The 52,388-nt window shown below is 58.5% G+C and carries 34 protein-coding genes and 6 pseudogenes; 16 read left to right on the top strand and 24 right to left on the bottom strand.

Annotated features, from left to right (window positions below; translation table 11 throughout):
- Window positions 1-46: 46 nt before the first annotated feature.
- Complete coding sequence (locus AC0L2J_RS29060) at window positions 47-265, bottom strand: transposase (RefSeq protein WP_473395292.1); 219 nt, start codon at window positions 263-265, stop codon at window positions 47-49.
- 1,114 nt (window positions 266-1,379) lie between these two features.
- On the opposite strand from AC0L2J_RS29060, the gene nolL reads away from it, so the two are divergent.
- Window positions 1,380-2,501 (top strand): nodulation factor fucose acetyltransferase NolL, encoded by a 1,122-nt coding sequence (gene nolL / locus AC0L2J_RS29055; RefSeq protein ID WP_473395291.1) that lies wholly within the window; start codon window positions 1,380-1,382, stop codon window positions 2,499-2,501.
- A gap of 247 nt (window positions 2,502-2,748) precedes the next feature.
- On the opposite strand, the pseudogene AC0L2J_RS29050 reads toward nolL, so the two are convergent.
- The 3 genes and pseudogenes from AC0L2J_RS29050 to AC0L2J_RS29040 form a co-directional block, all read right to left on the bottom strand.
- A pseudogene (locus AC0L2J_RS29050) lies at window positions 2,749-3,997 on the bottom strand (aminotransferase class III-fold pyridoxal phosphate-dependent enzyme).
- Window positions 3,994-4,510, bottom strand: a pseudogene (gene bioD / locus AC0L2J_RS29045) (ATP-dependent dethiobiotin synthetase BioD); the annotation flags it as partial. The pseudogenes AC0L2J_RS29050 and bioD, both read right to left, overlap by 4 nt.
- Window positions 4,509-4,949, bottom strand: a complete 441-nt coding sequence (locus tag AC0L2J_RS29040; protein WP_473395293.1) for an aminotransferase class I/II-fold pyridoxal phosphate-dependent enzyme — start codon at window positions 4,947-4,949, stop codon at window positions 4,509-4,511. The gene AC0L2J_RS29040 and the pseudogene bioD, both read right to left, overlap by 2 nt.
- 139 nt (window positions 4,950-5,088) lie before the next feature.
- On the opposite strand from AC0L2J_RS29040, the gene AC0L2J_RS29035 reads away from it, so the two are divergent.
- Complete coding sequence (locus AC0L2J_RS29035; RefSeq protein WP_377789795.1) at window positions 5,089-5,346, top strand: hypothetical protein; 258 nt, start codon at window positions 5,089-5,091, stop codon at window positions 5,344-5,346.
- Here AC0L2J_RS29035 and AC0L2J_RS29030 read toward each other — a convergent pair.
- The 3 genes and pseudogenes from AC0L2J_RS29030 to AC0L2J_RS29020 all read right to left on the bottom strand — a co-directional run bounded on the left by AC0L2J_RS29030 (window position 5,266) and on the right by AC0L2J_RS29020 (window position 7,352).
- Window positions 5,266-5,603, bottom strand: a pseudogene (locus AC0L2J_RS29030) (aspartate 1-decarboxylase). The gene AC0L2J_RS29035 and the pseudogene AC0L2J_RS29030 overlap by 81 nt on opposite strands.
- A 65-nt stretch (window positions 5,604-5,668) precedes the next feature.
- A pseudogene (bioB, locus tag AC0L2J_RS29025) lies at window positions 5,669-6,421 on the bottom strand (biotin synthase BioB); the annotation flags it as partial.
- A gap of 511 nt (window positions 6,422-6,932) precedes the next feature.
- Complete coding sequence (locus AC0L2J_RS29020) at window positions 6,933-7,352, bottom strand: DUF7694 domain-containing protein (RefSeq protein ID WP_094183635.1); 420 nt, start codon at window positions 7,350-7,352, stop codon at window positions 6,933-6,935.
- Window positions 7,353-8,924: 1,572 nt separating this feature from the next.
- Here AC0L2J_RS29020 and AC0L2J_RS29015 point away from each other — a divergent pair.
- From AC0L2J_RS29015 to glmS, 5 genes are all read left to right on the top strand, one after another.
- On the top strand, window positions 8,925-10,811 hold the full coding sequence (locus tag AC0L2J_RS29015; protein ID WP_473395290.1) for a hypothetical protein: 1,887 nt from the start codon (window positions 8,925-8,927) through the stop codon (window positions 10,809-10,811).
- A complete protein-coding gene (locus AC0L2J_RS29010) occupies window positions 10,774-11,028 on the top strand; it encodes a hypothetical protein (RefSeq protein ID WP_473395289.1) in 255 nt (84 codons plus the stop codon). The genes AC0L2J_RS29015 and AC0L2J_RS29010 overlap by 38 nt, the downstream gene beginning before the upstream one ends.
- 2,930 nt (window positions 11,029-13,958) lie before the next feature.
- Window positions 13,959-15,044 carry a GDP-mannose 4,6-dehydratase gene (gene gmd, locus AC0L2J_RS29005; protein WP_473395288.1) on the top strand — a complete coding sequence of 362 codons (1,086 nt, stop codon included), beginning with the start codon at window positions 13,959-13,961 and terminating at the stop codon, window positions 15,042-15,044.
- Complete coding sequence (fcl, locus tag AC0L2J_RS29000) at window positions 15,025-16,008, top strand: GDP-L-fucose synthase (RefSeq protein ID WP_473395287.1); 984 nt, start codon at window positions 15,025-15,027, stop codon at window positions 16,006-16,008. The genes gmd and fcl overlap by 20 nt, the downstream gene beginning before the upstream one ends.
- A gap of 209 nt (window positions 16,009-16,217) precedes the next feature.
- Complete coding sequence (gene glmS, locus AC0L2J_RS28995; protein ID WP_473395286.1) at window positions 16,218-18,044, top strand: glutamine--fructose-6-phosphate transaminase (isomerizing); 1,827 nt, start codon at window positions 16,218-16,220, stop codon at window positions 18,042-18,044.
- 441 nt (window positions 18,045-18,485) lie between these two features.
- On the opposite strand, the gene AC0L2J_RS28990 is transcribed toward glmS, so the two are convergent.
- Window positions 18,486-18,767 (bottom strand): hypothetical protein, encoded by a 282-nt coding sequence (locus AC0L2J_RS28990; protein WP_473395285.1) that lies wholly within the window; start codon window positions 18,765-18,767, stop codon window positions 18,486-18,488.
- A 24-nt stretch (window positions 18,768-18,791) separates the two neighbouring features.
- Here AC0L2J_RS28990 and tcuC point away from each other — a divergent pair, with 24 nt between their 5' ends.
- Window positions 18,792-20,108 carry a tricarballylate/proton symporter TcuC gene (gene tcuC, locus AC0L2J_RS28985; RefSeq protein WP_473395284.1) on the top strand — a complete coding sequence of 439 codons (1,317 nt, stop codon included), beginning with the start codon at window positions 18,792-18,794 and terminating at the stop codon, window positions 20,106-20,108.
- A 620-nt stretch (window positions 20,109-20,728) separates the two neighbouring features.
- On the opposite strand, the gene AC0L2J_RS28980 is transcribed toward tcuC, so the two are convergent.
- The 13 genes from AC0L2J_RS28980 to AC0L2J_RS28920 all read right to left on the bottom strand — a co-directional run bounded on the left by AC0L2J_RS28980 (window position 20,729) and on the right by AC0L2J_RS28920 (window position 36,205).
- Entirely contained in the window at window positions 20,729-21,586 is an 858-nt protein-coding gene (locus AC0L2J_RS28980) for an electron transfer flavoprotein subunit beta/FixA family protein (protein ID WP_007605808.1), read from the bottom strand.
- A 472-nt stretch (window positions 21,587-22,058) separates the two neighbouring features.
- Window positions 22,059-23,813, bottom strand: a complete 1,755-nt coding sequence (nifA, locus tag AC0L2J_RS28975) for a nif-specific transcriptional activator NifA (RefSeq protein WP_473395283.1) — start codon at window positions 23,811-23,813, stop codon at window positions 22,059-22,061.
- Window positions 23,814-24,059: 246 nt separating this feature from the next.
- The gene (locus AC0L2J_RS28970; protein ID WP_473395282.1) at window positions 24,060-24,896 is read right to left on the bottom strand and encodes an SDR family NAD(P)-dependent oxidoreductase; all 837 of its coding nucleotides are present in this window, start codon (window positions 24,894-24,896) and stop codon (window positions 24,060-24,062) included.
- Window positions 24,897-25,715: 819 nt separating this feature from the next.
- The gene (locus AC0L2J_RS28965) at window positions 25,716-26,735 is read right to left on the bottom strand and encodes a nodulation protein NodZ (RefSeq protein ID WP_473395280.1); all 1,020 of its coding nucleotides are present in this window, start codon (window positions 26,733-26,735) and stop codon (window positions 25,716-25,718) included.
- A gap of 120 nt (window positions 26,736-26,855) precedes the next feature.
- A complete protein-coding gene (locus AC0L2J_RS28960; protein WP_473395279.1) occupies window positions 26,856-28,868 on the bottom strand; it encodes a carbamoyltransferase family protein in 2,013 nt (670 codons plus the stop codon).
- Window positions 28,869-29,066: 198 nt separating this feature from the next.
- Complete coding sequence (locus AC0L2J_RS28955; RefSeq protein ID WP_473395278.1) at window positions 29,067-29,855, bottom strand: ABC transporter permease; 789 nt, start codon at window positions 29,853-29,855, stop codon at window positions 29,067-29,069.
- Between the two features lie 3 nt (window positions 29,856-29,858).
- Entirely contained in the window at window positions 29,859-30,773 is a 915-nt protein-coding gene (gene nodI / locus AC0L2J_RS28950) for a nodulation factor ABC transporter ATP-binding protein NodI (protein ID WP_231189077.1), read from the bottom strand.
- A gap of 4 nt (window positions 30,774-30,777) precedes the next feature.
- Window positions 30,778-32,490: a nodulation protein NodU gene (gene nodU, locus AC0L2J_RS28945; RefSeq protein ID WP_473395277.1), complete on the bottom strand. Its 1,713-nt coding sequence runs from the start codon at window positions 32,488-32,490 to the stop codon at window positions 30,778-30,780.
- A gap of 11 nt (window positions 32,491-32,501) precedes the next feature.
- Window positions 32,502-33,131 carry a nodulation methyltransferase NodS gene (gene nodS, locus AC0L2J_RS28940; protein WP_473395276.1) on the bottom strand — a complete coding sequence of 210 codons (630 nt, stop codon included), beginning with the start codon at window positions 33,129-33,131 and terminating at the stop codon, window positions 32,502-32,504.
- A gap of 23 nt (window positions 33,132-33,154) precedes the next feature.
- The gene (gene nodC, locus AC0L2J_RS28935; RefSeq protein WP_473395275.1) at window positions 33,155-34,513 is read right to left on the bottom strand and encodes a chitooligosaccharide synthase NodC; all 1,359 of its coding nucleotides are present in this window, start codon (window positions 34,511-34,513) and stop codon (window positions 33,155-33,157) included.
- A 14-nt stretch (window positions 34,514-34,527) separates the two neighbouring features.
- Entirely contained in the window at window positions 34,528-35,187 is a 660-nt protein-coding gene (gene nodB, locus AC0L2J_RS28930) for a chitooligosaccharide deacetylase NodB (protein ID WP_473395274.1), read from the bottom strand.
- Window positions 35,184-35,816 carry a NodA family N-acyltransferase gene (locus tag AC0L2J_RS28925; RefSeq protein WP_007600097.1) on the bottom strand — a complete coding sequence of 211 codons (633 nt, stop codon included), beginning with the start codon at window positions 35,814-35,816 and terminating at the stop codon, window positions 35,184-35,186. The genes nodB and AC0L2J_RS28925 overlap by 4 nt, the downstream gene beginning before the upstream one ends.
- Window positions 35,813-36,205, bottom strand: coding sequence for a response regulator transcription factor (locus tag AC0L2J_RS28920; protein WP_473395273.1), 393 nt, complete (start codon window positions 36,203-36,205; stop codon window positions 35,813-35,815). The genes AC0L2J_RS28925 and AC0L2J_RS28920 overlap by 4 nt, the downstream gene beginning before the upstream one ends.
- Window positions 36,206-36,670: 465 nt before the next feature.
- Here AC0L2J_RS28920 and AC0L2J_RS28915 point away from each other — a divergent pair, with 465 nt between their 5' ends.
- The 7 genes from AC0L2J_RS28915 (at window position 36,671) to AC0L2J_RS28885 (ending at window position 47,273) form a co-directional block, all read left to right on the top strand.
- The gene (locus tag AC0L2J_RS28915) at window positions 36,671-37,615 is read left to right on the top strand and encodes a LysR family transcriptional regulator (protein WP_007605762.1); all 945 of its coding nucleotides are present in this window, start codon (window positions 36,671-36,673) and stop codon (window positions 37,613-37,615) included.
- 2,261 nt (window positions 37,616-39,876) lie between these two features.
- Window positions 39,877-40,080 carry a hypothetical protein gene (locus tag AC0L2J_RS28910; protein WP_473395272.1) on the top strand — a complete coding sequence of 68 codons (204 nt, stop codon included), beginning with the start codon at window positions 39,877-39,879 and terminating at the stop codon, window positions 40,078-40,080.
- A 112-nt stretch (window positions 40,081-40,192) separates the two neighbouring features.
- Window positions 40,193-40,912 (top strand): MerR family transcriptional regulator, encoded by a 720-nt coding sequence (locus AC0L2J_RS28905; protein WP_473295507.1) that lies wholly within the window; start codon window positions 40,193-40,195, stop codon window positions 40,910-40,912.
- Between the two features lie 651 nt (window positions 40,913-41,563).
- A complete protein-coding gene (locus AC0L2J_RS28900; protein WP_473395271.1) occupies window positions 41,564-42,676 on the top strand; it encodes a branched-chain amino acid ABC transporter substrate-binding protein in 1,113 nt (370 codons plus the stop codon).
- A 651-nt stretch (window positions 42,677-43,327) separates the two neighbouring features.
- Window positions 43,328-44,425: a histidinol-phosphate transaminase gene (gene hisC, locus AC0L2J_RS28895; RefSeq protein ID WP_473395270.1), complete on the top strand. Its 1,098-nt coding sequence runs from the start codon at window positions 43,328-43,330 to the stop codon at window positions 44,423-44,425.
- A 215-nt stretch (window positions 44,426-44,640) separates the two neighbouring features.
- Window positions 44,641-45,669 carry an LLM class flavin-dependent oxidoreductase gene (locus AC0L2J_RS28890; protein ID WP_473395268.1) on the top strand — a complete coding sequence of 343 codons (1,029 nt, stop codon included), beginning with the start codon at window positions 44,641-44,643 and terminating at the stop codon, window positions 45,667-45,669.
- A gap of 1,259 nt (window positions 45,670-46,928) precedes the next feature.
- Window positions 46,929-47,273, top strand: coding sequence for a hypothetical protein (locus AC0L2J_RS28885; protein ID WP_473395267.1), 345 nt, complete (start codon window positions 46,929-46,931; stop codon window positions 47,271-47,273).
- Window positions 47,274-47,376: 103 nt separating this feature from the next.
- On the opposite strand, the gene AC0L2J_RS28880 is transcribed toward AC0L2J_RS28885, so the two are convergent.
- Window positions 47,377-47,661, bottom strand: coding sequence for a hypothetical protein (locus AC0L2J_RS28880; protein WP_473395266.1), 285 nt, complete (start codon window positions 47,659-47,661; stop codon window positions 47,377-47,379).
- 795 nt (window positions 47,662-48,456) lie between these two features.
- Between AC0L2J_RS28880 and AC0L2J_RS28875 the strand changes: the two are divergent.
- A pseudogene (locus tag AC0L2J_RS28875) lies at window positions 48,457-49,189 on the top strand (outer membrane protein).
- A 769-nt stretch (window positions 49,190-49,958) separates the two neighbouring features.
- Here the strand turns inward: AC0L2J_RS28875 and AC0L2J_RS28870 are convergent.
- Window positions 49,959-50,684 carry a helix-turn-helix transcriptional regulator gene (locus tag AC0L2J_RS28870; protein WP_473395265.1) on the bottom strand — a complete coding sequence of 242 codons (726 nt, stop codon included), beginning with the start codon at window positions 50,682-50,684 and terminating at the stop codon, window positions 49,959-49,961.
- Window positions 50,685-51,910: 1,226 nt separating this feature from the next.
- A pseudogene (locus AC0L2J_RS28865) lies at window positions 51,911-52,315 on the bottom strand (IS3 family transposase); the annotation flags it as partial.
- Between the last annotated feature and the right edge of the window lie 73 nt (window positions 52,316-52,388).

The following is a 52,388-nucleotide window of genomic DNA, read 5'->3' as shown; positions in this document are numbered from 1 at the left end:
GCGCTTCTCCTAGGATTACCCCTAGGACCTGCAGCCATCGCGCCCGTCAAACAAGGCGGCCCTCAATGGAGGGATACGGTACAACTTGTTCCGATGTCCGTGCTTGTCGACGCCAGGTAAATACCAGGCTGGCCGCTACTCCGTTGCGCCGCGCAACCTCAGTTACCTTCGCGCCCGATGCCAGCGTCTCCTCGACAATCCGTGCCTTGTCGTCCTGCGACCAACGCCGCCGCCGCTCCAGCCCGCCCAAAACCTCGACCCGCATCGCCTAATGACCTTAAAGCTAGACTTAAGGTCACACGCTTCGCGAATTACCACCCGTCACGCAAGACGGCCCCCGTCGGAGGCGTACGCTGCGCGAAGAGTTATTGAATGACGATCGCATCTAAGCCAGTCCACAAGTGAGGAGAGTCCGCCCGCCGCTGCGATCTACCGCCTCATCCCCACGCCAAGCTCAGCTGATATTGATCGAGAAGCCTGCCTCGGCGACGTCGCGCACGCGCATCTGACCGTGCTCTTTCACGCACTCCTGCGTTAGATCTGGCCTCCTTGGAGCATTAGGTCTTGTTGCTCGAACGCAGTTGGTCATCCGCCCAAGTACGATCAACCAGGCCTCCCCCGGATGCACATAAGCGACGAGCTTCAGCTAGAGATGGTACTCCACACGCGCAGCCCGTTTCACGCCTGGCCTTCATGAACACGTGTCCATCACACGGGTGCGGACTTTGTCAGGACCGTAGACATTCCGCAGCTGCGATCCAGCCGAGCCGTTTACACCATAAATGCGGCAGCAATCACTGCGGCGGCGGCTTTACGACAAAAGTCGTCACGGCAAGCGGTTCAGGCGTGAGTTGCACGAAGCCGAACGAGGAGCTCAATTCAAAAAGCGTTGGTCCTCGGCTTTTGCTCCACAACTCGGAGCACCGATATCCGTGTGCCCCCCAGCCCGGTGTCATAGCCCAAGTTGGCGTGATCGAGTTCAGCTATCAGACGCCCCGTTAGCTTGATCACCCCGGCGTCGACGGGACCAAATGTCGACTATGCTGGGCGAACCGAAGAAGCCCGACGCATCTGCCGGGTCCGAGATGCGTCGGGCTGAGTGGGAGACTGAGTGCGACAGTCTTCCTCCCAGAGCCGCGTCTGCAACTAGCATGCCGTGCCCGCACTGCTAGCCCAGCGTCTCAAACCAAATAGCGGCTCTCTGCCGCACAGTTTGCTGAGGCGTACAGAGATGCTCGGCCCACGGCTAGTTCCTCAAGGCCTAACCAGTTGAGCTTATTGCCCTTCCAAAAACTCCCACCATCACCTTTCGTCTGAACCAAAAATGAGGCAGAAGAAGCGGACAACGGGCCGCCGGCTCATCAACAACAGATATCTAGATGTTTGATAGATTGCAACGCGTGACTGGAATAATGGTCCCGAGCTCGCGCACGACCGGGGCAAACGATCGAGATCTGAGCTTAGATTTCGCGAAAGGTGCGCTCATTGTCTTGGTAATCGTTGGGCACCTGATCCAGTATGTCATCTATCGAGACGGCGGCTTTTGGTATTCGCCGTACTACAAAGCAATCTATATGTTTCACATGCCACTCTTTATGGCGATAAGCGGCTATCTTTCTTCTCGATCGTTGCTGCAGAAGTCGTTCACTCAGGCCGCCATCTCCCGTGCGACGCAGCTCTTACTGCCCATGCTGTTTTGGTGGGCGCTCATGGAGACAGCTAAGTCAGCGGCATTGTGGCGCGCGACCAGCCTAACTACCGGACTTTTGGAATTTGTAGACGATCTTGCTGGCACATACTGGTTCATCTGGGCCACGTTTGTTTCTTACCTTCTCATCAAGATACTCACCAGGCTGAGCCACCGATCGTTGGTCATATCTGGCTCAGCGATACTGATTGCACTCGCTCCTCTGACGTTCTCCATATCACCCTTGATCAGGTTCACTTACCCGTTCTTCTGCTTGGGATTCTTGTTTGCTCAATCGAACGAACGATGGACGACTACATCGCGATGTCACAAGCCGCTCTTGATTTTATTTCTCTCGGTCTTGACTTGCGTATGTTTTCTAGCCTGGGGGAAGGACACTTATGTCTACAATAATCTTGGACTGATTCACGATTTTCGGTCGGCCAAAGACGTGCTTCTGATGTTTGTTGGCGCTGCAGCTGCCTCAGCAATCGCCATCGAACTCTTGCTGCAATGCTGGCGCTTTAGTCACTCAACCCGAATCGCCCGCTTTATAGCTATGGAGTTGGGCCAGACCACGCTGCTGCTCTACCTTGTCCAGGGTACCGTGTTCCGTCTAATGGATTTCATACAGCTAGGAGAACTTTGGGATCTTACGACCCGGTTGATCATCGCGGGTCTGCTCGGGGCCGCAATTGTTGCGATCGCGCTAGTGGTCCGCTCGACTGTTCGCGGCGTTCCATATCTGTCTCAGCTCGTCCTTGGAATGCCACCGCGGTCAGGTCTCCCGCGAGCCAAACCCGCAATGAACTAGCTGTATGCATTTGATCGTCCGAGTACGGCAGGATGTTGCGATGGCATCGCCTTGTGCTGCCGCCGGAATAGCGTTCGAAGCCCGATCGGGCGGCGTCGGCGTCCACCGGCCGAGCCGGTCGGCATAGAGTAACCTAACATGCGAGTAACCATGGTCCATTTCGGCACCTTATGGCAAGGCACTCTCAACTCCTTCCGGAAGCCGACGACAGCTCAGACTCCCTAGTCTTGCGGAGCCGCACGCGTCTTCAGGCCAGCGCATCGGCAGCGTCATATACGCCCGCATACATTTCGTGCAGGTCTCCTGGTGTTACACAATATGGCGGCATCACATAGATCGTATTACCGAGTGGGCAAAGCAAGAGATTGCGCACTTTAAAGAAGGCGTGAAGCTTCGGGCCGACGCCTGCGAATGGCCGGTATCCTTCGTCTTCAGATCGAGTGCACTGTGACGGTGCCGCTACGGCGAACGTTTGCAAAGCGCGGATCGCCGCGGAATCGTTCAATTGCCTGCTCTTGCATGGTTGCGAGCGCAGCAATGCGTCTGACCTGTCTTTCCACAGTTCCAGGTTAGCCTTGGCGGCGGCACAGGCCAGCGGATTTGCCGTGGACGAACTCGAGTGAAGGATTGTGCGTACGGTCTTTCGAGTAATGAGCATCGAAAATCCCTGGCCAGCACAGTGTCACAGCGAGCGGCAGCGCCCCTCCCGTGAGGCCCTTGAATAGCACGCTCGATCTGGCACAACATTGGCCTGCTCACAGGCGAGATTGTTCCGGTGCGGCTCCAGCCCGTCATGACCTCATCGGCAATGAACAGGACGTCCGACGCCTCGCAGATCCGCTTCATCTCACTTAGCACCCAAGTTGGGTACCTCAGCATTCCGCCTGCCTCAACACCAGGCTCGACAATAAGGGCTGCGCGATTTTCGTGCCGACATGCTGATTCAAGCGCATCAAGCGTTGCCTGCTCACGACCGCTCGCAGGGAATGGCATTGAGGTCAGGTCGAACAGGAGCGGTCCGTACGCCGCGTTGAAGACACCGCGGGCACCAATCGACATCGCGCCGAACGTGTCGCGGCGATAGGAGTGCTTGACAACGATGCGTGTTCCCTGTTTGCCTCTATTGTGCCAATAGCCGAGTGCCATGTTCAAGGGCGACTTCAAGCGGCTGAGCCACTGTCCGAGTAGAACACATGGTCCAAGCCTTGGGTTATGAGTTTCAAAAGGAGCCGAGCGACCTCCTCGGCCGGATCATGCGTGTAGCCGGCGAAAATGACTCGCTTCAATTTGCCGGCCTATTCGTGAATCGCGCTCACGATCTGCGGATGGCAATGGCCGTGAGTGACCACCCCACCGGGATGCGACTGCATCTATGATTCGATGATCATCCGCAGTGTGGAGATAAGCACCGTCGGTACGCACAACCTTGGTCATCTCTTGTGAAGCGCATGCTGCGCGAATGGATGCCAGATTGGCCACCTGTTGTTTGGCTTCATGGCTGGAAGTCGCTGGAAATGAACGAGTCTTTGAAGACGACCCGTAGGCTGTCTGCCGTCAGAGGAGAAATCCAGGGCAGCCGGCCTAACCAACGCACCCGCGCGATGTCACAAATTGCGCTTTCAGTTTCAGCATTTCTTTCCCCCGATAATGCGATCCCAAGAATGTCGATCTGGCGCTTTCGCAAGGCCTCAATCGGCAGCAGGGAGTGATTGATGGTCCCGAGTAGCGTGCGGGCGCGGAGCACGACGGGAAGCCGCCACCGCTCGAAGATGTCGATGTAGAGTGGGCTACGGTTCAGCGGCACCATCAGCCCGCCGGCGCCTTCGATGACGAGCGGTCGCTCCCCGGCCTGCGGCCCGATGAGCGAATCCGGGGTCGATGCGAATTCCGTCTATCTCGGCCGAATGATGCGGGGAAGCGGGTATTTTAAGGCGGTAACGCTCCGGAACGATCCGATCGGCCGGAAGACCGCTCAGCCGTGCAACCAACTGGCTGTCGGTCTCCCCTTCAAAACGATTCTCGCCAACGATATAGGGCAGGATCTGCGAATTCGAAGGACTTCTCTCGCCTCGCACAGCCATCTCCCGATGCAAGAACGCGACCAGCTTCGTCAACCGTTCTTCGCTCCGGCTCCTCCTGCAGGATCAAGAGAGACTCCCGCACGGCCACCGCCATCAACAGCGACCGAGCGGTCGCGAAGATGAACGGGCGACAGCGATTGACCGTGCGCAGCACGCCAGTGGCGGTGACAAGCGCGCCGGAAGTTCCCAGCGCCTTACCGCAGGTATGAACAACGAGGAGATTCTCGCGTCCTTCATAGGCCGCCGTGAGCCCTCGCCCTTGCTCGCCGTAAACGCCCGTTGCATGAGCTTCGTCGACAACCATGAACGCGTCGTGCAGGTGCGCGCTCCCGAGCAGGTCTCCAAGCGGTGCGACTTCGCCATCCATGCTGTAGAGGCTCTCGACTACGATCCAGACCCGCCCGGCTCCTGCGGCCGGGCGCCAGTCGCAAATTGCCGCTTTCGATAGCCTGCGGATTGTTATGGGCACTGATTCGAAACGCTGCTCGGCCCGTTCGCGCTCCTTCATGAATACTGGCGTGAACCGGCGAATCAAGGACGAGCAGGTCGTCTTGTTGCGACAGCCTTGTCAGCACAGCAACATACCCGCAATGACGGAATTCATTCATCACTCGCTGAGCAACGATGGACGCCGCAAAACTCCCAACTGGCCGGACAGGGTCTTCCCGCGTTGGCTTGTGGGTTCAAACTTGCAGGATGGGATTTTCTCGATCAGCCGGCACAATGCGCGGCCTGAAGATGCTCGCATCCTCCTCGTCAAGTGACGCGTATGCAACAATACTTATCTTATCTGCGGACATCGCCAGTCGCGCCGCCGCACCGTTTACGTCTACAGTGCCGGACCCTTGTGGCGCTTCGGTCACAAACGTTGCAAAGAGTGTTCCCGTCTCGAGGTTGTACAGTTCGACGCGAACGTTAATCAGATACCGGCCGCGTCCAGCAGCGCGCGATCAATCGAGATCGAGCCTTCATAGTGCAGGTCGGATTCAGTGACCGAGGTGCAATGAATCGTTCCCTCCAATCAGGACAATCTGCATTTCTTTACCTACGCTGATGGCTTGTGCGCGCCACGCCCGTTGTTCTGGATCACTTAAGCGGGTCAGACATAATACCGAGCCGGGCTAGCACACTTGCATCGCGGTCAACTTGCGGATTTTTGGTCGTCAGCAACACATCGCCGACAAAGATGGAATTCGCACCAGCCAAGAAGCATAGGGCCTGGAGTTCATCAGTCATGTACCGACGCCCGGCGGCCAACCGTATGACGCTGTTGGGCATCATGATCCGCGCGGTCGCCACCAGGCGCACCAGTGCAATCGGATCGGGACGCTCCGCCGTGAACCTCACCGGGACGCCATTCACCTCGTTCCAGAGCTTGATCCGGATGCTCTCCGGATAGTTCGGAAGATTGGCGAGCAGTAGCAGCATGCCGAGACGGTCCTCGGCGTCGTCACCGATGCCAATAATTCCGCCGCAGCAGATTTTGATGCCCGCCTGGCGCACGGGCGTAAGAGTGTCGATTGGCTCTTGCAAGGTCCGGGTCGTGATGATGCTGCGGTAGAACTCAGGCGAGGTGTCCACGTTGTGATTGTAGAAATCGAGGCCGGCGTCGGCGAGCCGTGCGGCGTGCTTTGGCGTGAGCATGCCGAGCATTACGCACGTCTCCATGCCAAAATCTTTAACGGCGGCAATCATGTCGCAGACCTGATCGAGGTCGCGGTCCTTTGGATTGCGCCAGCCCGCGGCCACGCAGAAGCGGGTCGCCCCGGCGGCCTTGGCCCGTTGCGCGGCGGAGACCACGTCAGACCGATCCATCAAGCGAGCCGCCTTCAGTCCACTGGATACAAGCAACACCCACATGCGCAGCTCCGGAAACGCACTCTTGCCCGGTATTGAAGGAGAAATATCGCCGAGTTGCGCGGGCCATCGCGCGCATATCAGGCTAATAGCCGGCCCGCCTTCCAGGATTTGATCGCAGCATCGAGGCACGCGCAACAACGATGCCCGACGCGCCTCACCCAGGTCACTAGCCGATGCGTACGTAGTTGCGCCCCGTAGGTCCTTTACTTATGCGAGGATTTGGCCGCCCGCAATGTGTACCGGATCGACCGATCCGCTCTAATTCGTCACCTGGCCGATTCCTCGCTGGCGTTGTTATGCGCGTCATATTGCGCACAATAGACGAGCCGATTCTGCGGCGTGCCTTGCCGCTTTGAGAAGCGCAGCGGCCTTTGGTGCGCACAGTGGTGCCCGCGGGCCCTTGGCGGGCCTGTGGCGGCCTAGGCTCCAGCGCCACTGCGCTCTCGATTACGTGCCGCCGCTCGACTTGGCATCGATGCGGCCGGGTCCGTTAAGACATGGCACTCATCTGCGCAAACAGGATTGCCGCTTCAGACGGCCCCAGCCCGACGATGCCCACGAAGGCTGACGGAGGCATCGGAATGACCTGACGGGTCGGCCTCCAGAGATGCAGGCAATAGCGACTGTTGTTCACATACTGTGACTGAGGAGGATGCAGCTGCATCACGCATTCCTCCTGATGCCAAAACAGATCTTTGGCGAGACACATCTCCTCCCAATTTGGAGATCGCCGAGGCGTCGACACAGAGACATGCTCCCATCCCGGACGAACGAAGCCGATGATCTTGAGCTGGCAGCCACAAGGCCCCTGCACGAAGAAGAGACCGGAAGGACCAGATCCGGGTGCGGTGGCGAACCGGCCATCGCGCACGCGTCCCGCTTCGAGCCTTTCTACAATTTGCTTCCTCACACCTCCTCCCTCTTTTGACCGATAGGGTCGAATCCGGCACCACTCGTGTTGTCCGACTCATACATTGACCGGCCGCCGCGCCGGCATGGGCAATCCCAACTACTGCGGACCATCTGCACCAAACTTAGTTGGAAGACGAACATCGGCTTTGTCCGGATCGTCCAGCGGAGAGTTTCTCCTGCAGTTTATCTTTCGACATCTGAATCTTTCCTTGGATTTTCTCGTCATTCGTGCCTTCGTTGCGAACTTGCCTCATGCAGACAATCGGCACAGACATCTACGATGGTTGTCGCGGCAAGCCGGGCCTGCAGGAGCTGCTGCCGCCCCTTCGCCTAAACAAGTCCGCAAGGTATGGCGTTGGGCTAACTGTGCTTGATGCCAGAACCGACTGAAATGCCTTAGAGCAACAATGGCCGCGGAGGCCATTTGGCGCGGCATGATCCGGCGAACCGGCTAGTTTGGCACCAAACAAACGTCATCGGCTTCAGCACATGATGCAAAGCGACGCCAATGTATCGCCAGCTCGTCAACGAGAGGCTTTGCTCTTGCGACGATCTGACGGTGGGCTTTCATCTCAGTCCTTTTCATGTCGAGCGGTTAGCCGGCTTACCGCCTGAGACACCGTCGATGCGTCATCTATGTGGCCGGTCACAATGGATCCACGGCCAGGGAACGCGTGACGAAGTTTCGCAGTTCAGCCCTAAAGGGCCTCGAGCTCCAACACGGCGAGACTTCGGTGGCCGCAGTCACAGTTCGCTCCGGTAGCGATCAGAACTGCCCGTCAAGCTCGCTTCTTTGCCGCCCCTCCGCGAGGCGAGCCAGCTTATCATATTCCTCAGCGACCTTGAGGAGCCTGCATCTAGATGTGTCGTCCTCGATCGACTCCGCTTTTAGTCGGGTCGCTTCCGCACGGCCTCGCCAATGTTTGGCGTCTGAGAATAGATTTTTCTGCTTCATGCAAAAGAGGATGCAATGTTTAGATCAAGAAAATGCGACACGGGCCCTACGTAAGATCCCGTAGGCTGGCTTTCACAAAAGCACCTCATTTGCCGTTAGCGCTGTCACTCGCTTTGTTAATGTCCGACATGCGACAAGCCGCTGGGCGAAACGTAAGCGCGGCGAGTAAGCTTCACTGCAATCCCTCGGTTGAGAAGGCCGATTGGAAGGGCCACGCGGCATGATGGACGAGATTTGGCTTCACCGGCCGTTCACGCAGAATTCTGCGCGAAATGCGCGGCTCTCGACATAAATGGCTTGAATCGGACGCAGCGTCAGATTGTAGGGTCTTCTTGCGGGCGAGCGTCCACGATCGCCTGCCGATGGCTTGGGAGCGACGGCTTCCAGACGGAACGCACTTGGCCTGTGCAGCAGACATTACGGGGTGAGGGCGCCAGCGCTACCCGTCCGCACTCGAGTCAGCTTGCGTGAGCAAGGTCGCGATCCGATTTCAGTTCGAGATCCTGGCCAGGGAAGGGTCGACAGATGACGCGCCCTGGACAAGCAGTCTCACTCGACCGGCTCCGCTTCGAGCAGCACGTTCGCGCGGAGCACTCAGAGCCACCAAATCGAACGATGGCCACACTCGATGAGCTTCTCGCAACAATCAGCCACGCTTGCCGTTGTCAGGACGTGCGCGCATTCTCAGGTTCACTATTCGACGATTCCAAGCAACTCACGAGATCAAATCGCGCACGCTTCCTGCGAAAGGCCGCGACTGCGTTCAGGATCGCATTTGTTCCACGATTTGAGGAAGACATCCGCCTCAAGCTAGCATCGAAATACGCCACAATATGTGATGCGCTCAGCCGGCAGTCTGGCGGTCAGGCAGGTACCGATCTTTCCAAAGCTCTGGCGGCTCAGCTCTCCCGCCTTAGTGATGCACTGATGGAACAAGTCGACTTCACATCACTTTCGCTCTTTGCGTGTTCATTTGGCCGCCATCCTGCGTCTTCCGACTGCCGCGATGGCATGATCAGAATTGCTGAAGTTTGCCGCGACAAGAGCGAGCCGCTCCAGGACCTAACCGGCCAGCACCTATCATTGCTGATAAGCGGCTTTAGCAAGTGGCCGGATCAACCGGCGGTTCGTGAAGCCGCTCTCAGGATCGCGACTGAGATTTCTTGCCGTACGCGTTCGGATGATCGCCTCTCAGCGCTCACCCCGCGGCATCTATCATTGCTCGTGAACGGCGTCGGAAAATGGCTAGCAGAGGAACGCTTTCACACGGCAGTTGTGATCGTCGCAGATGAGCTTGTGCGCCGAAGCGATCGACTCTCCGATTTTACCCAGGAACAGCTGGCGAATCTGATCAGCGTCTTTAGCAAGCGGCCGGAAGATTCGAGTTGTCGCAAGGCAGCGATCGCGATCAGCAACGAACTTCTCCGCCGCTCCGATCAGCTCTCCGATTTCAGTCAGCAGCGCCTGGCTAAGCTCGTAAACGGATTCAGCAGGTGGCCGGGCGAGCTCGCGCCTCGGCAAGCCACCGCCAAGATTGCAGGAGAACTCGTTCGTCGCGGGCTTTCCGTCGATCACCATGAGTTGGCGAGTCTGGTAAACGGCTTCAGCAAATGGACGGCGGAGGTTGCCTGTCTCGCGGCGAGCGTCGCGATCGCGGATCAAGTCATCCGTGGCGCTCGCGGTGCCGAGCGCCTCTCTTATTTTCGTTACCAGGAACTCGGGGTGCTGGTAAACGGTTTCAGCAAATGGCGGCAGGACCCGAGCTGCCGCCAAGCCACAATTGAAATTGCCGGTGAAGTGCTCGCCCGCTGTGACCGCGCCGACGGCGTCTCCTGCATTACTGAACAGGCACTGGCGAACCTCGTAAATGGGTTCAGCAAGTGGCCACAACAGCTGTCTCTTCGCGACGCGACGGCTGCGCTCGCCCGGGAGGTCGTTTACCGCGCCCGACGGGCCGGTCAGCTCTGTGATTTTACGCAGCAAGGACTGGCTATTCTGTTGAACGGCTTCAGCAAATGGCCAACGGAAGTTCCGCTGCGCGAAGCTAAGACTGCGATCGCGCACGAGGTCCTTTCTCGGGCCTGCCGTTCCGACCGGCTCTCTCATTTTACGCGTCGAGCACTGGCGATCCTCGCCAACGGCTTCAGCAAATGGCGACAAGAGGAGATCTCTCGCCATGCGACGGTAGCCATCGCGCAGGAGATTCTTCGCCGCACTTTCCAGGTTTGTGATTTTAGCGAGCAGGAGCTTGCTCAGCTCATGCGTGCGTTCAGTCACTGGCCGAAAGAGGTCACCTGTCGCGAAGTCGCCGTCGTAATCTCCCAGGAGGTCCTGCGCCGCCTCACCGGGACTGCGCGTTTCACCGAGCAAGAGCTCGCATACTTGGCGAATGGGTTAGCCAAGTGGCCCGAAGTGGCGATCTGTCATCGAGCCGCTGCGGCTATCGGCAATTGGACAGCGCTAGGTGACCGACGACGAACACCATGTCATGCGGCGTTTTGAAGCAAACGGAACACGGCTGCACACCGCTCGTAAGGCACGAAGGGCGGCGCTGCTCCAAACGGACGATAACTCAATGCAGGATGACGCGAGCAAGCGGCGCGACCAACGGCACCGCACTTTTAGGCGCGAGGTGATCGAGATAGGCGACGAGATGGGCTCGCAAGCTCGTTCAGCGGAGCGGATTTCTGGTCGTACTTTCAGCCATCAAAGGCAATGATCCACGCGTAGTGAGTAGCGAGGTTTTGACGGGCGGCACTATGTCGAATGGTACATTGAACGGCCGCGGCAGATCTCTTCAGATGCTCGGCGCTCTGCGTTCAACGGATTTTCCAGAAGAGCACGGAGGCGCGTCATCGCCGCCGCTCTCGGCAGAGATGCATCAAGTGTTCGCTCACGCCGCAGCCCTTTCGGGCGGATTGCTCCGGAGCCCGCGTACATCGTGTTTTTCGGGACGGCAACAGCGCCTCCAGAGTGCAGTGGCTTCTGCAGCTTTGGATGCCAAGCAGTCGTTCAACAGACGACCACGTAGCGCGAGCTCAAACCACAAGGAACTCTCTAATTATGCTCTGCCAGAAATGTCACGGAGATAACTGGTGCGAGATCGCAATGCACGACCCCTGGGCCGGCCGACCAGTGATCACCTGCAACATTTGCGGCGAGTATGCCGAGTACGACAGCCTCCAGCGCAAAACGGGTCACGCGATCATGGCAGCTACCTTGGCCTGTAGCGTGAGCATAGAGGACCAGCGCGATCCCCGGGTGGTTGCTGATAGGATCTTGGATGCCCTGGAGAATGCCGGCTTAACAGTCGCTCGCGCCTCAAGATGAATGGGGAGGAGCGCCGATCGGCGCCTACGAGGCCCTGCCCGGCGATCAGAGAGCATGGGCTGCGCCGCTCGTTCCAACAGCCGTTTGATTGCCGGCAGACTTTCCGCCTTTTCCGTGGCCGCTCTGGAGTTGCACGCGCCCATAGCAACTGTTGGAGACCAGCCACGATTGTAGCAAACGCACCAATCCGGACTTAAACCGCGATGCTCTGAACGGGACCAGGGCTGAGCACCGCTTGGGCGCCGTCTTCCAACGCATGACGGCCCCACATGGATCGAACCCGCAATCATCGTTGACCTGACGCGGCCTGCACCTGACGGCGCCTTTCGAGGTCCATCGTCCAAGTTGTCTGGAACGGCAAAGTCACTGCTCAGTGCCTTGACGGGAATTGCACTCATTACCAGAATAACCGCTGCCGATGGATCTCGTTTCCCATTCTGCCCAGCGGCGCCAGCCCCGAGAAATCCCGGGAAACAGCCCCATCCAGACAGTGTAGCGGGAGAGCTCGGCCGGATAGACGAGGCGCCAATTCGCACAGATGCCACAGAGCATCCTCGCCATGGACGCTTGATTCGGCCGGCGAGCGCGCTCCTATTCCATGGACCTTACAAGAACTTCATTGACACGCGTGATCGCTCATTGCCACGACCAGCAGCCTCACTGCCGCGGCGTGGCTATGCCGGCACACTTGAGCAGACCCTGGCTGCGCAATTCCGCGGAGGACGAATAGCGAAAGCCAGCCGCTTTGGCGCAGCGCCTCACGCCCTCCTCCCGTCGCGGCTGGCTCCTGGCGTGACATATTCCCGCGATAACCCCCGCAGGGGATTGAATCGTACGTAGCGTCAGATTGTAGAGTGCCCCTGCTAGTTGGCTCCAATCTTCAGTCGCCCTAGAATTCCTGTGGACAAAAGCGGAGCAAGCCGATCGCGTGTCATGAGAGGTGTTCTGCCAAAGCGGCTGAGGATCGCGCTGAGTGCGAAGGACGCTGTTCCTGTTCTGTCTACGCAAATCGCCAAGTCGCATGAGGTCACGATTGCCCAGATGTAAGAAGGACCAATCCAGCATTGGAGACTTCGAAATACGGTTGCGAGCGCCAAGTGCCAACGAGCCGCCGCGAGACTGATGCGCTATCCTGGAGCGGTGATGTGAGAAGACCCGATGGATCCAACACGGTGTTGCTCGTCGACCATTGTGAGGGCCAATGTCGGGCAATTGTTGGCTTCAAGAATGGCGATCCTGGAAGAGCGTATATGTGCGGGGAACCAATTGTGACGGGACTGCGCCAAAAGCCGTCATCATGGTGCGCTTATCACCATGTCCGAATGCACGTCATGCCATGGTCGGACGGACGCGCCCGTCCTTAAACGAAAAGCAGACTAGATGACAACGAGTAGTCCGGGACGAGCGCGCGGCATGGTAAGCGGCTGATTGCGGCAGCAAGAGAGCTGCCGCTAGCTCCGCGAGCTGGGCCTGCTCGAGATGCAGGCCTGACGATTACCCCAGGGCCGAACGCCGATGCAGGCAACGAGCCCCTCAACACCCGACGAACGAGCATTAGAAACCTCATGTGATCGCCTTGGAACGGAAATGATGTGGAAGTTTAGACACGCGAGCGATCGAAGATTGATCTCGGCGACGTTCAAACCCGGTAAGCCAGCGATCCATTTCGATGGCGCGCCTCTAAGCTCACGCCCCTTTTGGCGCATTCGAGCAGGCGGCGCGTGCTTAAACAGCCCGAGTCGGCTCCCTCCACGATCAGCTCATCCCGCGTGTTTCTGCCGTGGGACTGCAATATGCGCACCTTCACCTATGCTTGTCCGACCACCAACACGATCGTCCCGAGATTGATCCATGATACGGACTGCGCGACAGAGAACAACTTTCAAGGCTTTGTTTGCCGGGCTTGCTCGCAGTTGCACTGGATGAACAGCAAGACTCGAAATTTCTAGGCAAGGACAAGAAATGAGGGACACTCCTTGGCTCGACGCGCGAGCTGAGCATGGAGAGACTGCAGAACGCTTCTCGGCCGAACGGTCTGCTTACCTTTTGACTGCGCCGCAATTCATTGAGCGCACTCGAGCAATAGAGAAGCGCCTGACGAAGGCCGAACGAAATCTGCCGGACTACAAACTTTCGTATAGTCCTTCAAAACTCTTTCGAGGTGGGAGGTTTACCTCCGTACAGTTGAGCAATCGACGCAATACCTGTAGAGGTCCACACTTCGGCAGTTCGAGAGCGTGACGCTTCCGCATTTCAAAGAGCCAGCCGCGATTGACGTCGTCGATCGGGGAACGACATTAGCCTGCGCAGAGGAATCATTTGTTAAGCCAAGAGAGCAAACGGCGGGTCGCTCTAATCACCGGCGTGACCGGCCAGGACGGCGCCTATCTTTCCGAACATCTGCTGTCGCTCGGCTATGTCGTGCACGGCATCAAGCGGCGCTCGTCCTCGTTCAACACCGCGCGCGTTGATCATCTCTACCAGGATCCGCATGTCGGCGACGTGCCGTTCCTGATGCACTACGGCGATATGACGGATTCGAGCAATCTGATCGGCCTGGTGCAGCAGATCCGGCCGACCGAGATCTACAATCTCGCCGCCCAGAGCCACGTCGCCGTCAGCTTCGAGAGCCCGGAATACACGGCCAATGCCGACGGCATCGGCGTACTCCGCCTGCTGGAAGCGATCCGCATCCTCGACATAGAGAAGGAGACGCGGTTCTACCAGGCGTCGACTTCGGAGCTCTACGGCCTCGTCCAGGAGATCCCGCAGAAGGAGACCACGCCGTTCTATCCGCGCTCGCCTTACGGCGTCGCAAAGCTCTACGGCTACTGGATCACGGTGAATTACCGCGAAGCCTATGGCATGTTCGCGAGCAACGGTATCCTGTTCAATCACGAGAGCCCGATCCGCGGCGAGACGTTTGTGACCCGCAAGATCACGCGCGCTGTCGCCCGTATCGAGGTCGGGCTTGAGGAGACGCTCTATCTCGGCAATCTCGAAGCCAAGCGCGACTGGGGCCATGCGCGCGACTACGTCGAGGGCATGCACAAGATCCTGCAAGCCGACAAGCCCGACGATTTCGTGCTCGCCACCGGCGAGATGCACTCGGTGCGCGAGATGGTCGAGCTATCGTTCGCCCAGCTCGGTCGCCGCATCGCATGGCGCGGGACAGGCGTCGAGGAGACCGGCGTGGACGAGATGAGCGGCAAGACGGTGGTGAAGATCGATCCGACCTATTTCCGGCCCAGCGAGGTCGATCTCCTCGTCGGCGACGCCAGCAAGGCGCGCGAGGTGCTCGGCTGGAGGCCGAAGCGGAGCTTTGCAGAGCTCGTCGCGGAGATGATGGCGAGCGATCTGGCGGTAGCAAAACGGGACGCGACGAGTGGCAAACGCTCGGTTTGAGCTGACAGGCAAGAGTGTCTACGTAGCCGGCCATCGCGGCATGGTCGGCAGCGCGCTTGCGCGCCGGCTGGCGCGGGAGGACGTCAAGCTCGTCACCGTGGACCGGCGCGAGGTCGATCTGTGCAACCAGGCGGCGGTGTTCGACTGGTTCGCAAGAACGCGGCCCCAGGTGATCTTCCTCGCCGCGGCAAAGGTCGGCGGCATCGCCGCCAACAACACACTGCGTGCAGAATTCATCTACGAGAACATTGCGATCGCGGCTAACGTGATCCAGGCCGCGCACCAGAACGGCGCCGAGAAGCTAATGTTTCTGGGCTCGTCCTGCATCTATCCGAAACTGGCGCCGCAGCCGTTGCGAGAAGATGCGGTCCTGACGGGCCCGCTGGAACCGACCAACGAGCCCTATGCAATTGCAAAAATCGCCGGGATCAAGATGGTGGAGGCCTATCGCAGCCAGTATGGCAGCGACTTCATCAGCGTAATGCCGACCAATCTCTACGGCCCCGGCGACAATTATCATCCCGAACTGAGCCATGTCGTCGCGGCGCTGATCCGGCGCTTCCACGAGGCGAAGGTCGCGGGTGCCAAGAGCGTTGCCGTGTGGGGCACCGGCACGCCACGGCGCGAATTCCTCTATGTCGACGACATGGCAGACGCCTGCGTGTACCTGATGAAGACCTATTCGGGAGCAGAGCTGATCAACATCGGCACCGGCAAGGACGTCACCATCGCCGAGTTCGCGCGCGTCGTCGCAGAGATCGTCGGCTACAGCGGCGAGATCGCCTTCGACACCTCGCGCCCCGACGGCACGCCGCGCAAGCTGCTCGACGTCAGCCGCCTCGCAAAGCTCGGCTGGCGCGCGAGGACATGGCTTACAGATGGAATGCGGCAGACCTATCAGGACTTCTTAGCGGTATCGGCCAAATCGGACAAAGGAGAGAATCATGCAGCTGTTAATTGCTAACGGCGCTCATTGTCCGATTCCCAGAAAGTTGCTTCGGATCGTCTGGCGACTTCGATTGGGTTTCCGGTGTTGCTTTGAGCTCGCGCACGCCGAGTGACGCGTGCGCGATGGAAGGCCGGCACGACTACACCGGTCGATAAATAGCGAGCGAATTGGTCAGGCGCGTCTTGCGAGACGCTCTGTTTTGAAGTTGAGGTAAACTGGTTACCATGTGCGGAATTGTGGGCATCTTGGGGCGCGGTCCGGTCGCGGATCGCCTCATCGATTCACTTAAACGACTGGAATATCGCGGCTACGACTCAGCTGGCATCGGAACGCTCAAAGAAAATCATATCGAGCTTCGACGCGCCGAGGGAAAGCTGAAAAACCTTGAGACACGTGTTCGCTGCCATCCGCTTTCAGGCCATGTCGGGATTGGGCACACGCGCTGGGCTACTCATGGCAAGCCAACCGAACACAACGCTCATCCGCATGCAACGGACAATGTTGCAGTCGTCCATAACGGCATAATCGAGAATTTCCGGGAGCTGCGCGCGGAGCTGAAACAGCATGGCGCCTGTTTCGCCTCTGAAACAGACACGGAGGTGGTGGCACATCTCATCGACTCTTATCTGAAGAATGGCTGCTCGCCGCAGGAGGCAGTAAAAGCGTCGCTGCCGCGGCTAGTGGGCGCGTTTGCGCTTGCAATCCTGTTCAAGGGCCAACACGACCTCATGATCGGTGCGCGCAGGGGCTCGCCACTGGCGATCGGGCATGGCGAAGGCGAAATGTATCTCGGATCGGATGCTATCGCGCTCGCGCCGCTTACCGACTTGATCACCTACCTTGAGGATGGCGATTGGGCTGTGCTCAACCGCAACTTCAGCGTGGTCTACGACGCACAAGGCACAGTCGTCCGCCGGGATGTGGTGAACTCTGGCGCGTCGTCGGCACTCGTCGATAAAGCGAACTACCGCCACTTCATGGCGAAGGAAATCCACGAACAGCCAGAGGTGATCGGGCATACGCTTGCCCATTACGTCGATATTGCCACCGAGAGCGTGGTACTGCCGCAGGAGCTTCCGTTCGACTTCAATGAGATCGGACATATCTCGGTCACGGCTTGCGGTACGGCCGGCTACGCCGGCCACATCGCCAAATACTGGTTCGAGCGGCTGGCTCGTATTCCGGTCGAGCTCGATGTCGCCTCCGAATTTCGGTATCGTGAGGCACCGATGCGCAAGGGAGACCTTGCTATCTTCATCTCGCAGTCAGGCGAGACCGCCGATACGCTGGCCGCGCTCCGCTACGCCAAATCGCAAGGCCTGCATACGCTCTCGATCGTGAACGTACCCAGTTCGACCATTGCGCGCGAAAGCGGGACAACATTGCCGACACTCGCGGGGCCCGAAATCGGTGTTGCCTCGACCAAGGCGTTCACATGCCAGCTGGTCGTCCTGGCGGCGCTGGCGGTCGCTGCCGGCAACGCCCGCGGTGAATTGTCGGAGAGCGACAGCATCGATCTGGTACGCGAGCTGATCGAAATTCCCCGGCTAGTTTCAAGAGCGCTTGCCAGCGAGCCGCAGATCGAGAAGCTCGCGCGCGACATCGCCAAATCGCGTGACGTGCTATATCTTGGTCGCGGCGTGTCGTTTCCACTGGCACTAGAAGGGGCACTGAAGCTGAAGGAGATTTCCTATATTCACGCCGAGGGCTATGCGGCCGGAGAGCTCAAGCACGGCCCGATCGCCTTGGTCGACGAGAGCGTTCCCGTGATCGTCATCGCTCCTTCCGACCGGGTGTTCGAAAAGACGCTCTCGAACATGCAAGAGGTCGCCGCACGCGGCGGCAAGATTATCTTGATAACGGACGCCAGGGGAGCCGCAGAAGTATCCATCGAATCACTCGCGACGATTCTGCTGCCGGACATGGGTGCGACATTTACCTCGATTGTCTATGCGATTCCGGTGCAGTTCCTAGCCTACCACACGGCCATCCTCATGGGCACGGACGTCGACCAACCCCGAAATCTCGCGAAATCGGTGACCGTCGAATAAGGCAAAATGATGCGACCTGGGTTGTCGTGGTCAGATTCCGAATGCGCAAGCCGCGGTCAGATCGAATCACGATGTGCCGCCCAGCTCCAGGCCCCGATGCCACCGCGAGGCTTGTGCCTGTTCTTGGTCCTGTTTACGGAGACGCCGGGTTTGGACAACATACGAACCGGAGCGCCCCTCGAAGTACCAGGCGCGCCTCGCTCGAAGGACAACGTGGCTCTGTCCAAGCATGGCCATCGGCGCCGCGCTTGATCGCCAGCGCGCTCACAAAATGCTTTCCGGCGAACCTCCGGTTAACTTTGAGCATATCGACATCGCTGGAGATCGGGTGAGATAATGGCGCAGTTCGGCCCCAATCGCAGGCTCGCGAGCTGTTCTAGCACGACATCTCACGGAGCTCCTCGCTGCGGCTCGTATGCCACCGATCTCGTCGTTCCCCTTTCACTGCATATCGGTACGCTTGATGAGAACTTCGGCCATGCCACAGACAACAACCTTGTCCCCGACCTTGGCGCCGAGAATTGCCCGAGAGTTCAGTAGCTTGAGAGCCACTCCTGCTGCACGAGCGGAATAACGAGCGAAAATTGTGAGGGTTTGCGGCAATTGCCGAAAATATGCCGGAAACGTCAGGCGCTTACGGCTTGGTCGATAGTGCCCTGATGGCCGATTCGCGGCCATGAAACTGCACGCGGCTGCGGTGAGATTTTCTCCGGAAGCGGCCATTTCAAAATCGAGAGGAAACTCGCCATGTCACCAGCGCCCATTGCGCACGCCTCAAATGCCAAATCGCGCATCGGCGCCATCTTACGTGCCACGAGCGGCAACTTCCTCGAGCAGTTCGACTTCTTCTTGTTCGGGTTCTACGCCAGTGCCATCGGAAACGCGTTCTTTCCATCAGGAAGCGAAACCGCTTCACTGCTTAACACCTTCGGTGTGTTCTGGTTGGGTGCCTTGATGCGACCTGTTGGTGCGATCGTGCTTGGAGCCTATATTGACCAGATTGGCCGTCGGCAAGGCCTGATCATCACGCTTTCGATCATGGCCATTGGCACCATCATCATCGCCTTTTGTCCGGGCTATGCGACGATCGGCATTGCCGCACCTGCGATCGTGCTGTTCGGACGGCTGTTGCAGGGCTTTTCTGCCGGCGTTGAGGTTGGTGGTGTTTCCGTTTACCTCTCCGAGATTGCCACTCCGGGCCACCGCGGCTTTTACACATCTTTCCAGTCCTCGAGCCAGCAGGTTGCGATCTTTGTCGCGGCTCTTATCGGATATTTTTTGAGCGAAGCACTTCCGGCCGAAATGGTTGCCGCTTGGGGCTGGCGGATCCCGTTCTTCCTTGGCTGCTTGATCGTACCGCTTATCTTCTTCCTGCGCCGGACGCTCGAGGAAACTCCGGAGTTTCTGGTCATGAAGAACCACCCAACGGCCCGCGAGGTCTTTGCCTCCACACTTGCGAACTGGCGCATCGTCATTCTCGGCATGATGATCGCGATGCTGACGACCACGACATTCTATTTCGTGACGGTGTACACGCCTACGTTCGGCAGGCACGTATTGCAGTTGTCCTCGCAGAACACGCTCTTGGTGACGCTTTTGGTCGCGGTGACGAACTTCATGTGGAACCCAATTGGCGGCGCGATTTCCGACAGAATCGGCCGGAAACCGGTCCTGCTGACCATTGCCGGCCTAGCATTGGTGACTGCATATCCAGCGTTGTCTTGGCTTGTAACGGACCCAAGCTTTGGCAAGATGCTGATCGTGGAGATGATGTTCTCGTTTTACTTTGGCACCTATAGCGGCGCCATGTTGGGCGCTCTGGTCGAAATCGTGCCGAAGCACATTCGCACAACTTGCTTTTCTTTGGCGTTCGCACTCGCCGCGGCTCTGTTTGGCACGTTTACGCCGCTTGCATCGACTTGGCTGATCGACCGGACAGATGACAAGGCGTCGCCCGGTTTCTGGTTGATGTTTGCGGCTTTGCTCGGCATTATCGCTGCGCTCACGATTTATCCAGGAAACACCAAGAGAGTTGCGAAAGCCGTTGCGACCCGAGCGGCCTAACCCGGCGGTAAGCGCGCAATTTACCACGCGTTAGCACGCGCGCCCGCGGGACGTTGGGGCCGAAGGCTGAACTGAAGTTGGTGCGCGACTATCCCCGCGGTGATTTTCACGATGCTGCGCGGCCGTTCTGCCGATCACAATTCTTCCTATGTGATCTGGGGCAGTATAGGGACGAGCTGGCGGTGATGTTGGCCGGGAAAGGCTTAGCTTATCAGCCAACCTCGATTCCGTCCGGTGGTCGGACGGTGTGCTGCCCGCACTTGCAGTTGCGTGAAACACGGCGGATTTCGCGCGAGGACTGGGATCCCTCGCGCGAGCTCCACGCTTTGATATTCTGTGCGGCCGCCACAAAACACGAAGGCGCACATCCTCGGGCTGCGTGAATTCCCCAGCGGACTGGTCGTCTCGCAGGTAGCGACAAACGTTAGCGTAGCGGGCCGTCTTGTATCCTGGTCCGATACCGACCTCTCGGCGCTCGGATACGCAGGTTGAAGGCTCACCTTCTTGTCGCATCTGGCGGGGAGTGGTCGAGAAGTTTGGTCGTGCCTGTACAGCGAGCGATGGGCCAAATGCGTAACCAGACCCAGGCTGTTGCTCGCTGCGCTCGATCAGCCGTGACTTCACGCACCGCGAGCTTGCGCAGATGAGGCGAGCTGTGCGAGCTCCGTTTCGAGCATAGGGTTGCGCTTGAACATAGCGTCGATCAATGCTTGGGCCGGCTGCTCGGCCGCCTCCACCCACGTCGCCTTCTCCGCTCGCGCGGAGGGCGCGAACACACGCTTGACCACGGTCGGCGATCCCCTCAGACCGCAATTGGCCATGTCATCCACGCCAGCACTTTGGGCGCTCCATTTTACGATTGTGGTGCGGGCGGCACGCAACGCATCTATCATTGCGCCGCGGCGAATTTGATTTGTTGCCTCTAACATGCTGACGAGACACGGCAGCTTGGAACCCAACACCTGGACGCCCCCTTCGCAGCGCCGTTCGGCCTCGATGGTCCGTAGCTTGAGGTCCAACGCTTTGATCGTGGAAACATAAGTGAGCTGCTGGACCCCGAGCCGCCTTGCAATTCCAGGTCCCACCTGCGCCGTATCGCCGTCGATCGTCTGCTTGCCGGTGAATATGACGTCCGGTGGGCCATATTCCTTGCCGATGTTGCGAATCGCGCTCGCCAACGCGTAACTCGTCGCCAGCGTGTCCGAGCCCGCGAAGCTACGGTCGGTGAGCAGGACAGCGCGATCGGCACCAAATGTCAGTGCCTTTCGGAGAGATTCTTCGGCCGACGGCGGTCCCATTGTCAGGACGGTGACTTCGCCGCCGAATTGATCTCGTAGCTCGAGCGCAGCTTCCAATGCGAAGAGATCATAGGGGTTGATGATTGTCGGCACGCCCTGGCGCATGATCGTATTCGTAACAGGGTGCACGCGGATTTGCGCGGAGTCGGGGACTTGTTTGATGCAGACGATGCTGTGCATGTACTTCTCCTAAGATGCCGAGCCGACTCCCGACGCAGCAAATGTCATACCATCCAAGGCATTTCGCCAACGAGGATTGAATGCAGGCTGACGACGAGCCGGTTGTCGCAACTGCGATGGTTTACGCACCGGCGTGATCTCAAGCTGATCGGAGTCAGGGGCGGCAACGGAGCCGCAGCGATCACGCGCCGCTTCGACGCCGAAGCCATTTTCAGGTCGCGTACGTTGCAAACAGACGATGGCAAGACTGGCCGAAGCGAAGACGCCCTACGCGTCGCCGGCGAGTAAATCCCAACCCAAGGCACAACGCTAGCATCCCCGTCATGCATCCGAGCTGGCGACCGCCTCTTTTCCACGCTCTCCTATGCCAGTCGACCGAGCGAGAGAGAGAGAGAGAGAGAGAGAGAGAGAGAGAGAGAGAGAGAGAGAGAGAGAGAGAGAGAGAGAGAGAGGAGCGAGCTCGACGCTTGGCTCAGAAGCGTTTGATCTCGATGCCGTGTCTTCGCAAGGCGTAGCCAATCTGGCGCGGGGTCAGTCCAAGCAGGCGCGCCGCCTTCGCCTGTACCCACCCGGATCTTTCCATGGCTGCGATGACGCGCTCGCGATCGGTGACTTTCGCGGCACCCATCACGGGGCGCCCGGGTGGCCCCAGCGGTGTCAGCTCGCTGCTCACCGGCTGAACGGTTGTGACGGCTTGTGTTGGCGGCATGCTCAGCCTCGCGGGCAGTGAGATTGCCGGGCTCGGCTGTCGGGCCATTTCCGCCGGTCCACACTTCCATAGCAAAGCCGACAGGCATTGCCCGTGGCAGCACGCAAAGTCATCTCTTACGATCGACGATCCTCGCGCTAGCGTCGCGGTCCGCTGCACGCAGTTTTCGAGCTCCCGGACATTGCCGGGAAATCCGCAATTCATGAGGACCTCAATCGCACTTGAATCGAATACCAGAGTGCGGCCGTTCTCATTGTTAAAGTTCTTCAAAAAACGAGCGGCGAGAAGCGGAATATCAGTGCGTCTTTCCCGCAGCGGCGGCAATAGCAGAGGAACAACGCTGATGCGGTAATAGAGATCGGCACGGAACTCGTTCCTTGCCACCGCCTCTTCAAGATTTTTGTTCGTGGCCGCAATCACGCGGACGTCGACTTTGATCGTCTGATTGCCACCCACCCGCTCGAATTCCTGCTCCTGAAGCACGCGCAGAAGCTTCGCCTGGAACGAGCCCGAGATCTCTCCAATCTCGTCCAGAAACAGTGTTCCCTTGTCGGCGATCTCGAAGCGCCCCTTGCGCGCGTTGAATGCGCCCGTAAACGCCCCCTTCTCGTGTCCGAACAATTCGGATTCCAGCACGGTCTCGGTGAGGGCTGCACAATTCAGCTTGATAAAGGGGCGTTTGGCGCGCGCTGAACGCTCGTGAATAGCTTTCGCGACCAGCTCTTTGCCGGTACCCGATTCGCCACGCAACAAAACCGTGCTATTTGATTTTGAGATCACCTCGATCTTGTCAAGTAGCGCGCGCAGCGCCGGGCTGTCGCCGATCATTCCCTCGACTTGGACCTTCTTACGGTCCCGCCCATGAGGCTTGAGCTCGGAGAGTTGCTTCTGCAGCCGGAACTCCTCGTCCATAAGGCGCCCGCGATCGCGCACAAACGAGCAATGCAGTTTCGTCGTCTGGCCTAGCAGGCTGGCGACCATCGTCAGAAGGCGGAGGTCGTCCTCGAGCTGCGCACGCGTCCCATTGTCCGCGATGCGGTCAATGCTCAGCGTACCCACAACTTTGCCGTCAACGTCTATGGGAACGCCGATGAACGCAACACGCGTATGACCGTCGGCATTTAGCATATCGACCTCCGAAGAACTGAAGGCCGAATGCAGCGCTAGATTCTCCACGATGAGCGGCTGCCCCGACGCGACGATTTGATCGATTGCTCCTTGCGGCAAGCGCACCCGGCAGCGCGCGTCGCGGTCTTCGCTCCTGCCGTCCTCTACGATGATCTCCGGCCCGCCGTCATGCTCGAACAGACATACGATGCCGCGCCGCATCTGCACGAGCGATCCCAGGCGCTCGATGACGCTCGTCAGCTTAGCCTCGAGCCGACATAGGCCAGTGAGCGTGTGCGCTATTTGAACAATCGTGCTTAGCGATTTCTCTTGGGACCGCACAATACAAGCGGAAGCGTCCGCGTCGGAGGTTGAGTTTGGCTTTTCGCGCAGGGAAATGCTGTCTAGCATGACGACTTCTCCGTTCCTTTCTCGATCCTCCCCATCGGACTTGTTGGATTCGTGTTGCATGCCCGATCTGACATCCAGTTCTCAGGGCGGGACGAGAGATTACCCCTCTTCATGGCACGTCGGCAGCACTTAGAGTAACTCGCTTTGCCGCTTTGTTTTCCAACTCGCTGCGCGGATTCACCCCGGCCAACATGACTTCCATCGATGACGCTCAGACCAGCCGGGGCTCTTTAGGGGCTGATTAAGTTATAAGTGTTGCCCGCCATTGATCGGCACTTCGGCGCCGGTGACATAACTTGCCGCATCTGAACATAGGAAGAAAATGACCTTGGCGACCTCTTCGGGTGTACCCACTCGGCGGAGTGGGATCTTTGGCACAAGATGCGCTTCCGTGTCAGGCGACAAAATGTCCGTCTTGATTTCGCCGGGCGCGATCGCATTGACGCGAATGCCATGCGCGGCGTAATCGTGGGCCATTTCGCGCGTGAGACAAGCGAGCGCAGCTTTCGAAGTCGCATATGCCGAGCCAGCAAATGGATGCACCCGCGAGCCGGCGATCGACGTCACGTTGACGATCGAGCCTGACGCCCTTTTCAATTCGTCGAACAGGCCTTGAGCGAGTAGGATCGGTGCCACCAGATTGAGGTGGAACACGCTCATCCAGGTGTCGACTGAGGTCGCCAGCGATGTCAGCCTGGTACCGTTTGCCGCTTTTGGTGAGTTGCCGGCATTGTTTACCAGTCCGTGCAACGGTGCGCCAGCAAGGCGCTCCTTGATCTCGGCAATCACGCGCGGCAGCATCCGATGATCGCCCAGGTCGACTTCGATATAGCTGTCGCCCTCTGAGTCTGATGGGCGACGCGCGGCGTTTAATGGTTGGCGCGCGCAAGAAATGATGCGCCAATCGGCTTTCGAAAACAATTTTCCGGTGGCGCGACCGATACCGCGCGATGCCCCGGTCAATACCAGCGTCTTTCGCTCACGCAGCGGACGGCCCGCTTGATCGGCGTGAATTGGACCGCTAGGGTCCGTTTCCGACGATTGAGGTACGACCGCTTTGTCATCTGGTAGATCTAGATTCACACGCGGCTCCCTTCCGCTCCCATTGGCTGTGCACCTGGTGCAGGATCCGGGCCAAAGCGGCGCAGGGCATAAGGGGCGCACTTTTGCGACAAATGGCAGGTTCTGAACATCTGGCCTGTTTGCTTTTCGACAACAGCAACGCCGCGTCAAGCCCCCGGGCGCGTTGACTGGGTCGCACTCCAGGGGTGGTCTGTGGCTCATTCGAATTGGCGGAGATAGTTTAGCTGCCTTGTGCGGAGATCAGGATCGATGGCCAGTTCGTTCAATTTCCTCGGTTGGACGCGCCGCCGCAGATGCGGCTCTGGTTCGACATCGATGGGCTGGGGCTCGTGCCGTTGATCAGCTGCGGTCGAAAGTATTTCGCAACCAGCGCATGAACAAGGCCGTCGTCCAGAAGACGAGCTGACCGCGAAGGGATTAACGCAGAAACGGCGATACGTCTACCTGACGCGCGTCCTTGCTGCTGGGACATTCTGACGTGACCGTCTGCTACGTCAGATTCCTCGGCGGCCCGGGCCACCATTACCGTGCTCTTCACCGCGTGGCCACCGATGGCGGTTTCGGCCCGGCGATGCCGGGACCCTAACCTTTTCTCCGGCCAGTCGACTTACACGTCGCGGTCCGACGTATCCCGGGACAAGGCCGCCGAGCTCGCCGGCATTGGCCTACGCTTCGCCGGGCATTCGCTGTACCACTGCATCCCGGCAGTGCGTCGGTCAGCCCTTAGCTGCGGACGTTGCGAAACCCGATGCTGTGGAAGCCACCAGTATCGGGCCGACGATCTAGGCGACGATTGCTCAGGTTCAGACTCGCGGCACCTCATGAAGCCGCGAAATGCTCGTATGGATTATCGACCAGGATCAACTGCTCCGGATTGCTCAGATCGAATTCAATAATGCGTGGCACGAGCAGACGGGCATAGCGCGTAAAGGCGCTGGTGGGGGGAAAGCGGATCACGGTGGCGCATCGCGCAAGAAGATACATGTCGATGAGCGCGGAAGCTCCACCTTCAGTTCCCATTTCCGCACTATGCAACGGCCCTGCCAGATCGGCCTGGAACCGTTTTGGTACGGCGAAGATATCGGGAAACAGACCCGATATGTGATCGAGCACCTGTGCGCTATCCGTGCACAGGAAGATCTTAACAGGCTTTGGATGTGGCAAAGCCATGGCTTTACGGATTGCCATGCAGACCTGACGAAGAGCGAGCTCCGAATCGGCCCAGTACGGAGCATGCCCCATGATATCTTCGCCATTGCCGTGCCGAACATGAACGCCGATGATACTATGGCCGCTAAAGTGTTGCTCATACAAGTCCTCGATCCGCGCTCGAATCTCAGACCTGAGTTTGATGTTTCGGAAGATCAGTCGTTCGGCTTCCTCACCACAACGCCACATCAGGCAAGCGTCACAGACAATGGTGCTGGCCTCGTTATCGTCTCCTGCTTGGAACAGCTCAGTCAGTTCGTCACGTTCTCGGAAGATCTGCTCGTCCGGACGATTGATACAGTCGATCGATGGCCTATTCCACCACGGCGGGAAGAACGGGCCGGGAAACGAGAGCTGGTTGAGCCTGTCATCGCAAATCACCGGCACGCCAGCGATCTCCTCAACCGGCTCGAAGAACACCGGAAAGGCATTGCTGAACGGTTCGTCGACATAACAGGAACCGCGCCAGTCAATGACGAGCGTTCGCCCGGTCCGCTGCGCGTACGACCAGGCTGATGCCAACGACCAGAGGCAATCACCAAAGCCGGTGCGCCTCCGAGAAACAACAAAGCGTTCCTTCGTCACGTTATCAAACCCTTCTCGTTGCGCGAGTGTGGCGCACCAACTCATCCGCGATACCGATCTACGCCGGGCGCTGGTCACCTGGACGCAAGTCACCCAACCCGCAAACTCATCCTGCACGGCACTGCGATTGGCAGGTCATGCTAGAGATGTCACATTACGCACCTTTTACGACGGTCCAGTCTGTGACGGATGCAGCCGAATACGACGCTGATCCCACAGCCCGCGCAGTTCGTTCAGGAGAGCTTCGCGCCTGGTCCTGTCAGAGGTGACCCTGGCGAGAAGATCGGCCAGAACAGCTTCCTTCTCGATTTGCATCAGCATGTCGAATAGGTCATGCGAGACGCGTACGCTGTCATGGCTGGAGTGACCCATGCGGATCTCGCAGATTGTCTCCGGGCGGTCTCGGCCCGCATGAGCGCGAACCCGGTAAAGAGATACATGGGGCGGCAGTGATACAGCGAGTGCGGTCCAATTTTCGAGCGTTGTTGCCCGCTTTTTGATGAGGAATGACCCGACCACAAGGCCATCCAGCTCGGTCGACAAAAACGCCGTAATCGCATCGGCAACGGAATCTACGATCGGTTCGGCATTGTTGTTGAACGACGTATTAAGCAGAATCGGGACGCCCGTCCGAGCTTTGAACGCATTGATAAGTTCCCAATAGGCGGCATTGCTCGTGCGGGACACCGTTTGCAGCCGAGCCGTACCATCGATATGCGTGATCGCGCCCAGCAACGCACGCATGGATTCGCGCACGCGAACGACGAAATTCATGAAGGGGTATTCTGCGCGACCATCCGGCAACTCAAAGAACGCGCCCGCATCCTCCTCGAGAACCGATGGCGCGAACGGTCGATAACTCTCGCGCTTCTTGACCATCGCATTGATCCGGTCCTTGTTTGCCGCGGGCCTCGGGTCCGCAAGAATGCTGCGGTTGCCGAGCGCACGAGGGCCGAACTCGGACCGGCCCTGTACCCACCCGATCACAGCGCCATCAGCGATCCACTCGGCTGCTCTGGCTGCGACGTCAGCGGTCTGTTCAATCTCGAGGTGTCCGGCCCATCCCTTCAGTTCCTGTTCAATGCTGTCGTCGCTGCCGACATCGGGCCCCCAATAAACCGCCTGTAGTCGTTCGCGGGGCGGAGCCTGCCCGGCCTCGTTCGATACCATCAGCGCCGCACCCAATGCGCATCCGGCATCATGCGAGGCCGGCTGCACAAAAATCTCTTCGAACAGGCCTGAGTACAGCAGTTTTCCGTTTAGCGTGCAGTTGTGGGCCACCCCGCCAGCCAGGCACAACCGTTTCATTCCGGTCTGCTCACGATAATGCCGAAGAATGTGAAAGACGATCCGCTCCAGCGCCTCCTGCAATGAAGCGCTCACATCTCGGTGCTGTTGCGTGAACGGCATTCCCTTTCGCCGGACCTCGATATTGCGCAGCAATGCCGGGCCGATACGATCGAGGTGAACGCGGTAGGCACCGTTGGGGGAGAGCTCATAAAAGTGGGAGAAAAGCTCGCGATAGCGAGCGGGATCTCCATAAGGAGCCAATCCCATGACCTTATATTCGTCGAACAGGCCGTAGCCGAGGTATCGGATCGTTTCCAGATAGAACAGTCCGAGAGAGTTGGTCTCTGGAAACGTCATGAGCTCGGTCATTTCGGTGCCCGACCCCACCGCCAGCAGACCCGAGAGGAAGTCGCCACAGCCGTCGATCGCGAGAACCAGGCTTTCTTCAAAACCGGACATTGCCAAAGCGCTTACGGCATGGGCCTGATGATGGCCTACGAATGACACCCGCGAAGGGTCAACTTGGGTACCGAACTCTGCCGCGAGAAGGTGCCGCAACAGGAGATTCGCATCCAGCGGAATTGAGATCTCAGGTTGTGAGATGAACAACCGTTCGAGCATCGAATTGCAGTAGGCTTCAGTCGCGTAGAACGCAATACGATCGACGTCGCGAAGCTCCACACCCGCGGCTGCTAGACAGTATTCAATCGCACTGCTCGGGAGCTTGTTCGAATGTTTGATGCGGTTGAGGCGCTCCTCTTCAACGGCGGCGATCACGCGACCGTCCTTGACGAGCACCGCGGCACCGTCGTGCAGAAACGTGTTCGGTAGTTGCAGCGGGTTTTCATAGACCCTGTCAAGCCCGCCACTCAATCCTAGACACAGCATCTTGTTCTCCGTTCATTTTGAGAGGCCTGTTGGCCTATTTAATATCGCTTGCTTGGCGAGTAGGCTGCACGTCGCCGCGGGGCCGCAGGCATCGCCAACGAAACGAGGCTCGTATAAGCGTCGGCCGCGAACCGAAAGTTCGTTACGTCCCGTGTCTGATCTCGCACGCGCGACGCTTCGCTTTAGGTCTTGTTCCTCTCACCGCATCAGGCGTTGCCGAAGCAGCGCAGCTGAGACGATGAAGGGAATGGCTGCGTAGATGCAAAGTGCGCCCACATGCAAACCGACGCTGTCGACCGGCCGACCGAGCATTGCTGGACGAATGAGATCGACCGAATGTGTCAGGGGCAACAAGGCCGCGATGCGTTGAAATGAACCAGGCAGCTGGCTGATTGGGAAGATCGCCCCGCTCAAATACATCATGGGCGTGAGGATAAGTGATTGGTAGAAGATGAAATAGTCGTGGCTCGGTGCAAGAGCGGAAACGACCATTGCGAGGCTCGCGAAAGCAACGCCAGTGAGGGCGATGGCTGGTAACGCATAGGGAATGGACGACCACTCTGCATACCCCAGCGCGACGGCAACAATCGTGATCGCGGTCCCGGCGAGCAAGGCCTTGCTTGCTGCCCATGCCACTTCACCTAGAACGATGTCGCCGAGCGTGAGAGGCGTACAGAGCACCGCCTCCCACGTGCAACCTGTCTGCATGCGAGCGTAAGCCCCATAGATGGTTTCAAAGGTTGAGGAGACCATTGCGCTTGTGGCGACCATGCCAGCCGCCAGAAACGCAATGTATGAAGTTCCCTCAACGCCACCTACGATCATTCCGAGGCCAAAGCCAAGACCGAACAGAGAGCTCATCGGCTCGGCCAGATTCCCAAGAATCGATGCCAGAGCGACTTTCCGCCAGACCAGAAAGTTGCGGCGCCATACCGCGATCCAGTTCCATGGATTAGCAGGGAGCGCGGGCGCAAAACGTTGCCACATCGTTCAGTCCTTCATCTCTCGCCCGGTTAGCCGCAAGAAGACATCCTCCAGATTTGGAGGTCGCTGCAGAAGACGGAGATCCGGACGGTTGGCAAGCCGGCGACGCACCTGCTCGGGATCCGCGGCATAGCAAAACAGCGTCTCCCCGCTCACCTCAGCGTGCTGCACTTGGGTTCTGACCAGCGGCAGCAACTCATGCGGGTTACCACCGTAAATCTCGATCACCTGACACCCGATCTGCTGCTCGATCAGAGCATGAGGCTGCCCTTCGGCGATCTTGCCGCCGTGCTCAAGCACGCACAGGCGGTCGCACAATCGCTCCGCCTCTTCCATGAAGTGGGTGGTGAGAAGAATCGTTTTGCCGCGGGCTAATAGCCAGCGCAAGCGTTCCCAGATGAGGTGCCGGCCGTGCGGATCGAGGCCAGTCGTCGGCTCGTCAAGCACCAAGAGCTGCGGGTCGTTAATGAGGGCACGTGCCAGCGTCAGTCGCCGCTTCATGCCGCCGGACAGTTCGGCGACGCGCGCGTCCGCCTTGTTCTCCAAGCGAGCGAATTCGAGCAGTGACGGCGTCACCGCTTTGACCTCGGTCGCGCTCATGCCGAAGTAGCGACCGAATACGAGCAAGTTTTCGCGCACGGTGAGCTGAAGATCGAGGTTATCGAACTGTGGGACAACCCCGATGCCCCGACGCGCCAACGGCGCACGTGCCGGCACCGGCTCGCCAAGCACGTAGATCTTACCTGCGTCGGGCGATGCAACACCGAGGATCAATCGCGCAAGCGTGCTTTTACCCGCGCCGTTTGGTCCCAGCAGACCGAAGCACTCTCCTGGCGAGACCGTAAACGAAAGAGCGTCCACGACCGTCCGGTCCTTGTAGGACTTACTCACCTCGAAAAGGTCGATTGCCGGGCTTGACATTTGCTTACGCGATCGCGACGGACGTTGTTCGCACCGCGTCCTTGGTCGCGTGCTTTTTCGTCCAAAGCAGCCCGTCACACCACACGTGATCGACGCGTCCCCACTGGCACGCGGCGGCAGCATCCGGGAAAAAGCCGCGTCCATGCAGATTGGCGCTGGTATTGCAAAGCAGCGGAATGGCTGTGAGCTTTTCGTACGCGATGAGAAGCTCGACCACTTTATGCTGAGATGTTCTGGAAACCGTCTGTAGGCGAGCAGATCCATCGAGATGCACGACGGCGGGAATTTTGTCCCGCCATTCCGGTCGCGTCTGGTGATCGAACAGCATGTACGGATCGGGTATTCCGGGGCTAAAAATCTCCGCCGCACGATCCTCCAGGCATATCGGCGCTACCGGCCTGAAATGCTCACGAAGCTTGACGTCGTTGAGATGATCTTTCATTCCCTCCCAGCTCGCAGCCGCGAGAATGCTTCTGCCACCCAACGCACGTGGTCCGAGCTCGGCACGCCCGGCAAGGAAGATCACGGGCTTGTCACTCGCGAGTATTGCCGCAAGTTCGCCCATAGTGCAGGGCGCGCCGTCCCATCCGGGCGGGACTTCGCTGGGACGAACGGCCGGTCCACTGTAGACCGTCCATTCCAGAGCTCTAAAGCCTTGCTGTGCCGCCCGTGCAGAGCAAGCAGCACCGATCGCTGAGCCGCTGTCGTTCGGAAAGGGCGGCACCCACACGTCATCGAACAGGCCGGTCGCACGAAATGCACTATTCCACTTGATATTCAGGCCACAGCCGCCGGCTATGCAGAGGTTACGCACCCCCGCAAGATCCGAATGTCGCTGCACAACATCAGCAATTGTGCGAACCAGCAGGCGCTCTAGAAAGACGTGAAATGACGCAAGGATGTCTTCGGCCTGCTTGGCCTTCAATCGCAGTGCGCACGCATCGAAGAAGTCGTGCAGAGCTTCAAGTGCTGATAGTGAGCTGTTGATCTGTGCAAGCTCATGACAAGCGCCCTCAGCATCCGTCGCAAAGTGCGCCTGGTAGAGCTCCTGAAACGTCGCAATAATCTCCTCGTCGGGAGCTCCCATTGCGATATAGGCCATCAGCTTGCCGGCGATGCCGAGATCCCAGCTGGTCCGGTCTGCCCGCCTGTAAGGTCCGAAGTGATGTCCTGCGGTCGCATAGGCGTGGCCTATCATCGGAAACAGGCACTCGATGAACCGGATGCCGTGCGGCTCGACATAGTAGAGGCGCGGAAACATGCAGCCGTCCCACACCAAGCAGAAAGCAGATTGTGCGGATTTGGCAAACGAGCTGGTGCAGTATGCGGATGCTACGTGCCCGGTGACATGCGGATAGCTTTGATACGGATATAGTTTCCCGTCAAGCATAAGGCCGATGCGATCGCGGGACGCGAGGGGGCTATCGCCTTGGCGTTCGATATACGGTGCGCCCTTGAGCTTGACGGTCGTCGTCCCACTAAGGACTTCAAACTGGGATTCGAACTCTCCATCCCAGCCATCAATGACGAACTGATCGACATCGCTCGGATCGAGCCCGTGCTCCGCCAGGGCGCTAACAACGGAATCCAGGTTGTCGATGGTTTGATAACGCGGATTATTGTTCAGCTTCTCCTGCTCGACGCAGAACACCACTCGCCCGTCCTCAATCAGAGCGACGGCCCCGTCATGCGTCAACTTGATACCGCAGATACGCATAGTGGCTCCTCTCAGCCTCGGCCGTTGGGTGGGATCGAAGATGGTTCCGGATTCCGAAAGCGGACCAAAAGGCAGTCTTCGTCAGCCGACTGCCCCTGGCACTGCACGCGTTCGACCTCAATGAGCGCTTCAGTCAAAATCGTGATGACCGTCTCGGCGCCAGCGACATGCCCCCACCGCTTGCAGGTCGCATCACGTGCAGATCCGAAGACCAGATGCCCACCCGGAGCAAGCATCTTGACCATGTTGTCGACTGCAGTACGCATTTGTGTCATGTCTTCGAGATAATAGAGAACTTCGGCGACCACGATCAGATCGAACCGCTCTGCGGCCGAGAACTGCAGAATGTCAGTCGCCGCCCAGCTGATATGCGACCACCTCTTGGTCCGCTGGACCGCTCGACCGATCGCTCGCGGCATAACATCGATGACCGTGAGCCGTTTGCAGTGAGGAGCAAGCTTCTCTGTAAACGCACCGGCCGCGCACCCGATTTCGAGGCCATTTGAGACGGCGCTGTTCGACAGCGACAGCCGCAGCAATTGGGTGTGACGCTCACGTTCGAACGGATTGTCGTCGAGCCGCCACGGATCCTTATTAGACAGCTCCCGTTCCAACGATTGATATGTCTGGTGCACGTTCACGACCTAATCTCCTACAAAGCTGCTCACTCAGTCTCGGCCGCAATGCCATCCGGCGCGATCAGCTGCGATGGAGCGCGCGAAAGACCTGCCCTGCGAATTGCGCCAGGCATTTCCGATCCGGGGTTAAGGCTTGGTCCAGTTGTCGCGCCTTCGGTCGAGCCCTTCGATTCATCAACGTCTGGTGATTTCGCTATTTTGCGCGAGAGCCAATCGCTGTTGCTCAAGGTACAGAGCGCATAGGCTTTCATCGGGAGCAGGAGGAAGATGTTGATCGGGGTGTGCAGCGAGAAGCCGATAAATCGAAGCTCGCCGGCGCGCAGGGCTGCCACGCTGCATCGAATCAGGGTCATCGCGACGATGGTCAGACCGGTCCACCAGGGCACGGTGCCCGTGAGCGCGAGCTGAGCGAGCGCGGCAATCGATGAGATGGCGAGCAGCAGCGGGCCGAGGTTCTGTCCAACCACGTCCAGCGTGAGGTACCGGTCGAGGCTGGGCAGCAGGTGCAAACCGAGCAGGGTGTCGCGGTAGGTGCTGCGCGCCCAGCGGAGCTGTTGGCGCAGATACGGCAAGAGCGTGTCCGGGACCACCGTGGCGGCGATGGCGTTCGGAACGTACTCCGTTCGGAACCCTGCCTTGAGCATGAGGATGGTCAGATGACGGTCCTCACCGAAGTCGCTGGGTTTTCCCCGGAAGAACTGCGTCTCGTATTGCTCGAGCAGCAACAGCAGCGCGGAGCGCCGGTACATGGCGCACGGCCCACAGCAGCACATGACGGCACCAAACCGCGTCTGCGCCGCGCGCTCCTCGTTGCAAGCCAACCAGTACTCCATGTCGATCAATCGGGTCAGCCAGCTGTCGTTTCGGTTGCTGGCCTTCAATTGGCCCATGGCCGCGCCGACGGCTGGATCCTGCATCTTGCGCACGAGCTTGCTGACCACGTCGCTGTCGATTTCCGTGTCGGAGTCGACGTTGAGCACGAGATCGCCGAATGAGCGGCGAATCGCTGCGATCTGCGCCTTGCGTTTTCCAACATTGCTTGGCAGCAGAATGACGGTGAATCTCGGGTCATACGAGTAGCTCGCGTGGACCGCGGCCACTGCGCCGACATTTGCAGAGCCGTCGTCGACCACGTAGACCTGCAATCGCCCTGGGTAATCCTGACTTGCGATAGACTTCAGGCAAGCCGCCAGCGTGCGCGGGTCCTCGTTGAAGCAGGGCACGATGACATCGACGCTAGGCAGAGCATCGGCGTCGACCCGGTCGTACGGCGGCAGTGGAGCGTCGCTTCGCAGCGCATAAAGCGCCTGCGCGCTCTTGTGGACGCTGGAGAGCAACGCGTAGGAGGCAACAGCAGCGGTGCTGATTGTGGCAAGCAGGCTCATGGGAATCGATCTATTCAGTGAGGTTGAGGAAGCGACCGGATTGCAAATCCACGGTCATGCAGTGCTGGAATGAGTTGGGCGAGCGCCGTCACGGTCTGGTCGCGCCGACCAGCATGAGGGCAGCGTCCCAACTCGTCGGGAGGGCATCCGTCGTGCAGGAGCACGATTGCGCCCGGCTGGACCGAGGCCAGCACCGCGGCAACAATCGCCTCGACGCCGGGACGCGACCAGTCTTGCGGGTCGACTGACCAGTGCAGGGCTGCCAGTTCGGCCTTCGCCGAGGCGGCGAAGGCCTCCTTGCTCCAGATCCCGTACGGCGCACGCATGTGCCGCACAGAGGCCCCGGGGCAGGCCATTCCAATGACCTTATTCGTCGTGAGGATCTCGTATTCCACCTCATCCGGTATGCATTTGGCCAAGTCCGGGTGCGTCATTGTGTGGTTTGCGACCTCGTGCCCTTCTGCAATGATGCGCTGGATCAGCTGCGGTTGGGCCGCCGCGTATGCACCGATCACGCAGAAGGTGGCGGGCGTCCGATGCTGCGCCAGAACATCCAGGATAGCCGGCGTGCAAAGCGGGTTGGGACCATCATCAAAGCTCAGATAGACGCAAGGCTCTCCGCCGGCATCGGCGTAGTCGCTCCGCGCTTCAGTCGCGTCGTTTGTGGACCTCACAGTTCTGGCCCGTTCCGTTCGATCGTGTCACCCGCCGGCCATTCGCTCATGGGTCTCGCAATCGGCAGAACGAGGCCGACCACGTCCTCCACACGCGTCGGAGGCACAGTGAGGTAGATGTCCGGACGAGCGGACCGGACGCGGAGCCCTGGCAGAACAGTCGCCAATCCCTGTCGCCCGAGCAGCCTGGTAATATGTTTCTGCAGGGCAGCTCGGACCGTGCCAAAGCCGAACGGCACGCCAAGATCTCGCAATACGGGATACATCACTCGGATCGAGTGGGTTATTCCAAGCCCCTCCAGATCCGGGCGAACCCCGTACAATCCGAGTTCAGCCACGAGCAGATCGGTCTGACCAATTTTTATGAAGCGGCGTAGTGCCGCGATGTGAATCGCAACGCCACGATCATCGTAGCCGATTGCCCGAATTTCAGGCCTTGCGCCGGCCCAGCTTCGATGACCTTCAAAGGGCTTTGCATTGAATTCCCCGGTCGGACCATAAGTCTTCCGGAAGAAGTCGGATAATTCAATATGGTCAGCAAGTTCAAGGTCATTCTCCCAGCACAACCTCCAACGGACTGGAGGGCGCGCCGAAACACCTCGTGTGGATTCGGGCGCGATCATGTTCATAGGGCGTCATTCCTCTTCGCTATCTGGCTCCTGACGCAGGGCAGCAGTTCGCTACCTTCGAAAGGCTTGCTCATGAACTGGAGTCCAGGGCCTCGCCTCACATCGTGTTCGGAGTGGCCTGTGAGCAGAACGGTGGGAATCGTGCCTCCGGATGCAACCAGATCCTCGAAGAGCTCGAGGCCACTCATCGCGCTCGAGTGCATGTCCGCGATCAAGCACGACGTGATCGAACGGCGGTCTGATTTCGAGAACCCCTCTGCGCTCTCGAAGGGTTCAGGCACGCAGCCTGCGGAGAACACCATATCCGTGAAATCTTCACGCACTGACTGATCTGCATTCACAATCGCGACCACATCGCGCGTGCGCGCAACTTTCATCAGATTCGCCAAGGACGCCCTCGCTTGCATGTTCCGCACGATTTCACCGTCGCAAGGACGCAATCCAATCGGATGCGACCAAGGCACATTTGGCACCCGCAACCGGAGGGGTGCGACCGGACGGCAATCTACGGCCTGGTTGAGGGTTCGCTCAATTCTACGGCGGTACACGGTGGATATAGAATGGGTTGGCGAAGCCATACGATGGTTTGCTCGTCGTATACGCCCGCGCAACTTTGCGGATTCCGATCGTTCTAGCTCACGGCGATATGGCTTGCGCAACACGCGCGAAACTGCGACCGCTCGATCGAGACGTCTTGATTGATACCTAGCGCTGGGCTGAGACGCGCAACGGTTTGTAACCATTCTGATGGATCTGACATCTCGCTAAACTATCGTTTGCTATCCTCATTCGGTACAAATGGTAAAATCGATTATATCGATAGAACACATTCACAGCGTGGATCGCTCCGGATTATGCGTTTCAAGGGCCTTGATCTGAATCTCCTCGTTGCGTTCGACGCCCTGGTGACGCAAGGCAATCTCACGACGGCGGCAAGAAGCATCAACCTCAGTCAACCTGCCATGAGTGCCGCCGTTGCGCGGCTTCGCACTTACTTTCGCGATGAGCTATTCACCATGAAAGGACGGAAGCTTGTCCCAACGCCGCGGGCTGAAGCGCTCGCAGCCCCGATTCGCGAGGCTCTCGCTCACATTCAGCACTCCATTATTTCTCCAGACGGCTTCGATCCGTCTCAATCGAATCGGCGATTTAGGATCATCCTGTCCGACTTCATGACTGTCGTGTTTCTTCGAGGGGTCGTGGACCGCGTCGCGCGGGAAGCACCAACAATCAGTTTCGAGTTGCTGCCGCCCGCAGAGGAACCTGATGAGCTTCTCCGGCGCGGTGAAGTCGATTTTCTCATGTATCCGCAGATGTTCATGTCGAGCGCGCATCCGAAGGCGGCTCTGTTCGAGGACACTTTTGTCTGCGTGGGCTGCCCCATGAACAAGCAGCTCGCTTCGCGTCTCACGTTCGAGAAATACATCTCGATCGGGCACGTGGAAGCCCAGTTCGGGCGCTCCTTGAGGCCCTCCTTCCACGAATGGCTCTTGCTCGAGCATGGTTTCAAGATACGCACCGAGGTCGCGGTGCAGGGTTTTGGCATGATTCCGCCTATGTTATTGGGCACCAACCGTATAGCGAGCATGCCCTCAAGATTGGTCAGCCATTTCGCACAGACGATGCCGCTGCGGGTTGTCGAACCTCCCCTGCGACTTCTCACATTCACAGAGGCCGTCCAATGGCCCGCCATTCATAATACTGATCCTGCAAGCATGTGGTTGCGCAACATATTCTTGCAGCAGGCATCCACGATGGTCTCTCCGTCCGAGATCAGCCAATGTCACGGCCCGTCCTAGGACTGTTCGGGCCGGTTGCGGCCTGCTCCCGCTAACCGGACTTACGCCAGGCCCGAAGCCCCCGGTCCTCTGGTTGACGTTTGGCATAGTGAAAAAAAGCGCGCTTAAGCGTAGTTTGGTCGGGTCGCAGCCGATTGACTCGCGGTGCCGTGACGATCCTGCGCATCACACAGCTCGCTTGGCGGCTAAGGACTTTCCACTGATCCGGACGGGACCGCATCACAGGTGCATGCGCCAGCTTCAGAGTACGCAAAAATTATGTGGCCTGTCCGGCGAACAATGTTCGGCCTCAGCACCAAACTCGCTTCTGAATCGCACGCCGCGTCAGGTTCAAGGCCAGCACCCGCGATCGAAGTTGCAGGCTTCACCTGGTAGCGAACCCGCATCGCTGTTTGCCTGAACTGGTGGATCTCATTGCCTTCAACAGCGATGGAGTTAGTCCCGAAGCGCGCCACTAGATACAAATGGCTGATGACCGGCAGAGGCGCTGCCTGCTCGTTCAGGTCGAATCAGTATGAAAGCTGAACGCAAACGCCACCCACGATCGCGCACCCCAAAGCCAACCGCCAGCTCGCGCAAACCCGGATGGGCGGGGAAGACTGCGTGTCTTTGCACAATGTCACAATGGAAATTCGGAACACTTCCTCTCTCGACGGCGCTTATCTTCCTCTCGATGCGCGCGATGCCGCGCGATCGAGTGCAACTGCAAGCTTGCAGACCGCAGGATCAACCCGGATCAAGTGACATCAGCTGGCGGCACTTTTCCGGCTGCGCGCGTGTTGCGGTGAGGAGTGTTCATGATGAGAGGACCGCAACCGTGCCAAGGTGCGCCCGCGTAAGCGCTCGCCGCTCCCATTCGCCAAGCCTGCTCCTCCTCCAGCTTTCGATTATTTCGGCCGACATGTTCACCCGAGCCAAATCGGATCATCGGCGCCGGGTCCTTCTTTCCGATGTCGCAACAACCGTGTTTTTCGAAAGATCGCGGCGTGACTCACACCGCTAACCCCGAAGGGCTCCTTTGCTGCGGCAAGATGATTTGCCTATCTTACCCGAAGCATCTATGTCCAGCGCGCTTGCCAAAGCGATACCGTTAGAGGCTGGAATTGAGTGAGTGAGCGGCCGGACGAGCAAGCCAATACCGCGACAGCTCGCCGTCGAGCCTTATGTTCGATGGGATCCTTACGGCGAATCCGCCAGACACTGCCCCCCCGATCTGGGGAGTCGCTTTGGCTTGAGCACGGTCTTAAGACGCGCATTAAACTCCTCCACCAAGCTACAGCATCTCTGCTTTGCTATTGCGGACCCGTATAGCGAGGCTACCAAAGGCTTGCCAAGTGATCTGCAAAGGCAGTGTCGCCAGCGATCCTTGCACTTCGGGTGGATCACATCAGCCGAGGGCCGTCCGATGTACTGCGCTCCGCGACACCGAGCCGGCGCACGCCTAAACACGCTGCTGTATTAGTTATGCCAGGGCTTTCCCCGGGCGTGAGCGCGTGGCGCCTGGGGCGGCCGTAGACGCGTTTTGAGTGCCGCCACATGCAACGGATATGGCACGATTGTTCGAGACCCGGTCCTTAAATTGGGAGCACGTTTTGCCAGGTGCTTCAGATGCGCCTGCGTTGAGATGATGTCGTCAGGACTGGTCTTGAGCTCCGCCTTCCCCATTCTCCCGACGTTTACGGCGGCGGACCTGCGTCGTTGAAGAGCAGCCATCATCTTCCGGCGCTGAAAACCTGGGTAGCAATCGCGCGAGCGACGCCTTCGAGCCCACAGTGCCAACACAACAGGGCTAGCCGACGGTCGAAAAAGCTGTTAGGCGCCGAGCCGGCCGCCGCGCCGCGTACGTGATCGTGCGACTGATCTACGATAATCAACCCAATCAACAGCACCGCGCGCCTAGGTAATAGACGTCACAGCAAGGATTGCGACTGAAAGAAAGCCATCTTGTCAGATCAGTGCGGTGTCTGGGGCCGCCGTTTCGGGAGGCCGTGTCTCAGCGGGTTGCCACGCACATGCTTTCGCTTTCCTGATGATCAGGCCGCAGAATAGCCACTGCTGCTGCAGGACGAGGAGATATTACACACTTTGGGCTAGCGCACTGTCGGGCAGAGGAAGCAAACGCCATGTTGCACAACGGCATCACGTGGACGCACCTGTCACATTCTTTCACTCACGTCGCCGCTCCGTCTCCTTTTTGCCCCACCACAGCCAAACGGCTTCGTCACGTGCGGCGCGAGTGCAATCATCAAAGGAGGTTTCTGTTGGAAAAGCCGAGCGGAGTCTACGATCCGGATGATCTCGCGAGCTTGGGAAGGCTGTTCGATCAAGCCATCGCGTCTTTACCGTCATGCATGCGAACCAGCGAGAATCGCGTGGCGATCGCCGGACTTGTGATGCAACGCGCAGCGAGGGACGAATTGGCGTCGCTCGCGCACTTGATGCTTGCACTTGTCTCGGCCGCTTGAGCACCGGCATGCACTCTAACCTTCTGGGGCCTGCAAGAGCCGCATCATCTAGATCATTGAAATAACTTGATTCTCACGTGACGTCAGGTTGTAGGCTTGCAAATTGAGGATCATGACAAACGCGATACCACGACGGCGCCGATGGCGCATTGGAGAACTTGCAGAGGCGACCGGTGTAACCGTACGCACTCTGCATCATTACGAACATACCGGGTTATTGACGGTGTCGGAACGTACCTGTGGCGGTCACCGCATGTACGATCGGGAAAGCCTACAACGCGTCTCCCAGATTCGCGCTCTACGTGAGCTCGGCTTCTCGCTTCCTGAGATCCGCAAGGCGATCGAGGGGCGGACATCTCTCACGGACCTGTTGCGAAACCATCTGGAGCGGATTGAGCTTCAAGTCGCGCGCGCGACATTATTACGGGATCGATTGCGCACTATGACGACGCAAGGTGAGACAGAAGTCAGTGTCGACGAGCTGCCGGCGACGCTAGATGCCATGTCGCGGATTGAGGAGCGTACCCCCTCTGCCATCTGCACGTGCGCCTCTAACGCTAGCCGCGAAGATCGGTGGCGAAAGATTCGGGACGAGCTGCGCAGCTGCATGGACCAGGGCGAGCCTCCGTGCTGCGAGCGGGCAAATGCAATCGCGCGTCAGGCCCGTTCGCTGCTGACTGAGATCGCAGGAGTTGATTCGACTGTCTCGATGATACTTAAGGTGCTGACGCGATTGACCGAACCACACAATCTCGCCGGCTGGGATGCGAGCCTCATGCGATACCTCGATCTCGCCCTCGCCGCGTTGGAGGACCAGCTGGGAAAGAATTGAGCGCACCCGTTGCGGCGCCCTCCCACTGGAATGTCGCCAAACCCAATGAGCTCATGGTGATCCTTGTCTGAGCCAGGATCGTTTGGTGCCTAGCAGTTCGCCTCCAAAGCTGCGTTGTCCCGCTATTTGGTGTTTCGCTCTGCGGATCTTTGGCAATCAACCTCCACGAGCACGCTTCAAAGTACTTGATTCGTACGTAGCGTCACATTGTACCTTCTAAAAGCATCGACGCAGTAGCGGGGCGACGGACAGAGCGTCGGCTAAATTAAGGGAGACTCCGATGACCGGCACCACTTACGGACGTTCTCGGTGAGAGTTCTCCACGAGAACCCGTCGCTCGATGATCGTCCCGCGCCGTCCAAGCGTCTCCTCGGCGCACGTCTGTCGAGCACGGAAGATTGGCGCGAGTACCGGGTATCGGCGGGATGTTCGATATTGGTCCTGTCAGCCTTAGACCCCTTCTCCTGACTAGTTTCGGAACGTCCATTCGTCCGTGTCCGCCCGACGCTTATGCCCAACCTGGCAACAACCTGAGCCCATCCGTACCCAACCTGAGTTCGACTCAAACATCATTGCGCCGGATTGTTGGTCGCCGTCATACCAGGATGGCGAAGCAGACCAAGTCGTAGCGCGAGACATCGGGAGCCCTACATGTCGGTCCTTCGCGTTCACAGGCTTGCAGCTGCTGCGCTCCTTTCTTTGGCCCTGAGCTCGAGCGGCAAGGCAGAAGATGTTTACATTGCCATAGCCGGTCCAATGACGGGAAGCACTGCGGCGCTCGGCGCGCAGATACGCGATGGAGCGGCCGCAGCTGTAGATTCGATAAATGCTTCGGGTCTGCTGCCTGACACAAGGCTCATATTGAAGATCGCGGACGATGCATGCGATCCCAAGCAGGCCGTCGCTGTTGCCAATCGCCTGACAAGTGACGGGATCAAGCTCGTCGTTGGTCACTTCTGTTCATCTTCGTCGACTCCGGCTTCAGACATATACGCCGAAGCCGAGGTAATTCAGATGTCACCTGGGTCCACCAATCCCCGTCTGACAGAGCGTGGCCTAACGACCCTGTTTCGGATTTGCGGCCGCGATGACCAGCAAGGCAGAGTTGCCGCCGAATACATCGCGCGGCATCACCAAGGTGCAAAGCTCGCAGTCGTCGACGACAAGAGCACAGCAGGCAGGGGTATCGCCGATATCGTTGAATCGCGCCTTCGTGCAGCCGGCGAGCATCCCGTTCGACAAAGCTATGTTGCAGGCGAGAAGGGTTATACCGCTCTCGTTTCGCGACTGAAGCGAGAGGGAATCCAGCTCGTCTATATCGGCGGCTATTACAACGAGATCGGCCTGATCGTGCGTCAAGCCGCGGAGGCGGGCGCACGTCTGACCGTGATCGCCAATGATCCGCTGATGACAACCGACTTTTGGGCCGTTGCCGGCGAGGCCGCGAACGGCACGCTCTTTACCTTTATGCCGGACCCGACGAAGAATGCTGCAGGCGCAGCTGCTGTCGCCAAGCTCAAGGGTTCGAGCCTAACCGCCGCAGGTTACACGCTCTACGCTTATGCCGCGGTTCAAGCATGGGCCGACTCCGTCAAACGGGCCGGCACCTTCGATGCTATGCGGGTCGCTGCGGCCCTCCGCTCCGAGTCAATCGACACGGCTATTGGCACTGTTAGATTCGACTCCAAGGGAGACAATGCCGATCCTGGCTTCATCGTTTACCGCTGGCGCGACAATACCGTCGAAGCGGTAGAGCAGAACTGACCGCTCGTGCCAACACCGTACGAAGCGTTCGAATGATGAACCATCCTCGATATATCGATTACGCGCTGCTCACGTGCCTCGCAATCGCCGCAGTCGCAGCATTTCTCACCCTCGCAGCAATGCTATCACAGCTATCGTGCGCGCGCGCAGGGCCGCCCGAAGAGTACGTTCCCATTCGTCTGGTACCACTGCAGTGAGCATCACATCCACATTCGTAAGGCCGACGAAGACCGGTGTCTTCTTCCAGCCAGTGAAATTGATGCCCGGCTCGCTCTCGGGAGTGAGCTGTCAGGAAGTCTCTACGACGAACGTACGTCGTGAAACGATGTCAGTCACGCGCAGTCCGTCTGCGGATTGCGCGGGTTCGAGCCAATCGTTAGCTGCGCTGTTCGGTCGAGGGACGTGGCCTTCCATCCCTTTCCTGGAAGCAGGTATTGGCTCGGAAAACGCCGTGCGACGCCTGATCCGTGCTGATCGCTTTCGGGCCTTGAGACGGAGTCTGATCCGGTACGGCCCTTAGAGCTAAGTCCGCCTCCCAACACTCACATTCACGCGGGCCTCGCGCTTCTCGGGTCCGAACAAAGCGCACGCACCCACGTAGCTCGCCGAACGCCCTCAACTACTCTCGTCGACAAAAACGGAGACACCACTTTGGATGCAAAGTTGCAGACTATCCTTTCCGCGCTCTCGCCGGTGGCTCGGGAATTGAATGCTCTACCGTCCGGGCGGCCCACCACCGACAGCAATTGCGTGAAACTAAACACGAACGAGAACCCCTTTCCCTTGCCAGGCGTCGTGATGCGAAGCGCAATTGCAGCTCTCGAGCTGCAATACCGCTATCCAGAAGACGACAATGTCAGCTTGAGGCAAGCGGCCGCAGCTGCCTATGGCATTGCAACTGATCGCGTCATGGCTGGCAATGGATCGTCTGAACTGCTCAGCCTCATTTACAGAGCCTTTCTTGCCCCGGGCGACCACGTTGCAATGATGTCGCCGGGTTTTTCATTCAATCGCAAGCTTGCCATGTTGCAAGGGGCCCGCTTCATTGAAATTTCCTGGTCTGAACCGGACTGCTTGCCGATGGACGAGCTGCTTTTCGGTGCGGCTAAACAGGCCAAGTTCATTCTGCTGGCCAATCCGAACAATCCGACGGGAACCTTTGTTCCGCTCGCTGAGATCGAACGCCTCGTTGCACGATCTGACCGATTGATCGTACTGGACGAAGCTTACGTCGATTTCGCACCTGAGGACGGCCTACGCCTCGTTGAGCGCCATTCGAATCTTCTGGTCCTGCGCACATTTTCCAAGAGTTATTCGGCCGCTGGCATTCGCGTCGGCTTCGGTTTCGGCCATCACGAGCTGATCGGGCGGCTTCGCAACATGCAGAATGTTTTCAACATGAATGTGGTCGCTCACGCCGTGGGGATGAGCGTCCTTGCGCATCGCGACGCCTATGAGGAGAACCATCGCCACGTCAGGCTTGAGCGCCAGCGCGTAGCCGCCGCCCTCTCTGAATTTGGGTTCTCTGTAACGCCTTCCCACGCGAACTTCCTCCTCGCCCGTGTGCCGGTAGGCCAGGGTGGCAGATGGTGGCAGGCGGCGTTGCAAGACCAGAGAGTCCTTGTTGCCTTCTTTCCGGATGCCGGCCTCGAAGAGTGCATTCGGGTTAGCATCGGTACAAAGCGTCAGATGGATGCGTTTCTTGCGGCCGTCGGCAGCGTTCTTAGGAAAGTGGGATGTCGTGGCTAGGGGTCCCTTCCACTCATCTCACAGATCTCCGTCGTAATCGATCCGGACCCACACATGATGCAGCTTCGCGACACAGCCCTCGGTCAGTTGTTCTCCAGTCGCCGCATTGTGACCTTTGTGAACGGCTTCGCAATAATACAGCGCATTGCCTGCGAGCGCCTCTTGGACTCCCGAACCCGGCGGACTCCGGTCCTGTCTATATAGGAGATAACTGAGTGACAAACGTTGTTCCCTCAAACCTGACCTGCGGCATCTTTGATCATCTTGACGAGGACGGCCGCGATATCACCCGGCAATACGCTGACCGCCTTACCCTAGCGGAGGCCTACGACCGGCTCGGTTTCTATGCCTATCATCTGGCGGAGCATCATTGCACTCCGCATGGACTGGGTCCGTCGCCGAACTTGTTTCTGTCAAGCGTCATACAACGCACACGGCGACTTCGCGTCGGTCCTTTAGTCATGCTGCTCAACCTCTACCACCCGCTGCGTGCATTCGAGGAGATCTGCATGTTGGATCACCTGAGCGGCGGCAGGGTAGAGATCGGCCTTGGTCGCGGCTCTCTGCCGATCGAATTGAGCTATTTTGGCGTTGGAGCCGATGTGGCCTCGAGCCGTTACGAGGAAGCTTCCCAAATCTTCGTTGGCGCGATGAATGGGGGCCCGCTCTCATACGAAGGGCAGCATTTTGCGCTGAGCGACGTCCCTTTGACGCTTTCACCTCACCAGCGTCCTTGTCCCCCGACATGGATTGCGACAAATCGGCCAGACTCCGCCCGCTGGGCGGCGGCAAATGGCGCCAATCTCGCGTGCATGGGCCCTTCTTCTGCGGTTCGCAAGATAACCGATGTCTATCGCGCTCATCAAAACGCCGAGGGTGACGCCAACAGTTCAGCACCATTTCTTGCATTGCTCCGCATGGTTGTGATTGCCAGCACTGAAGCAGGGGCCCATTCCCTCGCCGCGCCAGCCTACGAAGCATGGCTCAGAAGCTTTAAGTTCCTGTACGAACTCAATGACATCCCGCCTCCATCTAACCTGCCCCTGTCCTTGGATGCCGCAATCGACAGTGAACTGTGCGTTGTCGGAACGCCCGCTTCGGTGCGCCAAACTCTTCTCGATCACCTGGAAGAGGCAGGCGCCAACTATCTCCTTTGCCAGCTCGCCTTCGGATCTCTGTCACTGGATGCCTGCCTCAACACCGCAAATGCCATTCACTCCGAGCTCATAGCGGCAGATCGCTGACGGTGACCCGACAGCGGTTCCAATAACTTCGCCCTTGACCCGGCAATAAATGGCGACAGCGAGGCCAATGAGTACCGCAGCCGAATGCATCGATCAGGCTGCTCGGGCCATTACGCGCATGCGATCCGTTCGACTACATTACCAAACAGGACGCTCTACGGCAGTAAATGCCCTGACTCTAATTTTGCGGGCGTTGGTATCGACCGAACAGTGGCCGGGATGGACAGGTGAGTTAGCTCACGCTGATGCCGCTTTGGCGCGCCAGTTCGTCAATCGCATTTCACATGAATTCAAGGTGTGCCCTATCGCCCGGTCGGGCCTGTCGTGACGCAGTGCCGGCGGCGCTCGGACCAGACGGAGGAGATCGCGCGTAAGCTCGAGATCGTGCTGGCGGAGTTGGCTTCGCTACGCATTCTGCTGGCTGCGCACGGCATTAGCACCCCGCCACCTCTCCATGATGACTACCTCACTGTTCAGCGGTTCGCGGCTATGAATCACATAAGCCCTGAAGCCGTGCTCTCTCGGATCCGCCGCGGCAAGTTGCGTGCGGAGAAACGCGGTGGCCGCTGGTGGGTGAAATGCACGGTTTGCACAGCATAGCCGTGCAGTGACGAGGACAGTAAGAGAGAATGGATCAACATACGGAAGCGGCACATGGAAATGATCTGTGCGTTCAAGTTGATATCACCTCGGCTCAACCAGACAGCCAATGGAACATCAAAAGATTTATCGAGGTCAACCTGCCGCCCGACCAACACACCGTCGCCAGACCGCGAGGCTCGATCTCGATGCCCTACGCAATCACAAAACGCGTCGGCGCCCCGAGCACTTGGACATCGGATGACCATCCTTGCGTGACCGGGATCACTCAGTCGATTCGGTCTCGTCAACAGAGCGATCCGAGTGAACAAACGAAAGAGCACGGACGCGTGCCACCAAGAGTTCCAGTCCGGCTGTAGCAAGTCTTGTAGCAAATGGAACGCGGCGGACACGCTCCATCTCGGTTTTGAACGTGAGCCACCGCACGCGTACGGCCTAGAGCACAGGAAGGGAGATGCTTTGCTCGCAACTCGGACACCTGGCGAGTTTCCCTTGAGCATAACTCAAACGTCCGTCTCACCCCCGCTGGGGCGTAGCAGTGGCAAATGTATCCAGGTCATTCGCCTAATCAGGCGTCGCCTCGCGCGCCGGTGTCAAACGGGACAAATCTGATTTCGCTGGGATGCTCGCCAGAATCTGGCTGTAGAAGGAGATAGCCGATGATGTCACCAAGACTGATGTCAGTCCTCGGGTCGATGGTAGCGGTCGAGCGTATGTTTTGGAAGCTTAGAGAATTGATCGACGGCGACAGCTCGATCCCACCTGACGTTCGAGAGACGCTTCACGTAATGTTAGACGCAAAGCTTCTTGCCGCAAAGGATAAGATCATGAGCGACGCGCGCGCTGCAATTGATGCAACTCCCGATTTGCCGCAGGCGGTCCGCGACCGAGCATACACATCGCTCGACTCTGCAATGAAAATGTTCATGTCTAGCGAACCGCGCCGCACTCAGCATCCTCGTAGCGAAGTAGGTATCGCCAGCGCTCATCCCAAGCTGCCTTGATGCATGCTCCGCTCCATCGAGCGCTTGCCGCGACATTTGGCTGTGCTCGTCCAATCAACTCGCGGTTTCGCCTAGCACCTGGCGGAATTCTGCTTAACGTGGGTTAAGTCACTCGTGCACGTAGAGCAGCGTCTTTCTCATCACAGATTGTCTCGTCAGTAGGAGGGAAACGTGGCTGCGCCACCTTCTCCGGCACCATCACGGCGACAATCGCAATTCCGGCCTGTCTCAGTGGATGGGTGCGGCCCCCTTGCACTTCAATGCGGCCGGCTGGCAGCCTGCCGACCCGCAAACAGCCGGCGCGCGACGACAGTTGCGCCGATTGCGCACCGGGTGGGACGATGCCGTCGGGAGATTGCACCACTGACCACACCACATCGATGCCCATCACGAGTTTCTTTCGTGCAACGATCAGGGCGTGGACTGCTCCACGACTGATCTGCAGAGCTGTGTCAGGCTACGAGAAGAGAGATCCAGAACGCTCGCCCGACGTCGCTTTGATCTCGCGTCAGGATCAACGTTGCGCTGAGCGTGACCCAATAGTTCCTGGCCGATTTCGATCGCTGATGTAGCCTACCTAAACTGAGAGGTTTCGAAGGTGCGGTTTTCTTCCTAGAACTCGATCCGCGATAGTCAGTACAGCGGATGCATCATGAAGCCTGACGAGCGGCTCGCCGAAATCCTTGAAAATAGCGCGGTTTTGATGATGAGGCATGGGAGGTATGGGCACAGTGCCTCTCACCCACCGAGCGCCTGGCGTAAATTCGCAAGCATAGCGCGCACTTCCGGTTCACAGATGGCGATGAAGTAATAGCTGTTGTACGCGGTTGTCGCTTCACGGGTTGCTCATCGCAGCTCCTTAGATGGCGCCACAGGATACAAGCGAAGACCTTGCAAGGCGCTTTGCTCTTCTCGGTTGCGGTCTCGCTGGGGGTCATCTGGCTTTCGGCACGCTTCATCCGCTGAATCAGCATCCCCGCTTTCGTCCACACCTGAGCTCGCTGTCTTCGCACGCGACCGAGCATTGCGGACGTAGTTGGAGATGACCTGAAATGCCGCAACCTGACCCAGCGTTCGGCTCGAACATTCCTTTAGGCGCGAATGTTGCGATGCAGTTACAGCAATTGGCGCGGACGTTGTTAAAACGCACGAGGCTTGGGGCACTCAAGACATGAGAGTAACAATGAAGAACTTGTTGCTTGCGATGGGAATCATTGTGGCGCTTTGCGCGGTGGCGCCCGCATTCGGCGCGGATCTGGCTGCTCAGCCCGTCCAGCCTCTCTACACCAAAGCTCCGCAGCTTGTCGCGGCTGCAATCTACGACTGGAGCGGTTACTATATCGGCATGGACGGTGGCTTGGGCTCAAGCTCGATTCTGGGATTTCAATGGCGGCACGCCCGAGGGCTGTCATGATGCGACCGGCGCGACCGTTGGTGGCCAGATCGGCTATCGATGGCAGATGGGCCAGCTCGTGCTTGGTCTTGACGCCAGGGAAACTGGGTCGATTTGACCGGCTCGAATGTTAGTGTCGCCTTTTCGGATGTCAATCAGACCAAGATTGATTCCTTCGGCCTGGTAACGGGGCAGATCGGCTATACGTTCGACAACGTACTGCTTTATGCTAAAGGCGGCGCCGCAGTCACGAGCAACGCCTTTCAGATAAGCTCGACCCTCACGGGGCGCGCAGCTTGGAACAGCGAGCACGTTCTTTGGGGCGGCGCGTTGGGAGCCGGCATCGAGTACGGCTTCACCGAACTGGTCGGCTGGCCTCGAGTACGATCATGTATTCATTCAGCCTACCACGGTGAACTTCGCCGCACCGGGTGGTGGGAACGTTCGCGTCCGCCAGGATTTGGATCTTCTGACTGCACGGCTCAATTACAAGTTCGGCGGTCCTATTCTTCTCAAATATTGATCTATCGTTCAATCGGCGAATCGAAAGCCCCGGCCCGCCGGGCTTTTTTTGGACTTGTTGGCCTAGTGTACAGGAGGCAAACAGGATTCCGGGAGACCGCGCTTCCCGAGAAAGCCGTTCCCCTGCGCTAGTCGTCGCAATCTCCGCCCCCCTCACTTACGCGAGGATGACGAACCCGGCAGATGAGGCCCGTATCTTCCGAATCTGCTGTTCGAGTTGGCAACGTCGCGCCCGAGCAGGCTTCTTTTGCTCTGGTGCCCACTCGACCACACGTTCACAGGGACTAACCCGTAAAGAGCGCGTCCGCAGAATAGGGGAATCGTGCGCTTAACTAAGTTTCCGGCTGGATTGGGCAGCCAGATTGACGGGCAAGAGGAACATCCAGCGTGCATGTCTTGGCCAGTTGCATGCGCGCCCACCCTTGAGCGGGCCAGCAGCACGGGCTCGAAGGGTCGGGCTACGCGCCAATGAATACGCTTGCGCTGAAGATCACTCTGACCGCACGCAATCAAGGATGCGGCGAACGGCCCGCCCTCATGTCAACCCGCGTCGGACTATCGGAGTTCGTGTGAACCTCTCCCGCTTTCGACCCACGACCAACCACCATCGGCAGAATACGTTTGTCTACCAATGACGATCGGGACGACACACTTGCCAGCCTATTTATGGCAACAGCGGCCGCATCTAAGGCGACATCGGAGTGAGCGCGCTGCTCGCAGCTATTATCAAGAAATGATGTCGCTCGCTTGCCTGGGTCGCATATATCAATTCAAATAAGACCAAGGCGAATCGCCTTGACGACGCAGTGGGTACGGCTGTTCGTCTCTAGCTTTCGCATTGCGTTCTTGAGGTGAAAGTTGACGGTATTCTCGCTAACCTTCAGAATCACGCCGATTTCCCAAGATGATTTTCCCTGTTCGACCCACCGGAGGCAGTCCTTCTCTCGTTCGGATAGAGCCACTTGCATTTGGCATCTCTCCTCCGATGAAGGCGCGATCTCTGCAAACGCATGATGAAACTGCCAAGCCAATGCGTTGAGATGACTGAGACGATGCTCAGGGTCGGCATCGTCGAAGTTGGACGCAAACGATGCGACGGATAGCCGTCCGAATGGTCCAAACAGTGGTACGGTCACGCCATGCTTCAGGCCGGCCTCTCTGGCCTCATTCAACACCCGCGTTTCGCCCGGTTGCAATTGATGTTGGTCGGCGAGTTGATCCCATAGAAACGGCGCCGATAGCATCGTCGTCCGCCGAACCACGGGGTCAATGGCATTGTACCTGCGTTCAGAATAGCGCTCGCACCAATCCGAAGGAAAGTTCACCGTCACCGCCGCTCGGAGATACTCTGGCAGGCGAGTCGGCCCCGTGTCGGTCAGTGATCCGTAAGCCACTTGACTGAAGCCCTGTTCGCTCGAACAGCTCACAAGCAGATCGAACAGCGCCTTGAGAGATCGCGTGTCTTTTGCACATTCAACGAAGCTAAATAAGTCCATTTGGCGCCTCGCGCCGCCGACTTAGGCAGGCCAGTACTGCGTGGTTTGACCGAACCTGTCTGAGAGGATTTCGGAGCCACTTCGGGCTCCTCTTGCTTGCGAAGTTCTCGACCGAATGCGACAAGCATAATTCTCGTCACGGGCTGCAGAGCGCTCTTTCTCCCGGTCGGATACTCGCTTGATGGAGCGGCTGTGCATGTGCTTCTTTCCGGAGGGACCTGAAGCGATCTAGCAAGTGTCGTACCAGCTAATGCGCTCGCGAAATCTCGCACAATGACAAGCAATTTTGACACCGCCTCTAAAGCCAGCGCAACGATCTCTGTCGCAATTGCGACATTCGTCGCAAGTGCGACAGCCTGCTGGCAATATTGGCAAGGCAACGTACTCTGCACCAGCAAACTGCCGACCTAAGATGTTTAATTTTGGCCAGCCTCCCGCCTTGCGGGCGACATTGCTGCTCGACGAAGGTTTCAGGGCACGGTCACACAGAGAAAAACTGCAGCGGTTTCGCACTGGCCGATCATCCCCGTGACACCAGGTTTCGAGACTGCCGCACGGGCTCGTGCGAGTCCGCTGCCGCTGGATAGCGATACGCAGCCGCGGTTGCGATCCAACTTGCACAACTCGGATTTCAGGTGCGCGCGTCCGCGGGCTCATGTTCAGGCTATGTCAGCGACGTCTCGCTGGTGCCGCGATGAGCGCCAAGCCACACCGCTCGGCGATCCGTATCGGGATTTCGTCTGCGTGTTGCTGTCGAGCCATAGCAGGAGCACAATGACTGGGCGCGCCGTTATGACGTTCGCATCCCGGGAACGTCTAGATCGACGGTTTCGGCGCCACATAATCGTTCCATGTGGCCCAGCCGGCGGCCTCGTTGGATCAGGTCAGCATTCGTCTAAGGGGCTGCTAGATACGACAGATCCGATGCGGGTGAAATTGGCCGGAGACCAGAGCACGTTGCGTTTGTTCTTTCCATCGAGTGTCGGCCAGCCCCAGGCTTCGGGGCAATCGAAGGAATCGGGCGTATTAGCGCCGAGCATGCTTTTCGCCTCGCGACGGATGTGTAACGTACGCTAGTCGCTGACGAGATTGAGCTAGCGGCAATTGCCGAGCTAATCTCATCGCACCAGGCAGGGATGAAGGGCGCTTCGAACAATCTGAGCCTTGAGGCACCTAAGCATCTTGAGCTGCTGCCGGTTTGATGGACACCGGGTTAAGCTAATCCACCTGCGTTCGAACTCAACGGGGCTGATGTATCCGATCGTGGAATGACGTCGGGTTGGATTGTAGAACCTCTCGATGTAGTCGAACACATCTGCCCTGGGCTCGTTCCTGGTGCGATAGATTTTGCGCTCGGTGCCTCGGTCTTCAGCGAAGAGAAGAAGCTCTCCATCGCTGGGTTAGCGTGCCCCGTAGGTCCGGTCGCTGTCAAGGAAGCTTGCCTTCACCTTTAGGCCGACCGCTTCGTCGCTGCGGGATCTGTCGCTGGGAGATCGGTCCAGCCAGGCATGGAAGCCCGACCGCGATACGCCCATTGCTTCGCATAGGCATGCCACCGGCCAGACGTTCCGGTGCTTCGCGATGAAGCCGAACTTCATGTCGCTTCCTTCGCGAAGTAGGCAGCGGCCTTCCTAAGAAACAGCCGGATTGCCGTCGCCCGGAATGGCCTGCAACACGAAGCCTAGCGATTTCGCCCGGCGCTGT

The organism is Bradyrhizobium sp. MV1.5, assembly GCF_055807615.1.
This window is presented reverse-complemented; position numbering and strand designations above follow the sequence as displayed.

What these genes read in the sequence shown, in the direction of transcription:
- AC0L2J_RS29060 (WP_473395292.1), bottom strand. Translation starts at nt 265, where the DNA reads ATGCGGGTCGAGGTTTTGGGCGGGCTGGAGCGGCGGCGGCGTTGGTCG.
- nolL (WP_473395291.1), top strand. Translation starts at nt 1,380, where the DNA reads ATGTTTGATAGATTGCAACGCGTGACTGGAATAATGGTCCCGAGCTCG.
- AC0L2J_RS29040 (WP_473395293.1), bottom strand. Translation starts at nt 4,949, where the DNA reads ATGGATGGCGAAGTCGCACCGCTTGGAGACCTGCTCGGGAGCGCGCAC.
- AC0L2J_RS29035 (WP_377789795.1), top strand. Translation starts at nt 5,089, where the DNA reads ATGAATACTGGCGTGAACCGGCGAATCAAGGACGAGCAGGTCGTCTTG.
- AC0L2J_RS29015 (WP_473395290.1), top strand. Translation starts at nt 8,925, where the DNA reads ATGGCCACACTCGATGAGCTTCTCGCAACAATCAGCCACGCTTGCCGT.
- glmS (WP_473395286.1), top strand. Translation starts at nt 16,218, where the DNA reads ATGTGCGGAATTGTGGGCATCTTGGGGCGCGGTCCGGTCGCGGATCGC.
- AC0L2J_RS28990 (WP_473395285.1), bottom strand. Translation starts at nt 18,767, where the DNA reads ATGGCCGCTTCCGGAGAAAATCTCACCGCAGCCGCGTGCAGTTTCATG.
- tcuC (WP_473395284.1), top strand. Translation starts at nt 18,792, where the DNA reads ATGTCACCAGCGCCCATTGCGCACGCCTCAAATGCCAAATCGCGCATC.
- AC0L2J_RS28980 (WP_007605808.1), bottom strand. Translation starts at nt 21,586, where the DNA reads ATGCACAGCATCGTCTGCATCAAACAAGTCCCCGACTCCGCGCAAATC.
- nifA (WP_473395283.1), bottom strand. Translation starts at nt 23,813, where the DNA reads ATGCTAGACAGCATTTCCCTGCGCGAAAAGCCAAACTCAACCTCCGAC.
- AC0L2J_RS28965 (WP_473395280.1), bottom strand. Translation starts at nt 26,735, where the DNA reads ATGAGTTGGTGCGCCACACTCGCGCAACGAGAAGGGTTTGATAACGTG.
- AC0L2J_RS28960 (WP_473395279.1), bottom strand. Translation starts at nt 28,868, where the DNA reads ATGCTGTGTCTAGGATTGAGTGGCGGGCTTGACAGGGTCTATGAAAAC.
- AC0L2J_RS28955 (WP_473395278.1), bottom strand. Translation starts at nt 29,855, where the DNA reads ATGTGGCAACGTTTTGCGCCCGCGCTCCCTGCTAATCCATGGAACTGG.
- nodI (WP_231189077.1), bottom strand. Translation starts at nt 30,773, where the DNA reads ATGTCAAGCCCGGCAATCGACCTTTTCGAGGTGAGTAAGTCCTACAAG.
- nodU (WP_473395277.1), bottom strand. Translation starts at nt 32,490, where the DNA reads ATGCGTATCTGCGGTATCAAGTTGACGCATGACGGGGCCGTCGCTCTG.
- nodC (WP_473395275.1), bottom strand. Translation starts at nt 34,513, where the DNA reads ATGAGCCTGCTTGCCACAATCAGCACCGCTGCTGTTGCCTCCTACGCG.
- AC0L2J_RS28925 (WP_007600097.1), bottom strand. Translation starts at nt 35,816, where the DNA reads ATGAACATGATCGCGCCCGAATCCACACGAGGTGTTTCGGCGCGCCCT.
- AC0L2J_RS28915 (WP_007605762.1), top strand. Translation starts at nt 36,671, where the DNA reads ATGCGTTTCAAGGGCCTTGATCTGAATCTCCTCGTTGCGTTCGACGCC.
- AC0L2J_RS28905 (WP_473295507.1), top strand. Translation starts at nt 40,193, where the DNA reads ATGACAAACGCGATACCACGACGGCGCCGATGGCGCATTGGAGAACTT.
- AC0L2J_RS28900 (WP_473395271.1), top strand. Translation starts at nt 41,564, where the DNA reads ATGTCGGTCCTTCGCGTTCACAGGCTTGCAGCTGCTGCGCTCCTTTCT.
- AC0L2J_RS28885 (WP_473395267.1), top strand. Translation starts at nt 46,929, where the DNA reads ATGATGTCACCAAGACTGATGTCAGTCCTCGGGTCGATGGTAGCGGTC.
- AC0L2J_RS28880 (WP_473395266.1), bottom strand. Translation starts at nt 47,661, where the DNA reads ATGGGCATCGATGTGGTGTGGTCAGTGGTGCAATCTCCCGACGGCATC.
- AC0L2J_RS28870 (WP_473395265.1), bottom strand. Translation starts at nt 50,684, where the DNA reads ATGGACTTATTTAGCTTCGTTGAATGTGCAAAAGACACGCGATCTCTC.